Origin of the sequence: Corynebacterium efficiens YS-314, assembly GCF_000011305.1 — a bacterium.
GTDB classification, from domain to species: domain Bacteria; phylum Actinomycetota; class Actinomycetes; order Mycobacteriales; family Mycobacteriaceae; genus Corynebacterium; species Corynebacterium efficiens.
This window is the reverse complement of sequence record NC_004369.1, coordinates 401,143-458,813: the sequence shown is the minus strand read 5'-3', so window position 1 is coordinate 458,813 and position 57,671 is coordinate 401,143. Positions and strand designations below refer to the sequence as shown.

50 protein-coding genes and 4 pseudogenes (2 of these 54 only partly in view) are annotated in these 57,671 nt (G+C 58.7%); 23 read left to right on the top strand and 31 right to left on the bottom strand.

Translation table 11 applies throughout. The features are described from left to right. From CE_RS02305 to mshA, 3 genes are all read right to left on the bottom strand, one after another. Positions 1-54: the 5' end (the start) of a sensor histidine kinase gene (locus CE_RS02305; RefSeq protein WP_006770338.1), read on the bottom strand. The gene continues 1,188 nt to the left of window position 1, outside the view; the window shows 54 of its 1,242 coding nt (coding positions 1-54); its start codon is at positions 52-54; its stop codon lies off the left edge, out of view. 39 nt (positions 55-93) lie between these two features. Next, positions 94-840 carry a phosphoglyceromutase gene (locus CE_RS02300; protein ID WP_006770339.1) on the bottom strand — a complete coding sequence of 249 codons (747 nt, stop codon included), beginning with the start codon at positions 838-840 and terminating at the stop codon, positions 94-96. A gap of 71 nt (positions 841-911) precedes the next feature. Next, complete coding sequence (gene mshA, locus CE_RS02295; protein WP_006770340.1) at positions 912-2,186, bottom strand: D-inositol-3-phosphate glycosyltransferase; 1,275 nt, start codon at positions 2,184-2,186, stop codon at positions 912-914. Positions 2,187-2,301: 115 nt separating this feature from the next. Here mshA and CE_RS02290 point away from each other — a divergent pair, with 115 nt between their 5' ends. Further along, positions 2,302-4,008, top strand: coding sequence for a long-chain-fatty-acid--CoA ligase (locus CE_RS02290; protein ID WP_006770341.1), 1,707 nt, complete (start codon positions 2,302-2,304; stop codon positions 4,006-4,008). A 402-nt stretch (positions 4,009-4,410) separates the two neighbouring features. Further along, the gene (locus CE_RS02285) at positions 4,411-4,611 is read left to right on the top strand and encodes a hypothetical protein (protein ID WP_011074973.1); all 201 of its coding nucleotides are present in this window, start codon (positions 4,411-4,413) and stop codon (positions 4,609-4,611) included. Between the two features lie 40 nt (positions 4,612-4,651). Here CE_RS02285 and CE_RS14750 read toward each other — a convergent pair whose 3' ends face one another. The 3 genes from CE_RS14750 to CE_RS02270 all read right to left on the bottom strand — a co-directional run bounded on the left by CE_RS14750 (position 4,652) and on the right by CE_RS02270 (position 7,262). Continuing rightward, positions 4,652-5,371: an Abi family protein gene (locus tag CE_RS14750; protein WP_006770343.1), complete on the bottom strand. Its 720-nt coding sequence runs from the start codon at positions 5,369-5,371 to the stop codon at positions 4,652-4,654. A gap of 156 nt (positions 5,372-5,527) precedes the next feature. Beyond that, the gene (locus CE_RS02275) at positions 5,528-6,136 is read right to left on the bottom strand and encodes a DUF1801 domain-containing protein (protein WP_006770344.1); all 609 of its coding nucleotides are present in this window, start codon (positions 6,134-6,136) and stop codon (positions 5,528-5,530) included. Next, positions 6,129-7,262 carry a UDP-N-acetylmuramate dehydrogenase gene (locus tag CE_RS02270; RefSeq protein WP_006770345.1) on the bottom strand — a complete coding sequence of 378 codons (1,134 nt, stop codon included), beginning with the start codon at positions 7,260-7,262 and terminating at the stop codon, positions 6,129-6,131. The genes CE_RS02275 and CE_RS02270 overlap by 8 nt, the downstream gene beginning before the upstream one ends. A gap of 24 nt (positions 7,263-7,286) precedes the next feature. Here CE_RS02270 and CE_RS02265 point away from each other — a divergent pair, with 24 nt between their 5' ends. Beyond that, positions 7,287-7,790 (top strand): DUF2505 domain-containing protein, encoded by a 504-nt coding sequence (locus tag CE_RS02265; protein WP_006770346.1) that lies wholly within the window; start codon positions 7,287-7,289, stop codon positions 7,788-7,790. A 12-nt stretch (positions 7,791-7,802) separates the two neighbouring features. Next, positions 7,803-8,621, top strand: coding sequence for a hypothetical protein (locus CE_RS02260; RefSeq protein WP_006770347.1), 819 nt, complete (start codon positions 7,803-7,805; stop codon positions 8,619-8,621). Between the two features lie 724 nt (positions 8,622-9,345). Here CE_RS02260 and CE_RS02255 read toward each other — a convergent pair. Together CE_RS02255 and CE_RS02250 are read right to left on the bottom strand one after the other, a co-directional pair. Beyond that, positions 9,346-10,755 (bottom strand): IS1380-like element ISCef6 family transposase, encoded by a 1,410-nt coding sequence (locus CE_RS02255; RefSeq protein ID WP_011074819.1) that lies wholly within the window; start codon positions 10,753-10,755, stop codon positions 9,346-9,348. A 96-nt stretch (positions 10,756-10,851) separates the two neighbouring features. Then, the gene (locus CE_RS02250; protein ID WP_011074970.1) at positions 10,852-12,039 is read right to left on the bottom strand and encodes an IS4-like element ISCef4 family transposase; all 1,188 of its coding nucleotides are present in this window, start codon (positions 12,037-12,039) and stop codon (positions 10,852-10,854) included. 31 nt (positions 12,040-12,070) lie between these two features. On the opposite strand from CE_RS02250, the gene CE_RS14745 reads away from it, so the two are divergent. The 3 genes from CE_RS14745 (at position 12,071) to CE_RS15580 (ending at position 14,803) form a co-directional block, all read left to right on the top strand. After that, complete coding sequence (locus tag CE_RS14745; protein ID WP_081462107.1) at positions 12,071-12,925, top strand: DUF3800 domain-containing protein; 855 nt, start codon at positions 12,071-12,073, stop codon at positions 12,923-12,925. A 171-nt stretch (positions 12,926-13,096) separates the two neighbouring features. Then, positions 13,097-13,906, top strand: a complete 810-nt coding sequence (locus CE_RS02245; RefSeq protein ID WP_006770350.1) for an LmeA family phospholipid-binding protein — start codon at positions 13,097-13,099, stop codon at positions 13,904-13,906. A 168-nt stretch (positions 13,907-14,074) separates the two neighbouring features. Continuing rightward, a complete protein-coding gene (locus CE_RS15580; RefSeq protein ID WP_006770351.1) occupies positions 14,075-14,803 on the top strand; it encodes a hypothetical protein in 729 nt (242 codons plus the stop codon). Between the two features lie 306 nt (positions 14,804-15,109). Here CE_RS15580 and CE_RS02235 read toward each other — a convergent pair whose 3' ends face one another. Continuing rightward, positions 15,110-16,171 carry a hypothetical protein gene (locus CE_RS02235; protein ID WP_006770352.1) on the bottom strand — a complete coding sequence of 354 codons (1,062 nt, stop codon included), beginning with the start codon at positions 16,169-16,171 and terminating at the stop codon, positions 15,110-15,112. A gap of 405 nt (positions 16,172-16,576) precedes the next feature. Between CE_RS02235 and CE_RS02230 the strand changes: the two genes are divergently transcribed. The 3 genes from CE_RS02230 (at position 16,577) to CE_RS15345 (ending at position 19,997) form a co-directional block, all read left to right on the top strand. Continuing rightward, on the top strand, positions 16,577-18,850 hold the full coding sequence (locus CE_RS02230) for a heavy metal translocating P-type ATPase (protein WP_006770354.1): 2,274 nt from the start codon (positions 16,577-16,579) through the stop codon (positions 18,848-18,850). A gap of 13 nt (positions 18,851-18,863) precedes the next feature. Further along, positions 18,864-19,190: a metal-sensitive transcriptional regulator gene (locus CE_RS02225; RefSeq protein WP_006770355.1), complete on the top strand. Its 327-nt coding sequence runs from the start codon at positions 18,864-18,866 to the stop codon at positions 19,188-19,190. A gap of 147 nt (positions 19,191-19,337) precedes the next feature. Then, positions 19,338-19,997 carry a hypothetical protein gene (locus CE_RS15345; RefSeq protein ID WP_006770356.1) on the top strand — a complete coding sequence of 220 codons (660 nt, stop codon included), beginning with the start codon at positions 19,338-19,340 and terminating at the stop codon, positions 19,995-19,997. Between the two features lie 5 nt (positions 19,998-20,002). Here CE_RS15345 and CE_RS02215 read toward each other — a convergent pair whose 3' ends face one another. The 3 genes and pseudogenes from CE_RS02215 to CE_RS15570 form a co-directional block, all read right to left on the bottom strand. Then, positions 20,003-21,220 (bottom strand): Bcr/CflA family efflux MFS transporter, encoded by a 1,218-nt coding sequence (locus CE_RS02215; RefSeq protein ID WP_011074967.1) that lies wholly within the window; start codon positions 21,218-21,220, stop codon positions 20,003-20,005. Next, positions 21,166-22,194, bottom strand: coding sequence for a hypothetical protein (locus tag CE_RS15575; protein WP_331270736.1), 1,029 nt, complete (start codon positions 22,192-22,194; stop codon positions 21,166-21,168). Before CE_RS15575 ends, CE_RS02215 begins: the two co-directional genes overlap by 55 nt. A 27-nt stretch (positions 22,195-22,221) precedes the next feature. Next, positions 22,222-23,155 (bottom strand): annotated as a pseudogene (locus tag CE_RS15570) (phosphoketolase); the annotation flags it as partial. On the opposite strand from CE_RS15570, the gene CE_RS15510 reads away from it, so the two are divergent. Further along, positions 23,105-23,302 (top strand): hypothetical protein, encoded by a 198-nt coding sequence (locus CE_RS15510; RefSeq protein ID WP_197535357.1) that lies wholly within the window; start codon positions 23,105-23,107, stop codon positions 23,300-23,302. The pseudogene CE_RS15570 and the gene CE_RS15510 sit on opposite strands and share 51 nt — an antisense overlap. 75 nt (positions 23,303-23,377) lie before the next feature. Here CE_RS15510 and deoC read toward each other — a convergent pair whose 3' ends face one another. Beyond that, the gene (deoC, locus tag CE_RS02200; RefSeq protein WP_173362561.1) at positions 23,378-24,046 is read right to left on the bottom strand and encodes a deoxyribose-phosphate aldolase; all 669 of its coding nucleotides are present in this window, start codon (positions 24,044-24,046) and stop codon (positions 23,378-23,380) included. A 71-nt stretch (positions 24,047-24,117) separates the two neighbouring features. Here deoC and purU point away from each other — a divergent pair, with 71 nt between their 5' ends. Together purU and CE_RS02190 are read left to right on the top strand one after the other, a co-directional pair. After that, positions 24,118-25,035 carry a formyltetrahydrofolate deformylase gene (gene purU / locus CE_RS02195; RefSeq protein ID WP_006770360.1) on the top strand — a complete coding sequence of 306 codons (918 nt, stop codon included), beginning with the start codon at positions 24,118-24,120 and terminating at the stop codon, positions 25,033-25,035. Positions 25,036-25,509: 474 nt separating this feature from the next. Next, on the top strand, positions 25,510-26,484 hold the full coding sequence (locus CE_RS02190; protein ID WP_035110044.1) for an Abi family protein: 975 nt from the start codon (positions 25,510-25,512) through the stop codon (positions 26,482-26,484). A gap of 257 nt (positions 26,485-26,741) precedes the next feature. On the opposite strand, the gene CE_RS02185 is transcribed toward CE_RS02190, so the two are convergent. The 5 genes from CE_RS02185 to CE_RS02165 form a co-directional block, all read right to left on the bottom strand. After that, positions 26,742-28,325, bottom strand: coding sequence for an MDR family MFS transporter (locus tag CE_RS02185; RefSeq protein WP_006770362.1), 1,584 nt, complete (start codon positions 28,323-28,325; stop codon positions 26,742-26,744). Further along, positions 28,322-28,942 (bottom strand): TetR/AcrR family transcriptional regulator, encoded by a 621-nt coding sequence (locus CE_RS02180; RefSeq protein WP_006770363.1) that lies wholly within the window; start codon positions 28,940-28,942, stop codon positions 28,322-28,324. Before CE_RS02180 ends, CE_RS02185 begins: the two co-directional genes overlap by 4 nt. A 179-nt stretch (positions 28,943-29,121) precedes the next feature. After that, complete coding sequence (locus CE_RS02175) at positions 29,122-29,418, bottom strand: DUF2516 family protein (protein WP_006770364.1); 297 nt, start codon at positions 29,416-29,418, stop codon at positions 29,122-29,124. Positions 29,419-29,440: 22 nt separating this feature from the next. Continuing rightward, positions 29,441-29,899, bottom strand: a complete 459-nt coding sequence (locus CE_RS02170; protein WP_231295178.1) for a CGLAU_01105 family protein — start codon at positions 29,897-29,899, stop codon at positions 29,441-29,443. A 26-nt stretch (positions 29,900-29,925) separates the two neighbouring features. After that, positions 29,926-31,290, bottom strand: coding sequence for a DUF445 domain-containing protein (locus CE_RS02165; protein WP_006770366.1), 1,365 nt, complete (start codon positions 31,288-31,290; stop codon positions 29,926-29,928). 87 nt (positions 31,291-31,377) lie between these two features. Between CE_RS02165 and CE_RS02160 the strand changes: the two genes are divergently transcribed. Next, the gene (locus tag CE_RS02160) at positions 31,378-32,364 is read left to right on the top strand and encodes a winged helix DNA-binding domain-containing protein (protein WP_006770367.1); all 987 of its coding nucleotides are present in this window, start codon (positions 31,378-31,380) and stop codon (positions 32,362-32,364) included. Here the strand turns inward: CE_RS02160 and CE_RS02155 are convergent. From CE_RS02155 to CE_RS02130, 6 genes are all read right to left on the bottom strand, one after another. Continuing rightward, entirely contained in the window at positions 32,361-32,546 is a 186-nt protein-coding gene (locus CE_RS02155) for a hypothetical protein (protein ID WP_006770368.1), read from the bottom strand. The genes CE_RS02160 and CE_RS02155 overlap by 4 nt on opposite strands. A 273-nt stretch (positions 32,547-32,819) precedes the next feature. Continuing rightward, positions 32,820-34,268 (bottom strand): IS1182-like element ISCef1 family transposase, encoded by a 1,449-nt coding sequence (locus tag CE_RS02150; RefSeq protein ID WP_006770545.1) that lies wholly within the window; start codon positions 34,266-34,268, stop codon positions 32,820-32,822. Between the two features lie 117 nt (positions 34,269-34,385). Next, positions 34,386-34,724, bottom strand: coding sequence for a hypothetical protein (locus CE_RS02145; RefSeq protein WP_035110066.1), 339 nt, complete (start codon positions 34,722-34,724; stop codon positions 34,386-34,388). A gap of 75 nt (positions 34,725-34,799) precedes the next feature. Continuing rightward, entirely contained in the window at positions 34,800-35,549 is a 750-nt protein-coding gene (locus CE_RS02140; RefSeq protein ID WP_006770370.1) for a succinate dehydrogenase/fumarate reductase iron-sulfur subunit, read from the bottom strand. Continuing rightward, positions 35,549-37,561, bottom strand: a complete 2,013-nt coding sequence (locus CE_RS02135; RefSeq protein WP_006770371.1) for a fumarate reductase/succinate dehydrogenase flavoprotein subunit — start codon at positions 37,559-37,561, stop codon at positions 35,549-35,551. The genes CE_RS02140 and CE_RS02135 overlap by 1 nt, the downstream gene beginning before the upstream one ends. Before the next feature lie 20 nt (positions 37,562-37,581). After that, a complete protein-coding gene (locus CE_RS02130) occupies positions 37,582-38,355 on the bottom strand; it encodes a succinate dehydrogenase cytochrome b subunit (RefSeq protein WP_011074957.1) in 774 nt (257 codons plus the stop codon). Positions 38,356-38,894: 539 nt separating this feature from the next. Here CE_RS02130 and ramB point away from each other — a divergent pair. Beyond that, on the top strand, positions 38,895-40,319 hold the full coding sequence (ramB, locus tag CE_RS02125) for an acetate metabolism transcriptional regulator RamB (RefSeq protein WP_006770373.1): 1,425 nt from the start codon (positions 38,895-38,897) through the stop codon (positions 40,317-40,319). 57 nt (positions 40,320-40,376) lie between these two features. Here the strand turns inward: ramB and ybaK are convergent, their stop codons facing one another. Together ybaK and lpdA are read right to left on the bottom strand one after the other, a co-directional pair. Beyond that, a complete protein-coding gene (ybaK, locus tag CE_RS02120) occupies positions 40,377-40,874 on the bottom strand; it encodes a Cys-tRNA(Pro) deacylase (protein ID WP_006770374.1) in 498 nt (165 codons plus the stop codon). Between the two features lie 80 nt (positions 40,875-40,954). Next, a complete protein-coding gene (lpdA, locus tag CE_RS02115; protein WP_035110047.1) occupies positions 40,955-42,364 on the bottom strand; it encodes a dihydrolipoyl dehydrogenase in 1,410 nt (469 codons plus the stop codon). A 741-nt stretch (positions 42,365-43,105) separates the two neighbouring features. On the opposite strand from lpdA, the gene tviB reads away from it, so the two are divergent. From tviB to CE_RS02095, 6 genes are all read left to right on the top strand, one after another. Beyond that, positions 43,106-44,389, top strand: coding sequence for a Vi polysaccharide biosynthesis UDP-N-acetylglucosamine C-6 dehydrogenase TviB (gene tviB / locus CE_RS02110; RefSeq protein WP_006770377.1), 1,284 nt, complete (start codon positions 43,106-43,108; stop codon positions 44,387-44,389). A gap of 36 nt (positions 44,390-44,425) precedes the next feature. Further along, positions 44,426-45,349 carry an NAD-dependent epimerase/dehydratase family protein gene (locus CE_RS02105; RefSeq protein WP_011074956.1) on the top strand — a complete coding sequence of 308 codons (924 nt, stop codon included), beginning with the start codon at positions 44,426-44,428 and terminating at the stop codon, positions 45,347-45,349. Positions 45,350-45,899: 550 nt separating this feature from the next. Continuing rightward, the gene (locus CE_RS14735; protein WP_155808217.1) at positions 45,900-46,757 is read left to right on the top strand and encodes a glycosyltransferase family 2 protein; all 858 of its coding nucleotides are present in this window, start codon (positions 45,900-45,902) and stop codon (positions 46,755-46,757) included. A gap of 17 nt (positions 46,758-46,774) precedes the next feature. Then, entirely contained in the window at positions 46,775-47,842 is a 1,068-nt protein-coding gene (locus CE_RS14730) for a polysaccharide pyruvyl transferase family protein (protein ID WP_081447268.1), read from the top strand. 14 nt (positions 47,843-47,856) lie between these two features. Then, a complete protein-coding gene (locus CE_RS02100; RefSeq protein ID WP_006770380.1) occupies positions 47,857-49,071 on the top strand; it encodes an oligosaccharide flippase family protein in 1,215 nt (404 codons plus the stop codon). A 403-nt stretch (positions 49,072-49,474) separates the two neighbouring features. Further along, positions 49,475-50,704 (top strand): IS110 family transposase, encoded by a 1,230-nt coding sequence (locus CE_RS02095; RefSeq protein ID WP_006770550.1) that lies wholly within the window; start codon positions 49,475-49,477, stop codon positions 50,702-50,704. Between the two features lie 30 nt (positions 50,705-50,734). On the opposite strand, the gene CE_RS02090 is transcribed toward CE_RS02095, so the two are convergent. Next, positions 50,735-51,936, bottom strand: a protein-coding gene (locus CE_RS02090; protein WP_173362560.1) for an IS3 family transposase whose coding sequence is annotated in 2 segments (ribosomal slippage) — positions 50,735-51,642 and positions 51,642-51,936 — 1,203 coding nt in all. Because the reading frame shifts where the segments join, the coding sequence is not laid out codon by codon here. 57 nt (positions 51,937-51,993) lie between these two features. On the opposite strand from CE_RS02090, the pseudogene CE_RS02080 reads away from it, so the two are divergent. Then, positions 51,994-52,617: pseudogene (locus CE_RS02080) on the top strand (IS3 family transposase); the annotation flags it as partial. A gap of 30 nt (positions 52,618-52,647) precedes the next feature. On the opposite strand, the gene CE_RS02075 reads toward CE_RS02080, so the two are convergent. Together CE_RS02075 and CE_RS15180 are read right to left on the bottom strand one after the other, a co-directional pair. Then, positions 52,648-53,877 (bottom strand): IS110 family transposase, encoded by a 1,230-nt coding sequence (locus CE_RS02075; protein ID WP_006770550.1) that lies wholly within the window; start codon positions 53,875-53,877, stop codon positions 52,648-52,650. A 295-nt stretch (positions 53,878-54,172) separates the two neighbouring features. Continuing rightward, positions 54,173-54,762, bottom strand: a pseudogene (locus tag CE_RS15180) (transposase); the annotation flags it as partial. 770 nt (positions 54,763-55,532) lie between these two features. On the opposite strand from CE_RS15180, the gene CE_RS14720 reads away from it, so the two are divergent. Continuing rightward, a complete protein-coding gene (locus CE_RS14720; RefSeq protein WP_006770151.1) occupies positions 55,533-56,762 on the top strand; it encodes a hypothetical protein in 1,230 nt (409 codons plus the stop codon). 97 nt (positions 56,763-56,859) lie between these two features. Here the strand turns inward: CE_RS14720 and CE_RS02060 are convergent. After that, positions 56,860-57,210: pseudogene (locus CE_RS02060) on the bottom strand (transposase); the annotation flags it as partial. Positions 57,211-57,338: 128 nt separating this feature from the next. Next, positions 57,339-57,671 carry the 3' portion of an ATP-binding protein gene (locus tag CE_RS02055; RefSeq protein ID WP_011074950.1) on the bottom strand. Its footprint extends 450 nt past the window's final position, so the window shows 333 of its 783 coding nt (coding positions 451-783); the start codon falls outside the window, past its right edge; the stop codon is at positions 57,339-57,341.

The following is a 57,671-nucleotide window of genomic DNA, read 5'->3' as shown; positions in this document are numbered from 1 at the left end:
TAGGGCGAGGCCTGCAACGACCACGCCCAGAAGGAATGCGAAGAAAGTGCTCACCTAAAACCGACAGTACTGTCCTTAAAATGCAGCCAGGTCCTACTTACCGCCCTGGTTGGCCACGGCGGCTGCACCTGCGGCGGCAGCCTCGGGATCGAGGTAGGTACCACCGGGGTTGACCACGGTACCCTCAGGGGTGATCTCGTAGACCAGCGGGATGCCGGTGGGGATGTTCAGCTCGGCGATGTCATCATCGGAGATGTTGTCCAGGTGCTTGACCAGGGCGCGCAGGGAGTTGCCGTGCGCGGCGATCAGGACGTTCTCGCCCTTCTTCACGCGCGGGAGGATCTCCTCCTCGAAGTAGGGGATGAAACGCTCCACGACATCCTTCAGGCACTCGGTGCGTGGGACGGACTCCAGGTCCTTGTAGCGCACGTCGCCGGCCTGGGAGTACTCGGCGTCATCGGCGAGCTCCGGTGGCGGGGTGCCGTAGGAACGACGCCACGCCATGTACTGCTCATCGCCGTACTTGTCCTTGGTCTCGGCCTTGTTCAGGCCCTGCAGCGCACCGTAGTGACGCTCGTTGAGGCGCCAGTCGCGCACCACGGGGATCCAGTGGCGGTCGGCGGCATCCAGCGCCAGGTTGGCGGTGCGGATCGCACGGCGCAGCAGGGAGGTGTAGACCACGTCGGGCAGAACGTTGTTCTCCACGAGCAGTTCGCCGCCGCGCTTGGCCTCGGCCTCACCGATGGTGGTCAGGTCGACATCCACCCATCCGGTGAACTGGTTGGAGGCGTTCCACGCACTCTGTCCGTGACGAAGAAGAATCAGTTTTCCGTTAGTCATAACCAACAGTTTGCCACTTTGCCCGGGGTCTTGCTTGCTGAATCACCCAACAAGGGGACATCACCCCCACCTTAATCCCAGCGCGCACCATCCGCCCGGCGCGGGATCCCCCCATCGCATTCGGCGGTGGTGGCCTCGCTGTAGAGGGAGGACAGCTGCGTGGCGGTGGCCGCCCAGGAGAAGTTGCGGGCGTGTTCCACGGCGTCCTGGCCCATGCGGATGCGGGTCTCGTCGTCGTCAAGCAGCGTGGCCAGGGTGTCGGCCCACAGGGCCGGGTCGTGCCCGTCGACAAGCAACCCGGTCTCCCCCTCCGCGACCGCGACCGGCAGACCACCGACGCGCGCGGCCACCACGGGGGTTCCGGTCGCCTGGGCCTCCATGGCCACCAGCCCGAAGGACTCGTTGTAGCTGGGCACCGCGATGATGTCGGCGGCGCGGTAAACGGCGACGAGCTCCTCGGGCGGGCGCGGGTCGAGGAAACGGATGCGCTTGTCGACGCCCAACTCGACCGCCAGGTTGCGGTAGGTCTCGGGGGTTGCGCTCGGGCCGGAGGGCCCTCCACAGATCAGCACCCGCAGGTTGCGCTGCGGATCACGTTCCAGCAGTTCCGCCACCGCATGGATGAGCACCTGCGGGCCCTTGAAGGGCTGGAGCCGACCGACGAAGGCCACCACCTTCGCATGCAGCGGAACACCCAGCTCACGGCGAGACCGCTCGGTGGCGCGGTCATTGCCGGGGGTGTACAGCGCGATATCCGCACCCGGTGAGACCACGCTGATCCGGTCGGGATCGGCATCATAGTGGTGCACCAGATCCGCCAGCTCCTCCTGGGTGTTCACCGCCAGCACATCGGCGTTGTCCACCAGCTGCTGTTCGCAGATGCGGCGGGCCTCGGATTCGGGGGTGTCCTCATCGGCGCGGTAGGAGTTCTTCACCGCGGCGAGCGTATGGGCGGTGTGTACCAGCGGGATGCGCCACAGGTCCCGCATGAGCCACCCCACCTGCCCGGACAGCCAGTAGTGGGAGTGGATGAGGTCGTATTCGATGCCACCCCGGCGGGTGAACTCCAGGACACCACCGGCAAACGCCGCGAGCTGGGTGGACAGCTCCTCCTTGGCCAGGCCCTCATAGGGGCCGGCGACAATGTTGATCACCCGCAGGTTCGGGGCCACCTGGACCACCTCCCCCTGGGAGGGGCGGGTGGCACGGGTGAAGATGTCCACCTCCACACCCTGCCTGGCCAGTTCCGTGCCCGTGGACAGGATATAGACGTTCATTCCGCCGGAGTCACCGACACCCGGCTGCTGCAGGGGCGAGGTGTGCATCGAGATCATGGCTACGCGCATGGATTCATTCTAGGACTGCCCTCCACAGGACCGCTGCCCGGACCCGGGCTGTGGGTGCTCTCTATATACTCGGAAAAAGATAGTGACGGTGAAGAACATTCTTGGAGGAACACCCATGTCGGCATTTGAGACCAGAGCTTGGTTGGAGCATTACCCGGAGTGGACCCCCCACTCACTTGATTACGGGGATAATACGCTGCTGGATGTCTATGACAATAACCTGGCCATCAATGCGGAGAGATCCGCCACCTACTTCTTCGGCCGCACCCAGACCTACGGTGAGCTGGACAAGGAGGTCCGTCGTGTCGCCGCCGGTCTGCGCGCCCTCGGTGTGCGACCCGGTGACCGCGTCGCCATCGTCCTGCCCAACTGTCCCCAGCACATCGCGGCGTTCTACGCCGTGCTCAAACTCGGTGCCGTGGTCATCGAACACAACCCGCTCTACACCGCCCATGAGCTGAAAGACCCCTTCAAGGACCACGGTGCTCGTGTGGCCATCGTCTGGGACAAGGCGGCCTCCACCCTCGAGCGCCTGCGTGCCGACACCGCCCTGGAGACCATCGTGTCGGTGAACATGATCAACGCCATGCCGACCCTCCAGCGCTTCGCCCTCAAGCTGCCCATCCCCGCGCTGCGCAAGAGCCGCGAGGCCCTCTCCGGTGCCGCCCCCAACACCGTCCCCTATGAGGTGCTGGCCAGCTCCGCGATGGGTGGTCTCGGCGAGGACATCGTCTCTGAGGAGTCCGTGACCAAGGACACCACCGCACTGATCCTCTACACCTCCGGAACCACCGGCCGCCCCAAGGGTGCGCAGCTGAGCCACGGCAACCTGTTCGCCAACATCCTCCAGGGCAAGGCCTGGGTGCCGGGGCTGGGCGACAAGCCGGAGCGCATGCTCGGTGCCCTGCCGATGTTCCACGCCTACGGCCTGACCATGGTGGGCACCCTGTCCGTGTTCATCGGCGGTGAGATGGTGCTGCTGCCCAGCCCCCGCATCGACCTGATCATGGACGTGATGAAGAAGCACACCCCCACCTGGCTGCCCGGTGTGCCCACCCTCTACGAGAAGATCGTCGAGGCCTCCGAGGAACAGGGCATCCCGATCAAGGGTGTACGCAACGCCTTCTGTGGTGCCTCCACCCTGCCGGTCCGCACCGTGGAGCGCTGGGAATCCCACACCGGTGGCCGCCTCGTGGAGGGTTACGGCCTGACCGAGACCTCGCCGGTGATCGTGGGCAACCCCATGAACGACGACCGCCGCCCCGGCTATGTGGGCATCCCCTTCCCCGACACCCTGGTGCGCATCGCCAACCCCGACAACCCCGATGAGACCATGCCCGACGGCACCGAGGGCGAGGTCCTGGTCAAGGGTCCCCAGGTGTTCAAGGGTTACCTCAACCAGGAAGAAGCCACCGAGAAGAGCTTCCACGACGGCTGGTACCGCACCGGTGACGTCGGCGTCATGGAGGAGGACGGCTTCATCCGCCTGGTCGCCCGCATCAAGGAGGTCATCATCACCGGTGGCTTCAACGTCTACCCCGCCGAGGTCGAGGAAGTCCTGGCCGAGCACCCCGACATCGAGGACATCGCCGTCGTCGGCCTGCCCCGTGAGGACGGCGCCGAGAACGTCGTCGCCGCCATCACCCTCGTCGAAGGCGCCGCCCTGGACCCCGAGGGCCTGAAGACCTACGCCCGCGAGAACCTCACCCGCTACAAGGTCCCACGCACCTTCTACCACTTCGAGGAGATGCCCCGTGACCAGATGGGCAAGATCCGCCGCCGCGAAGTGCAGGAGGAACTGCTGAAGAAGCACCAGCACTAGGCAGAGGTTGTGTTGTATTCCTCTGCACCGCGATGTCGCTGAGGAGCGATAATTAGAGAATCTCGATCTAGTGCCTCAACCCTCATACCCTTAAGTGCGCCCGCGCGCTGGTGTGGGGGTTGAGTTGATTTTTCGTCAGTTACTTTTGACGGTGCTGTTGCAAAGGGCAGGTTTTCCCAGAGGTCTACGACACGTGGCATCGACTTTGCGCTGACGTGGCACTGCCAGAGGAAATCTCACAGGCTTTTTGGGATCCGGAACTTTGTTATGAGCCAGTGGCGGGAATTGTCTTCCGAAGGAGGGTTGGAGAGCTCCACTGAGGAGATGCTTGATCGACTTGATATTTCTGTAGATGAAAATTCCACTGCGTTGGCGCTTGGCCTATTTTCCCTGGCGAACTAGGTGGCCTCAGTTGTATCTGAAGTGACTTATTACACCCATCCAGATCTTCCGATCCTGGGCGAGGTCTTCGTGGCGCTTTGCTCAGATGAAACACTATTCCTCGAGAACGACATTGTGCTCCTCGGGGATGTGCAGGCGGTGGTTGAGGAAATAGAGCTGTTTTTAAGTAAAAGGCCTGAAGAGTCGAGAGAAGACGACTAGAAGGCGGATTCCCCCGGAACGCAGGTGATAGGACCAATTCTCATGTCCAGCTTTTGCGGGGGTCGTCCCGTGCAACCTGCCGCACCTGGCTGCCAACCATTGCCCACGCGGGGTAGCTCTCATCGATCGCTCTGAGCACGGCGAGCATATCGTTCAGCCGCCTCCGCACGTTCGTCTCCAGCAGGTTCTCCTGGTGCGATACCCGGTTGCGCAAATGCGTCAGGCGTTCGAACCTCTTCCCGATATCCTCCCGCGACTGGTCACCACGGTCGACGTTGGGGAATGCGTTGTGCAGGCAATTCTGCCACAAAATCTGCGCATTCGGCCTGTGAACCGGCAGGGCCTCGCCCAGAAGATTCGACCAGTTACCGAGAGTAAGTTGGGCGACGACATCGTCATGAGTCAGGGGAGCGTTCTTGCGGGCATGCCCGCTCCAGCGGCGTTGGGACTCTTTACGCGCCCACTTCCGTGCCTGTCCCATGGGCCGGTTGAGCATGGCGTATAAGAGATCCGCTGATTGATGCTCAAGGGACCAGTCCCGGTGGCCACATTCCTGATAGTTCCAGTCCTGGAGGGCGCTGTTCATGGCATTGCGGGTCAGGACCTCGAAGTAGGACAACTGGGAATGGAATGCACCCGCCAGGCGGGTGTTCCACCGGTATAACTGAACGGCCCTTTCTACGTCTTCGCCTGCGACGGCGAAGTACTTCTCGAAGCGGGCTGCTCCGAGCATGGCGTCTAATTCTTCTTTGGCCCTCATTGAGGTTGATGCTATCGTCAATGTAGTGAGCGTCGATGTAGATCGACGCACTTTACCCCACAACCCCGAGCCTTGTGCTCGGGGTTGTTGCATTCTCAGGGGTAGGCGGATTTTAGGGGTCGGAGAATCAACCTCATATGGCAGACCCCCAACCCGTCAGCCCTGCCCCGCCCAGGCCACACGGATCATGTCCTCGAGTACATCAAGGCGCACATCCTCCGGTTTATTGATGTACACACATCCGACACCGCGGGTATGTTTACCCAACTGAGCCAGCAGGTTCTCGTCTCCCTCCAGACCGTAGAGGGAGATCTTGGCCTTCCGGGGGCTGAAACCCACCGCAAACCAGTCGCCCTCACGGCCGGTGTGGGAGACATAATGAACCTGGCCATACCCGATCATTGACGGTCCCCACATCCGTGGCTCCACCCCCGTGACGCGGTTGAAAATCTCCAGCAGCAGGTGCCCGTGCTCCACCCGGCGCGGGGTCTCCAGGGCATTGATGAAATCCACCGGGTCCACTGAGGTGATGCGGGTTTTGATGTCCGGTGCGCTGACCCCGGTGTGCCCGGGTGTGATGGTGGCCCCGCGGGCGGGAAGAGTGGGGATAGTCCCACCCAGCGACATCCCCTTCTCCACCAGTTGCTCCTGGATTCGCTCCAGTGTGCGCGGCCCCACCCCGGGCAAGGAGATCAGCTCGGCGCAATCGACACCGTTGAGTGATTCCAGATCCGGGTAACCCGCTTCCGCCAGCTTCTTAATCAATCTCCACCCCAACCCACACCGGCTCCGGAACAAGCCTGACCCCGAAAACGGCGTACACCCCGTCACGGATCTCCCTGGCCAGCGCCACGAGGTCCTCGCTGGTGGCGTCACCGCGGTTGGTGAGGGCGAGGGTGTGTTTCGTCGATAAGCCGGCGCGCGCACCGCTGCCCGGGTGGCCCTTGGCGAACCCGGCGCGCTCGATCAGCCAGGCGGCGGAGAGCTTCTCCTTGCCCTCCCCCGCCGGGTAGCGGGGCATGCGGGCAGCTTCCTCCTCACCGCGTTCCGCGGCCACGCGCGCCTGCACCTGATCCGCGAGGGCGGGGTCCACGATGGGGTTGGTGAAGAAGGAGCCGGCGGACCAGGTGTCGTGGTCGGTGGTTTCCACGACCATGCCCTTGGCGCGGCGCAGTTCCAGCACAGCCTCGCGCACCAGGGCAACGGGGCGGCGCACCGTACCGGCGGCGTTCTCCTGCTCGGAGACGGCCAGGCGGCGGGCCAGCTCGCCGAAGCGCAGGGGGGCGGAGAGGCCGTCGTCGCGAAGTTGTAATTCGATGGCGAGCACCACGGCGCGGTTGGTGAATTTCAGGTTGGAGTACCGGTAGGCCAGCTCCAGGGAAGAGGCGTCCACCCACGAGACCTCGCCCGTGCCACGGTCGAGCAGCTGCACGCGAGTGAGCACATCGGAGATCTCCACGCCGTAGGCGCCGACGTTCTGCACCGGGGTGGCACCAGCGGAGCCGGGGATGCCGGAGAGACACTCGATGCCGCCGAGGCCAGCGTCCACGGACAGGGAGACCACGTCGTCCCATTCCGCGCCGGCCTCGGCAACCACCACACCATTAGCCAGGTTGAGGGTGACATCATCGGCCTCGATGATCACGGCCACCACATCCAGCTCCCCGTCGGCCACAACAAGGTTGGAGCCGCCACCCACGACGAGCAGCGGCACAGAGGCGTCGTCAAGCATCCGCACCACCTGCGCCACCGCATCGGTGGTCGCGCACCGCACCGCGAGGCGGGGTTTACCGCCGATATGCAGTGTGGTGAGATCGGCGAATGTCACGTCCGGATCGAGTTCCGCGCCGTCGACTACGGCGATTTCCTGGGTCAGCGATGAATCCAACACCCCATTAACGGTAGTCTTATCCTCATGGCAACGCGTACCGAAAACACCGTAACGATCAATCAGCCCCTCGAGAAGGTCCATCAGGCCTTCACCAACCAGGAATACTGGGCCTACATCGCCCAGAACCTCTCCCCCGAGCCGGGCGAGGTCAACTCCTTCACCGCAACCGACGGCGGCGCAGACGTCGTCCTCTTCGAGGTTCTCCCCCTCGATGTCCTCCCTGAGGCCGTCCGCGCGATGATCAGCCAGGCGCTGAAGGTCAAGCGCACCATCACCGTCGGCGCACTGTCCGACGGCACCGCACACCTCGACTACAACGCCGACGTCAAGGGCACCCCGGTCGACTTCAAGGGCGACATCGGTGTCGCTGGCGATGACGCCACCACCACCCTCGCCTACGACAACGAGGTCTCCGTGAACATCCCGTTCATGGGTCCCGCCATTGAGCCGAAGGTCGCTGACGCACTCGGTGAGCTCTTCGCAAACGAGGGCGCCCTCACCGAGAAGTGGATCTCCGAGAACCTCTAACAGCACTGTTTCATGGCCGATCACGCACACAACCTGCGCGCCGACTTTACCAAGGTCAAAGCGGATAAACCGATCGGCGTGATCACCCGGGGCACCACCGGTGTGAACCGTCTCAGGCGGTTCGACCGGTGGTGCTTTCATCATTCCCGCATCCGCGCACTGCTCGCTCAGGCCGAGAACCCGCTGGTCCTGGACGTCGGTTACGGTGCCAGCCACACGACCACTGTGGAGTGGGGGCGCTGGATCCACCGCATGCAGGCGCGCGCCACCGTCATCGGCCTCGAGATCAACCCCGAGCGTGTCCTGCCCCCGCAGGGTGGCGTCAGCTTCGAGCTCGGCGGTTTCGAACTCGCCGGCTACCAACCGCAGGTGGTCCGCGCCTTCAATGTGCTGCGCCAATATGATGTGGAGCAGGTCGAGGCGGCCTGGACCACGGTGACCTCACGCCTGGCTCCCGGCGGAGTGTTCATCGAGGGCACCTGCGATGAGATCGGCCGGCGGTGCAGCTGGATTCTGCTCGACGCGAGCGGTCCGCAGACCCTCACCCTGGCGTGGCACCCGTGGGGTGTGTCGCGCCCTTCGGATGTGGCCGAGCGCCTGCCCAAGGTGCTCATCCACCGCAATGTGCCCGGTGAGAAAATCCACACGCTGCTCACCGCCGCCGACACCGCCTGGGATTACGCCGCCGGCTGGGAACCCTACGGTCCCCGCGTGCGCTGGGAGAAGGCCCGCGCCATGCTCATCGACCAGGGCTGGCCCATCGAGGTCTCCCGCCGCCGCGTCGGCGATGCCCTGCTCACCGTGCCGTGGGACGTGGTCGCGCCGGACTGAGCTTGTCGACGGGTTGCTTATCGACGCCTGATTGCCGTGGCCTCCGGTGCGGCATTGCCAGCAACCACCTTCCGAGAATCTGGCTTGAGAAGAGGCAAGAGCTTGCATGGGTAAAAACTGGGGTTTAGACTCGTGGATGAAAGCTAGGGCTGAAATAGTGCCCCGAGCATCAACCGACAAAGAACCCTGCCGTAAGGCTAGGGTTCTTGTTCGTTGTAGCATATGTCAGAATCGCTACTATGCTTCTGGCTTACATTGATGAAATCGGCGAACCGGGTGCGTTTGTATCCCATGACGATAAGCGGTTTAATACCAATACCGTTAAGTTAGTGGTGGGATGACGGTGACCACTGGGCCGAGTGGCCGACCACAATGATGGGATCGTTTCACCGGCCATTTCGACATCTTTCGTTTAATCACCCGCGGATTCTTCCGCCTTCGTCGCGGTGGGTTGAGGTACCTGGCCAGCCAAGACACTGCCCGATCCCATAAACTTCGGGCGGTGTGCGGGTCGTCAGGGGGGAAAAGAGCCCTGGATCACCGAACGACGGGTAAGCTTCAAGGCCTTAACCTGGATCCGCCGATGGTCCTTCGGTGATCGGTTGATCTCAGCTGAGGGAACCACCAAGATTTTCGGGCAGGAGTGATCCCCAGATCACGTCGTCGTCTGGTTGTTCCACGAATTGGTAGGTCAGCTCGGGCCGAAGGACTTCGGCGCAGGTGGTCAGGCGGGGACAGCCACCGGAGGCGAGTGACCGTGGGTGAACAGCTTCCGCCACTGGGCTTCCCATTTCCAGCCCTCCGGCAGGTGCAGCACCAATCGCCGGGACCGACGCGCCACCCGGGCCGCCACGATGACGATCCGACGCCGGATCGTCGCAGTCGTGGCCCTGGCCAGGCTGGTACCAGCAATGACCCCGGCCGCGCGGGTGAGGTTGAAGGCCATGACCGCGCATACCAACCACGCCGCATTCGCGGTGAATTTCCCTGATGGCATATGCGCCAGGGCGCTATTCTTCAGATCGGCGTTGACCTGCTCAATGATCGCGTGCTGCCGGTGGGTTTTATCCGCGGCCACGGTATCGAGGATGTCTGGGTCGGCGGTGGTGAACACCGCGTGGAAACGGTGCAGATCAAACAGGCCGGGCTGATCCACGTCCTTCTTGTTCAACTCCGGTATCCGGCGGACCACCAGACGTCCGGGGACCTGATCTGCCTCCGGCTTCGATGCAAAAGCAACGAAGGGGATTTCTGCGACTTCTGCTGAGGAGATCCAGGCCTGGGTGTCCTCGTCGAAGAGTGCGTCGGTGTACTCAATTGTTTCCCAGGAGGTGTCCGGGATCGTGGTGATCGCCTGGCGGATGTTGCGCGTCATCCGCGCGGTGACCGACACATCCGCACCTGCGGTGCGTGCTGCGTGGATGCTGGAACGGCTGTAGAACGCGGAGTCAGCGCGCATCAGGATCTTCTGCCCTGCCATGGCCGGTAGGCGTCGGGTGGTGGTGATGGCATCGGCGATCAACCGGCCGGCACCACGCGGGGAGCCACAGGCCCCGCGGCGCAGGCGTTGGGCCACGATCACCGGGGCGGACTCCCTTGTGGTGACAGTCGCCAGCAGGGCGTTGAGTCCGCGGATACCGGAGTAGCCGAAGCCGGCGCCTTGTTTCTGGTGTCCGTGGACTTCGATGATGGTGTCGTCGACATCGACGAAGACGTACCCGCTGGTGGTAGCCGGGTCGGGTACCAGGGTAGGTGCCTGGTCCGCCAGGTTGATCAGGAACCGGGAGGCGACGGCGTCGAGTTGGCGGACATGCCCGAAGGTGAAGGCCCGGAGGAAGGAACCCAGGGTCGAGGGTGCGTAGATCCGGCTAAACAGTCGGTTCATGCCGCCGTGGCGCAGCAGATCCATGTCGTCAATCGAGTCGGCACCGGCGACCATCCCGGCGATCAGGGAGGTGATCTTCGCCCCGGCATTGGCGCCCTTGTCGCCTGGCACAGTCATCCGGTGCTGCGCCAGGGCTGACAGCCCTGCGGCATCAGCCAGGCGCATGGTCGGGACCAGGCCTGCAGACGACACGAGGGTGGGGTCATCAAAGGAAATGGATATGGCTGCGGGGGTGTGAGATAGTTGCACCTGAGAGATGCCCTCCTGGATGGGGAATACAGACCTTCGACAAGTCGTATTATCCCAGTTCAGAAGGGCGTTTCTCTTTTTCCCACGCCGCTACCCCTAAATCACATCGGTGTATCCAGGCTTAACAAATGACACCCGCACCGGAGGGTGCTCACTGGCAGTGGCCGCATCAGCCATCAGTGTCCTGATCGCGTAGTGGCAGCACAGATGCCCCCAGATCTCCTGACGCACCAACTCCGGGGACTTTGACCGCAACACCCTTTCTCGTCCACGCTGATGGGTTTTCAACTCATCGAAAGTGTTCTCGATCTCCCACCGGGCGTGATACGCCGCGATCAGATCCTCCACCGACACCTCATCAGGATCCAACAAGGTGGTCAACAACCGATGCTGCTGGTCGACAATGCCAGCCTCATCGTCACCGGTATCGATGTGGTAGTCCACCACCCGCACCATCCTTGGGGCAACCTGCCGCCACCCCGGCCCACTGCTCGGGGTAATCGTGGCCAACCATGTTCCATCCTCCAGGGTTCGCACATGGTGTGGTTTCACATTGTTCCGGATCCGCCACACCAGATCCGCACCACGGTCCTGGGCGGTAGCCCACCGGTGGAAACTATAAAACCCCCGATCAGCGACCAGTACTGAGCCTGGATCCAGCCGGTCGATCAGTTCATCAGCCAGGGTCGTTTCCCCGGTGCCCAGCCCGCCGATGACCGCGTCCAGGATCGCATGTGATCCACATTCCGCGATCGCCACGACACGGGCCTGCGGGTACCCGGCCTGACCACGTCCGGTGCCGGGACGCCCGAAATGCTCGACATTGGCTGGCGTATCCGGGACATCCAAGGTGGTGCCATCAACAGCCAACAGGCGTTTGCCCGCCAGCCAGGCCCCCTCCCACCCCGGCCGGGCCAATGGTTGGGCAACACGGGCAAACAACGCTGCCATCGGTTCATGTCCCAGCCTGACCCTGGCCTGGAAAATCGCGGAGCGTGACGGAGCAGGTACTGCCTGTTCCTCCCACCTGCAGGCCCAGGACAGTCCATCGGTGAGATCGGCGTAGATATCCTCATAGGATCCATCGGAGTTCAAAGCCATTGTGATGGTGTAATACACCATTACCCGGGAGGGCAGGATGCGGGATCGTTGCTGGGTACGACCGGCCTGCGCGACGACCTCGTCCACGACATCGGCCGGAAACACCCGGGTGAGCAGGCCCACCGAGATTAAATCCGATAACCGACGATCAGTATCAGGTTGTGTCCGTCCATGTCGAGGCATAGCACAACACTACACCCACTAACTTAACGGCATTGGGTTTAATACTTCTCCCGCGTTTGGGTATGCAGGTTTTATCATTCCCGCACACAGAGCTCGAGAATTCGGGGCCAGATTTACCGCAGAGAAGAAAACGCGTTTTTCTCATGAGATTGCTAACGCCCGTAATCCAGGACGATGGGAAGCAAAAGGCGCGGACCTCTTCCGTCCCGACACTCCCGATCAACGGCCGGAAAATCTTCGTATCTTCAACGGCTTAGTCCGAACGGTCTCGGCGCATTCTGGCCACCTCTTTTACTACGCCAATGAAAAACCGCAGGGTACGCCGAAACAAACTTCCCTCGACACGGAAGTACGCGAACGTGATGCCATGCAGGAGACACTAAATCGGATAGCACGACACGCCAACACCGCCAACGAAGAAGTAATGGTTCTCATAGATAGCATTAATGAGAAAACCAGAGTTAACCGGGTGGCTGATATGTATGCTCATATCTTTGCACGCTCCCTTGAACATCCCGAAATGAGATCGATCATTGAGCCCCCAATGCATCTGGACAGCGTCTTGTCGTCCAATATTCAATTTGCAGACTGGGTAGCTGCGTATGTGACCAGAGCAATTAATTACCAATTGATTGAAGATTCAAAATACAAATGGATCGCCCAGCAAAAAAATTGCGAAGCTGTTCGGGGTTCGTTTACTTACGAATCCAAGCTACATCTACATAACCGCTCTGTTGAAGATTTCCATCACAGTAGAATTCTTGACTCCAATCGACCAATCTATCCCCCTACTGACCAGCTATCCATTCAAAAGCGAATAGGAGCGCAACACATGCGCAAGATCAAAGCGGCGGCAGAACGCCGTCATGGTGGAGGAAATAGATAGCCCCCCTGCTCACCGTGCCGTGGGACGTGGTCGCGCCGGACTAAGCTTGTCGACGGGTTGCTTATCGACGCCTGATTGCCGTGGCCTCCGGTGCGGCATTGCCAGCAACCTTTCAGCCACTTTTGCGGGGTGCATCCGGCACGCGTGTAAGGGATAAGGAACACTGGGTGCGTGGCTAAAACAAAAAGTTCGGTTCTCCCCAAGGTCATCATCACCATCGTGGTGGTTGTTGTCATTCTGCTTCTCGTCGCCGAGTTCGGGCTGCGCTGGTTCATCGGCAATCAGTTGAAGTCTGAATTCAACCAGCAGGCGGCGGAACAGGGTCTGACCGTGGAAGAAGATCCAAGTGTGTCCTTCGGCACCTATCCCCTGCTGCTGGGCCTTGCCCAGGGCAGCATCAAGCATGTGGCCGTGGATGTCCCGGAGACCCTGGAGATCACCTACCCCGGTGGGGCGGGCAGCGTCCCGGAGATCTCCGGCACCCCGGAGGCAACCATCACCCTCGGCGAGCTGAGCACCGCCGACATGGACAATCCCGTCGCAGGCACCTTCGATCTGACCACCTTCGCCCCGGATGAGTTCATCCTGGCCACCGTCCAGGCCGAGATGGCCAAGGCCACCGGCGGTGAGAATGCCGGTCTGGCTGAGCGTCTGGTGCAGGAACTGGTGAAGATCACCAATGTGCGCTCCAATGTGGAGGCCCAGGCCGTGGAGGTCGAGTTCACCGACGGAGCGGCCCGCCTCAACATGCGCCCCATCGTGCTCAATGGCCAGCTGGCCTTCGAGGTTCTGGATTCCCAGCTGTTCGGCATCGCCCTGCCGGAGGATATCTCCCGCGCGCTCACTGAGGGCCTACAGTCCACCGTGGATGAGGTCGCCGGTGGCCTGGAGATCAACAGCATTGACGTGGTCGAAGGTGGTCTGAACATCAACCTTGTTGGCGAGAACATCAACGTGCGCACCCTGGAGAGCGTGGGTTAAGGTGCCGAAAGGCGTACCATCCACTGCTTTCACCTCTGGGCAGATAATCAACCGGAGTCCATGTTTGCAACCCGTGGCGCCACACTCTCAGTTACAGTCAAGTCATAGATAGCACACACCATGCTGGACATACCGACGAACCGATGAACTGCGAGGATGCGATCGCCCATGATCACGGACAACGAGACTCAGAAGCTACACGACGACATCGTCGCCCTGTTCGGCACGGACTCCAGCCGATGGTTTACCTATGATGGTTACTCCAGCGTGGCGTTGGCCATTCTCGACTCGATTTATTCCACCGGCAACCGGTACACAGGCGTAACCAATCTGGTCAACCGGTACCGAGAACTTAGAGCTTTCGAAGAAGCTGATGCCGATACTGATACCGCCACGGATCTCATCGAGGCGTTCCGTCGGTGGGGCGGGGTCGACGAGTTTGTTCTACGGACAGAGAAGCGCTGGAGAACATCATCGCAGATGAATGCCTCTTATAAAGCGTATGCGGCGTTGGAGGCAGCGAAGGTTCTTGCGCGACACTCCATCGAAACGGTCAGTGATGCCCAGGAGAAGCTAGCATCTCGGGATATTCGCGAGCAGTCGGTGATCGCTAAGGAATGGAAAGCCATCACCGGGCAACGCAGCGGCCTCACCTGGAACTACTTCCTCATGCTGGTAGGAATCCCCGGGGTGAAGGCAGATCGGATGATCATCCGGTTCGTCACTGAGTCGCTCGAACGGCCTAAAGAGGTCTCAGAGAAAGAAGCTCCGCGCTTCATTGAGGACGTGGCAGTCCGCATGGAAGTCAATTACAGCCACCTCGACCACACCATCTGGCGCTATCAATCGGGCCGCCCGTATCTGCGGCTGGATTCTGCTTCTTTGGAAAAGGAGTAAGTGCTTTACCACCCTTCGCAGCGCTGTACACATCAGCAAATGAAAATGATTCCTAGACAGTCTGGCCCTTCAGGCGACGCTAACCCAGTTGCCTGCTCAGCGAATAACCGTATTCCCTACTAGCAACACGAGATATCACCTGGCACGCGCTAAGCGGAAAAATCTCAACGGCAGGGGATACCGCCGAGGTTAGTTCGAAGCGGTGAGAGAGTCACGCTCATTCTGAGCCTGTGATTTGAAATCTAATGGGCTACTTGCTTCTCACCGTCGTCCGGTTTTCCTCGCTCGAGTTATCGCGGCACAAATCTAGGATTGATCGAAAAAGGCTTTGTTGTCATCTCGCAGTTGATCAATCGTCTCGTAGAAGTGCTTAATGCGGCTCGCATGGCGGAAATCGCTGTTCAAGTCTTGGCAAATCTTCTCGAATTCCAGCGAGTACGGTCCCTTGAGAAGTGCATCTCGAACCGCATCAGTGTTCAGTCGATCAACCAATATGTCAATAGACTCTTCGTCAGTGATTGGATTATCAGCCGCAACCTGGGCGACCCCATAGGTTCCAGCCCCCAGCACTTTCCCTCCCAGCCGTTCCAAGCGTCTGAACCAGCGGGGACGCTGCTGAACTTCTGCGAGAACGACCGCGATTACGAGATTCTGGAGATTTCGGTCTCCTGCAGTCTTTCTCATTAAGTAAGACCATCCTTTGCGACCTATATCGTGTTTAAGACTGACAGCCACTTCAATGCCTTCAAGCCGGTGAGGCGAGAGGAGTTGGCGCGCGCCTACAGCAAGAAGCGCCGCAAAAATACCGGCCCAAAGTGATATTAAAAGCTCTCGGCTTGTAGGAATAAACGAAGCGAAAAGACTCCGTAATGCAACTGCCATCGCTCCAGCAGTCAGGATGATCGCCACGCTTAATGCATGGTAAATCAGCAGCATGGTCCAGTTGGGATGCCGAGGCCGTCTCATAACATTCCAGACGGCTTGACCTGTAGTCCATACGAGGTACAAGACCACCATTATCCAGAAGCCTAACCAGGCAATGCCTCCTGCTCGGTCCATACATACAGAAATGAAAACTGAGACGAGAAAAATCGGACCGCCACGAAAAAGAAGGTAGGTTCGAATAGGGTTCACTCGAATATGCTCTTGAGCCCGAGTCTCTACATCCGTATAGGCTTCGGGCCACTCTGTCTTGATGACGGAGTATACGGAGCGGAGAATCAACACCCCTAGTAATGCCAGCCCTATGGTCACGATGGCTGAACGCCCAAAATCGTTCAAGGTCTCCGAGTAAAATTCTCTAATGATTGCGGCAAGCCGACTGGAGTCCTCAAGCTTCGGCGCCGACCGAGCTATCAGTAGTTTCATCAGTACCTCATTTGCTGAGCGTTAAAATCCTACGGTCGTCTCGCGAGTATTAAAAGCTCCTTGCCAGCTAGGTTAAGGCCATATAGTTGTGGAATTTACAATTGCGAGACACCACCCGGCGAAGACACTGTCGCGTGGACTCAGTAGTTTTTACCACTACATTTTCGTTTTATCTCAGCAACCTCCTTTTATGTCTTCTTTCAAGTTTCGAATTACGAATGCTTGCACCCCGAGAAGTCATTCGACAGCACCTTCTAAAACCATCAAATTGCCCGATCCCACCCGTGCAGCCGTGCGCATGGTCGCCCCGGAATGACCTCCGCCAGAACCCCCTTGCCACATACCCCCCAGGGGTATATCCTGGAGGGCAGTGAAACATACTTTGAAAGGGAGGATTGATCGGCAATGGACACCATGCCACGGGCGGTGAATCTGATTGAGCTTGATCTCGGCGTGACGGGTATGACCTGTACGTCCTGTTCCGCGCGGGTGGAACGCAAGCTCAACAAGGTCGACGGTGTGGAGGCGTCCGTCAACTACGCCACCGAATCAGCGTCGGTGAAATACGATCCGGAGAAGGTCACCGAGGATCAGCTCATCGACACCATCAAGGGTGCCGGTTACGGTGCCTTCGCGCTGTCGACCACCACCCCGGAGACCACCACCCCGACCACCGACGCCGACGCCGCCACCGGTCAGGAGCGTATCGACGCCGCCCGCGACGCCGAGGCCGATGACCTCAAACACCGCCTGATCATCTCCGCGATCCTGACGGTGCCCATCACCCTGCTCAGCATGATCCCGGCGCTGCAGTTCACCAACTGGCAGTGGGCGGTGCTGACCATGACCACCCCGGTGTTCTTCTGGGGTGGCGCACCGTTCCACAAGGCCACCTGGGCGAATCTGCGCCACGGGTCCTTCACCATGGACACGCTGATCTCGCTCGGCACCACAGCCGCCTACCTGTGGTCACTGTGGGCGTTGTTCATCGGTAATGCCGGCATGCCCGGGATGACCATGGAGATACACCTGTTCCCCACCGATTCCTCCATGGATGAGATCTACCTGGAGACCGCCGCGGTGGTCATCACCTTCCTGCTGCTGGGGCGCTGGTTCGAGACGAAGGCCAAGGGCCGCTCCTCCGAGGCATTGCGCAAGCTCCTCGACATGGGTGCCAAGGACGCCGCAGTCATCCGCGATGGCCATGAGGTGCGCATCCCCATCAGCCAGCTTGAGATCGGCGATGTCTTCATCGTGCGCCCGGGCGAGAAGATCGCCACCGACGGCCGCGTCACCGACGGTTCCTCCGCGGTGGATGAATCCATGCTCACCGGTGAATCCATCCCCGTCGAGGTAACCAAGGGGTCCAAGGTCACCGGCGCCACCCTCAACACCTCCGGTCGCCTGCTCGTGGAGGCCACCCGCATCGGGTCGGACACCACGCTGGCACAGATGGCCAAGCTGGTCACCGAGGCCCAGTCCAAGAAGGCCCCGGTCCAGCGTCTGGTGGACCGGATCTCCCAGGTGTTCGTACCGGTGGTCATCGTCATCTCGATCCTCACGCTGGCCGGTCATCTGCTCTTCACCGACCACGGCCTGGCCGCCGCCTTCACCGCGGCCGTCGCGGTACTCATCATCGCGTGTCCGTGTGCGCTCGGCCTGGCCACCCCCACCGCCCTGCTGGTGGGCACCGGCCGCGGCGCGCAGCTGGGTCTGCTGATCAAGGGCCCGGAGATCCTCGAATCCACCAAGAAGGTCGACACCATCGTCATGGACAAGACCGGCACCGTCACCTCCGGTGTGATGTCGGTCCACGATGTCACGACCGCCCCGGGCTTCGACCGCGATGAGGTGCTCACCCTCGCCGCCGCCGTGGAATCCGCCTCCGAACACCCCATCGCCCAGGCGATCGCCGCCGCACCCAGGGCTGCATTGCCCGAGGTCACCGGTTTCCAGAACACCGCCGGGCGCGGCGTGACAGGCGTGGTCGACGGTCGCACCGTCACCGTGGGTCGCCCCTCAAGCACGCTTGACGACGCCCTCTCCGCTTCATTCACCCAGGCCCAGAACCAGGGAGCCACCCCCGTGGTGGTGATGATCGACGGTGTCAACGCCGGTGTCATCACCGTGCGCGACACCGTCAAGGACACCTCCGCCGAGGCTGTTGCCGGACTGAAGAAACTCGGCCTGACCCCCATGCTGCTCACCGGTGACAACCTGGGTGCCGCCCGGGCGGTGGCCGCGGAGGTGGGTATCGCGCCGGAGCATGTCATCGCTGAGGTGATGCCGGATGAGAAGGTATCGGTCGTCAACAAGCTCCAGTCGGAGGGCCGCAACGTCGCGATGGTCGGTGACGGCGTCAATGATGCCGCGGCACTCGCGCAGGCCGACCTCGGCCTGGCCATGGGGGCGGGCACCGACGTGGCCATCGAGGCCTCCGACATCACCCTGATGAACAACGACCTGCGCTCCGCGGTCGATGCGATCCGCCTGTCCAGGCGCACCCTGGGCACCATCAAGGGCAACCTGTTCTGGGCGTTCGCCTACAACGTGGCCCTGATCCCCGTCGCCGCCGCCGGATTCCTCAACCCGATGCTCGCCGGTGTGGCCATGGCGTTCAGCTCCGTGTTCGTCGTGACCAACTCCCTGCGCCTGCGCCGATTCTCCACCAACCACTAGAAAGACCCACCCCATGACCACCAGTGACCAGGTGTGCTGTGGCAGCAGCGATGAGCACCAGCACGGCTACATCGACGAGAAGAAACGCTACCTCGCCCGGCTCAAACGCATCGAGGGCCAGACCCGCGGCATCCACCGGATGATCGACGAGGAGCAGTACTGCATCGACATCCTCACGCAGATCTCCGCTGTGAACTCCGCCCTGAAGAATGTGGCCTTCGGTCTGCTGGAGGACCACATGAAACACTGCGTCCGCGACGCCGCCGAACTGGGTGGCGAGGAACTGGATGCGAAACTGAAGGAGGTCTCCGAGGCCATTGCGAGGTTTTCGAAGGCGTGACGGCCTGACGGCTTGACGGCTTGACCCCGGCGCGCAGTCTGCGGCGCCGGGGTTTTGTTATGCAAATTTGTCCTTCGGCGGGGTCCGGTGGGCTGGTTTCCGTGTCACGATTGTAGGAAGAGTTGGACGCGGGAGAAGGAGCAGGACATGACCGATATGAACAATCAGTATCCGGGTGACACGCCGCCCCCGGGGGACGGGTACGGGCAGGATGAGGCCCGGGAAGAGGTGCGCGATAACAACCGGACCCTCACGGTCATCGCTACCGTGCTCGGTGTGCTGCTACTCATCGCGGCGATCGTCATCGGGTGGATGTTGGCCACCCGGGATGACGATGATTCCACCTCGGCCGCCGACACGACCACCACTTCCACCACCCCGCTGACCACACCGGTGGAGACGGTCACCGCAACCTCCACCGAACCGGATCCTGTCACCGTGACCAACACCGTCCCGGTGGAGGAAACCACCCAGACCATCACCCAACAGACCACCGCGGCACCACCGGCTCCCCCAACCACAACGGCTCCGGCACCGGGCCCGTCCTGTGATCCGGAGGCTCTCCGGGCGGATGGCCATGACTTTGTCGACGGCCTGCTGTTCTGCGAATCCGGCTGGGCGCGCGGTGGCCAGGACCAGTCCGACTACGTACGTATCTTCCAGTGGGTGAACGAGTCCTGGGAGATGTATGCCCCCACCGGTGAGTCCGCGGTCACGGGTTACCCCTGTTATGACACCCAGGCCATGGCCGCGCAGGGTGCACCGTCGGCCCTGATCAACCAGACGCTGGACTGTTCAGACGGTTAATCAGATTATGCCCGCGGCCGGGCGATCCAGGAGGCGATGAGGCCGAGCAGTGCGGCGCCGACGAACACCATGGCCATGGGTCGGGCGTCCACACCGAGGATGCCCACCAGTGGTGGTGCCATGGCACCGAGGACCGACTGGGTGAAACCGATCACCGCGGAGGAGGCACCGCCGCGCAGGGGGCTGGAATCCATCGCCAGGGCGGTCGCACTGCCGGAGATCAATGCCACCGGGGCCACGGCCACCGCCAGGGCGGCGATGTACCAGGCCACATGCAGTTCCAGCAGCACGGTGGCCAGCACCAGCACGGCACCGAGGAACAGCACGACCAGGCCGGTGCCCACGGCACGCACCGCGGTGAAGGTGCCAAACGGGGTCTCACGGCCGATGATTCGGGAACCGGCGATGCCCACACCGGCCATGATCAGCGAGAGCACCGCGCCGGTGATGGCATAGCCTGCCGGGGTGAAGCCGTGGAGCTGCTGGAACACAAACGGTGCGGAGGAGACATAGGAATACATCGCCATGAAGGAGAAGCTGACCACGGCGGTGTACATGACAAAGCGCAGCATGTTCGGGGTGGTCGGGGTCTTCTTCTGGGGCCCGGCCTGCGCGCGGACGCCGTGGGTCTCGGGGATGCGGATGAAACTCCACACACCGACCACCGCGCCCAGGCCCGCAAGCACCAGGAAGATGGTGCGCCAGGTACCGAACGCGAGGATCAGCGACCCCAGCAGCGGTGCCAGGGCCGGGACGATGAGGCCGGCGGCGGTGATCACGTTGAGGGCGCGTGCGGCACGATCGCCCTGGACCATGTCATGGACGATCGCGCGTCCCAGCACCATGCCGGAACTGGCCGCAATACCCTGGAACAGGCGCAGGACCAGCATGATCTCCAGGGTGGGGACAAAGGAGATGGAGATGCTGAACAGCACGAAGGCGATGATGCCGACCAGCAGCGGACGACGCCTGCCGAACCTATCGGACAGCGGGCCGATGACGATCTGGCCGAGCGCCAGGCCGAGAATATAGACGGTGAGGGTGAGCTGCGCGGCACCGGTGGTGATGCCGAGATCCTCAGCCGCCATGGGTAGGCCGGCGAGATACGCGGCGGTACCCAGCGGGGGCATGGCGGAGACCAGGACCAGCAGTGCGACAAGACCGCCGGTCAGGGCGACGGCGGCTGTATCCGATCTGCGGGCGGTATCGGTAGGGGTGGACAAGGCGGGCCTCTTCTCTCAACAGGTATGCACACTGAAGCGGAGGTCCTCATCGAGACCCCACGACAGACACCATACCCCAGGGGGTATATTTCCGCCACAGGGGACCGTCGACAAGCTTGTCGACGCACGAAACCCCCGCCCGGGGGTTCGCCGGGCAGGGGCCACAGGGGTCTTAGCGCTCCGGCAGCGGCGGGCGCTGGACGTGGGCATCGGAGGCGGGCTTGCACTCCAGATCCGGGGCCGACGTGGTCCTTGGCCTCATCCAGGGACATGTACTGCAGCTGCGGCTGCTTGTCCTGGATGACCAGGTTGACCTTGTTCCTGTCGGCGAAGATCTTCTCGGAGACCACGGCCAGGGAGTTGGCGTCGACAGGCAGGTAGATGCGGCCGACCGCCTTGTTCATGTTGAGCACCACGTTGAGCAGCTCCGGGGCCTGGTGGGAGAAACCGTTATGGTCATTGCGCCAACAGGTCGACGACAACAGGATGTTCAGCGAGGGGGTCTTGGCGCGCCAGTCGAGATGGTTGGCCTCCTGGAACCACTTGCCCGCCTGCATCGTCATGGATGCCGACACCATGCCGAAGGCCTCATAGGAGGCGTACAGGCCATGGCGGCCGGTGAGGTTATACCCGTCGAGCCAACCGTGGCAGTTGTGCTCGGACAGCACCTCCATGACGCGGCCCTTGCGGGAGAGTTTCTCATCGATGAGGTCGGTGCGCTCCATGAAGGTGCGGTCGGAGACCTCGAAGACGGCACCCAGGCGGTTGGAGTTGGTCTCATCCGGGCAGAAGAGGCGGAAGTTGTCCGGGTTGTCCTCGTAGGCATCGCGCATGATCTCACCCAGGGTGCGGGTGGATTCGGCCTTGATGCGGCCGCGGGTCTCGTCGGTGACCTCGCGCTCGTAGTTGCTCAGGTCACGGAGCTTAAGATCCCTGGTCAGCAGGCCGCCGTTGGCGTGCGGGTTGGCTGACATGCGCAGCTCACCCGCCGGGTTGTTGGCCCTGACCAGGTCGGTGAGGGTGCCGTCGGGGTTGAACAGTTCCTCCGGGCGGTAGGAGCGCAGCCATTCCTCCAGCAGGCGCAGCTGCTTCTCGTCCTCCTTCATGCCGTCCAGTGGAACCTGGTGGGAGCGCCAGGTGCCCTCGTAGATCTTGTGGTCGACGGTGTGGGGGCCGGTCCAGCCCTTCGGGGTGCGCAGGATGATCATCGGCCACACCGGACGTTCACCGTCCCAGTTCTCGGAGCAGGCTTCAGTCTGGATGGCCTTGATGCGGTCATAGGCGTAGGTCAGGGCATTGGCGAAACGCTCGTGCATCCACGGCAGATCCTCACCCTCGACCCAGATGACCTCATAGCCGTGGCCTTCAAGCAGGGCCTGGACCTCATCGGGATCCTTGCGGGACAGGACGGTGGGCGACGCGATCTTGCCACCGTTGAGGTGCAGGATCGGCAGGACAGCGCCGTCATGCTCCGGATTGAGGAAGGAGACGGACTTCCAGGAACCCTCAAGGGCGCCCGTCTCTGCCTCGCCGTCACCGACGACGGCGGCGACGATCAGATCCGGGTTGTCGAAGGCGGCACCGAAGGCGTGGGACAGGGCGTAACCCCTCGCCGCCCTCGTGGATGGAGCCCGGGGTGGTGACCGATGCATGGGAGGGGATGCCACCCGGTGAGGAGAACTGGCGGAAGAGCTTGGCCATGCCGTCGGCGTCAGCGGTGATGCGGGGGAAGCACTCGGTGTAGGAGCCCTCCAGGTAGGAGGCGGACACCACTGCGGGGCCACCGTGTCCAGGGCCGGTGATGTAGATGAAATCCTGGTCGGTGTGCTTGATCAGGCGGTTGAGGTGAGCGTAGATGAAGGACAGGCCCGGGGAGGTTCCCCAGTGGCCGAGGAGGCGGGGCTTGATGTCGTCGGCGGTGAGCGGGCGCTCCAGCAGGGGGTTGGACTTGAGGTAGATCTGGCCAACGGTGAGGTAGTTGTTGGCGCGCCATCAGGCGTCGATCTGGCGGGCTTCTTCACGGGTAAGGGCGGGAACTGTGGTCATACCACTAATTTTAAAGGTGTGACCAATGCCTGCTAATGTGGAGTGTCATTTATCACTCTCATAGGCACCCATTGTGCGGCAGGTCATAAACATGTCTCTGTTCTGCTGCCGTTATGCCGGCGCACCCTCCAGGATCGCACGCGCATTGGAGGTGCCGATGCGCGTGGCACCGGCCTCCACCATGGCCACCGCCTGTTCCCAGGTGCGGATACCACCGGAGGCCTTCACACCGATCTGCCCCTGGGCGGCGCCGGCCAGGACCCGCACGGCTTCCACGGTGGCACCACCGGCGGGGTGGAAACCGGTGGAGGTCTTGATGAAATCAGCACCCGCGGCACGGGCGGCGTGGGTGGCCACCTCGAGGGCAACATCATCCACCACCGCGGATTCCACGATGAATTTCAGGGTCACCGGTGAGGCGAGCGCCTCGCGGATGGCGACCATCTCCGCCAACAGGGCATTGTCATCAGCGGCTTTCACCGCGGCGATATCCAGCACCACATCCACCTCGGACGCACCGTACTGCACCGCTAGGCGCGCCTCGGCGGCCTTGACCAGCGGGGCGGATTTACCGTGCGGGAAACCGGCGACGGTGGCGATCCGCAGGCCGGCATCCTGGGCGCGTTTGGTGGCGTTCATCATGGACGGCGGGATGCAGATGGTGGGGACGCCGAGGGTGAGGGCATCGTCGATAAGCGCCTGGAGGTCCGCGGTGGTGACCTCGGGGCCGAGCAGCGTGTAATCAAGAATCGAGGCCATCTCGGCCCGGGTGATAGTCATACCCATCAGCCTAGTGACCGATGCCCACCCCGGATTAGTAAAGCCCTGGCCATGTACGTAGAATCCGTGCAATGACCCCGAGTTTCACTGAGATCCGTAACCGTCCCGGCACGGCGCCCGAAGAGCGCCAATATGTGCTCACCTTCGGCTGCCCCGACTCCACCGGAATCGTGGCGAAACTGTCGTCGTTCCTCGCGGAACGCGGAGGATGGATTACCGAAGCCGGATACTTCACCGACCCGGACAGCAACTGGTTCTTCACCCGCCAGGCCGTGCGCGCCGAATCCATCGACATGGAGATCGAGGAACTACGCGAGGAATTTGCCGCCTTCGCCGAGGAGGAATTCGGCCCCCGCGCCCGCTGGCAGTTCACCGACACCGCCCAGGTGAAGAAGGCCGTCATCCTCGTGTCCAAGGAGGGTCACTGCCTCCACGATCTGCTGGGACGCGTCGCGGAAAACGACTACCCCATGGAGGTCGTCGCGGTCATCGGCAATCATGACAACCTGGAGTACATCGCCAAGAACCACGGCGTGCCCTTCCACCACATCCCCTTCCCCAAGGACGCCGTGGGCAAGCGCCGCGCCTTCGATGCCGTGACGGAGATTGTCAATGAGCTCAACCCCGATGCCATCGTCATGGCGCGTTTCATGCAGATCCTGCCACCCGACCTGTGCGAGATGTGGGCCGGGCGTGTGCTCAACATCCACCACAGCTTCCTGCCGTCCTTCATGGGCGCGCGCCCCTACCACCAGGCACACAGCCGCGGCGTGAAACTGATCGGCGCGACCTGCCACTACGCCACCCCGGACCTCGACGACGGCCCCATCATCGAGCAGGACGTCATCCGCGTCACCCACAAGGACTCCCCCACCGAGCTGCAGCGCGTCGGCCGTGACGCAGAGAAGCAGGTGCTGGCCCGCGGCCTGCGCTTCCACCTCGAGGACCGCATCCTGGTCTACGGCAACCGCACCGTCATCTTCGACTAACGTCTCGCTTGTCGACGAAACCCCCTCAGCCCCGCCCGTGCACCAGTGTTGATGGTGCGCCGGCGGGGCTGCCTGCTGTTCCCGGTGGAAGAATTTTTCGACACAAGTGGGATCTCCGGAGGCTGGTGTGTCGAATTTTTCACGATTTCCCGGCGCTTCCCTTCGACTTTTTCGACACACCACCGCCGCTCCAGCCGGGCTGTGTCGAGATTTAATCACTCTCCTCGACGTCCCCGTTGCTATGGAGCCATTCGAAGTCCATGCGGCAGGATCACGGACGTTTGGTTTCTAGCTGTATTGCCCCGTGACGTTGTGAACACAATGGTTCGGTATCATCTTGCCCGGAATTCCGGCCTGGTTGGCGTTTCGTGAGGGTTCCACTTGTTGGCCAACCATGTTAAGCTGATTCCATCATGATCAGTCCGCTCGCCACCTTGGTGGCTCGGGCTGATTTTCATTTCTGTGGAGATGCCCATGGCCCAGTATCAAAAACCCTGGCTGAGCGTAGAAGACCAGGTTCAGAAACTTAAGAGTCGGAATCTAGAGATCGGCGATTCCTCCAAAGCTGCTCAGGCGCTGATGCGGGTAGGTTATTACCGTTTGACGGGATACCTGCACCCTTTCCGTGAGAAGGTGGTTCATACTGGTGACGATGGAGTCCCCCAGGTCACCCTGTTGAGTTCTTATGAGCCGGGAACAACCCTTGACCAGGTAATGGCTCTCATTGATTATGATCGCCACCTTCGGTTACTCATGCTCGATGCCGTCGAGCGGATTGAGATCTCGGTGCGCATGCGCATCGGGTACACCCTGGGCAGAAAGTCACCATTCGCTCATCTCGATAGTTCTACTTTTGAAGAGAACTTTGTCCGTCGTTACAGGCACGGTGCGTGGGTGGCCAAAGCTCAGGAAAGTCATCAACGTTCACATGAGATGTTCGTCAAGCATTTTGAGGATGCCTATGAAGGACAGCTACCTATCTGGGCATTGACCGAACTTCTAGAGCTCGGCCAGCTTGCGGTACTCTATGGAGGTTTTCAACGGGAACTCGCCACCGAGCTGGCGCAAGGGTACGGGGTGCACACGAAGACACATTTCCGCAGCTGGTTAGCCAGCATTAATGACGTGCGGAATTTCTCTGCTCACCATGCGCGCTTGTTCAACCGCAAGCTCGTACACGCTCCGAAACGTCCCAAAGCGGGTTCTATCCCCCTGCTGGAGCATCTAAATGAGCCAGGCTCTTCGAAAGGTGGCTTTGGGCTTTATAATGTGATCGCCATTATGGCTTACCTGCTCTCCAATATTGAACCAGAGACAACCTGGCCAAGACAGGTTGTTGAGCTTGTTGAGAAATTCCCGGCTACTGCGTATCTCGATATAGAATCCATGGGTTTTCCTCCCCAGTGGAAAAGACTAGAACTGTGGATCGGGGCCTCTCCACCGTCCTAAACGTACGGTTTCTTATATTCTTCACTTCAAGGAGAATGCTCATTCAAGAAATGAGCTGTGCCGCTTCTTGCCTATGCGGTCCATGTTTATAGCTCGGAGACTGCACGGTGATCTTCGAGGAGTTGCTTTTCTGCACAGACCAGCCCCGACTGGCACCATATTCAATGGTGTGCAGTCGGGGCTAGTATTTTCCTGGTAGAAGTTTTCGACACACACCGCACCCAACGGGCGGTCTGTGTCGAAATCGTCAAGCACTCCTAGTCGATCGTCTCCTTGAGGTGCTCCTCCTTGATGAAGAACAGCAGCACAGCAGACAGGACGGCAACGGGGACCAGCATGAGGAACACCGGGGTCAGTGCGTCGTTGTAGGCCAGCTGGATGGCATCGCGGATGACGGCGGGCAGGGTATCCAGCATCTGCGGGGTGAGGTTCTGCATGGCGGAACCATCGGCCATGCGGGCGGCGAAGTCGGCGCCCTCCTCCCTCATCGAGGCGACGGCGGGGGGCACGTTCTCATTGAAGCGGCTGATCAGGTTGCTGGTGAACAGGCCACCGATGAAGGCGGAGCCCACGGCGCCACCGATCTGGCGGAAGAAGTTGTTCGCGCCGGTGGCGGTGCCCACGATGGTGATCGGGAAGGAGTTCTGGACGATGAGCACGAGGATCTGCATCGCCATGCCCAGGCCGAAGCCGAAGATGAAGAAGTAGAAGCCGATGGTCACGAGGGTGTCGGCCGGTGAGAGCGTGGACAGCAGGAACAGGGCGACGACCATGATGAGCATGCCGGTGAACGGGTACCACTTGTATTTACCGGTCTTGGACACCAGGGAGCCGACGATGGTGGAGGTGCCGATCAGGCCGATCATCATGGGGATGAGCATGAGGCCGGCTTCGGTGGGGTTGAGGCCGTGGACCATCTGGAGGTAGGTCGGCATGTAGGCGAGGGTGCCCATCATGAACAGGCCCACGCCCACACCGGCGACGGCGGTGAGCACAAAGTTGCGGTTGCGGAACAGGTACATCGGAACCAGCGGGTCGACGGCGCGTCGTTCGACGAACACGAAGATGACGGTCGCCACCACGGCGGTGATGATCATGCCGATGATCAGCGGGGAGCCCCAGTCGTATTCATTGCCGCCCCAGGTGACGGTGAGCACGGTGGCGGTGGTCGCGATCGCGAGGAAGACGCCACCCAGCCAGTCAATGGTGATCTTGCCGCGGGCCCGCACCGGCAGTTTGAGGAATGCCGCGATGGAGAGCAGCGCGACGATACCGAGCGGCACGTTGAACCACAGCCCCCAGCGCCAGCCGGGTCCGTCGGTGAACCAACCACCGAGCAGGGGGCCGAGCACGGAGCTGAGTCCGAAGACGGAGCCCATGATGCCCATGTACTTGGCGCGTTCACGGGCGGTGGTGACGTCGGCGAGGATGGCCTGGGAGAGGATCATCAGGCCACCGCCGGCGACACCCTGCATGGCGCGGGCGACGATGAGCACGGCCATGCTCTGGGCCATGGCACCCACGGCGGAGCCCACCACGAACAGCGCGATGGAGAACATGAACAGGTATTTGCGGCCGAACTGATCGCCGAGTTTGCCGAAGATCGGCAGTGAGATGGTCTGGCCGAGCAGGAAGGCGGTGACCACCCAGGACATGTGGTTCACGCCGCCGAGTTCACCGACGATGGTCGGCAGGGCCGCGCCGAAGATGGTCTGGCCCAGGGCGCTGAGCAGCATCGTCAGCATGAGGGCGCCGATGATCAGCGGGAGATTCTTCTTTTCCACGGGGGGTTCAACGCTGCTTTGCGACGCGATCTCCCGCTCATTATCTATCTGTGTCATTTATTCGATCCATCTTTGAGAAGAAAAATATCATTCAGGGCTTTCCGGCAGCAGTCTGCGAAATCCGCGGATGCTGCATTATCAAGTTCGTGCCAGGCGCGACTTCCCTGGTGGACGGCGGTGAGGAGCAGTCCGACGATGGTGATGGCCTCGACCTCCGGAGCATCGGCGAGCCGGCGGGCATCCGGCCAGCGGCGCAGATATTCGGCCACCAGCTCCTCGAGGGCTGCCCGGGCTTCGTGGATCCGGGCGAAGTGTTGCATGGCCAGGGTGGGATGGTCGGCGCGGATGCACCTGCGTCGGCGCCTGATCTCATCGGTCAGTCCGGGGCCGGTGCCGTCATGGTCGCCGAAGAGGCAGACCATCTGATCCAGGGCCGCGCGGAGCAGGTCCGGGTGTTCGGTGTCCAGGAAAGCCTGGCGTTCGTCCTCGGTGGGCACCCGCGGGCCGGGCCCGACGACGGCGACCTCCTTGGATTCCACATAGTTGAAGAAGGTTCGTTTGGAGATCCCCGCCCCGGCACAGATGTCGTCGACGGTGACGTCATCGAACCCACGCTCCAGCACGAGGCTGGTGGCGTGGTCTTCGATCGCCTCCAGGGTCTGTCGGCGCTTCATCTCGCGCAGCGAGGGTTGTTCTGCACTGATCACATCAGTAAACCTAGTGCAAACTTGCACCGAGTGCAATATTGCACCGGGTGAAGTCTGCCTAGCCAGAAGCCCCCAGTGACCCAGCGCATAAAAAATCCCCCGCCCGGGGAAACCCGGGCAGGGGACGCACTCCAGTAAACGCTGAGCTACCAGCCACCATTACCACTGAGGATGTTCTGGATCTGGGGGCGCACATCCCACCAGTACAGACCCACAATCACCATGCCCACCCAGGTGAGGAACGGCAGGCCCAGCAGCAGCGCGAAGCCGGAGACACCCAGCAGCGCGGTCCAGATCAGTTTGCTCTGGCGTCCGGCCACCTCGAAGGCGTCCTCGCGGGTGGTGGCCACCATGAAGGCACCGATGAAGGCGAAGAGCGCGATGACCAGGTAGATGCCCTGGACGATCCATCCGGTGGCGGTTAAGAGCAGTGACAGGTCCATGGTGGCGTGGTGCTTTCCTCGTCTAGGCGCTGGGGGTGTGCGGGTCGTCGGGGTTGGTGACAACTTCACCGTCGATGATATCGTCTCCCGCGTCATTTGTGGATTCGGCAGTCTCCGCAACACCGGCCGAACCGGCCCGTTTCGCCCGCACCTTGTCCACGGTGTCATCGAGTTTGTCGCGGGAGCTTTCCACCACGGACGCGAACCTGCTCTTCACGGCCACCGCCTCGTCGGTGTCCCTGGCCTCCCCCACCGCGGCCTTCACGGAACCGGCGACGTCCTTGATGAACTCCCCGGCGTCCTTGGCAAAATCCTTGCCGGCCTCCAGGTAGTCCCCGCTCTTCGCGGTTTCCATGGCCTCGCTGGCTTCCTTCTTCAGCTTGTCCAGCTTCCCGTCGGAGGTGACATCCTCGCGGACCTTCTTCACCACCTGGCCGGTGAGGTCGCCCAGGTTACCCAGCACGCTGTCCTTGTCGCTCATCGTCTCATCCTTTGTAATCAGAAGAATCAAGCACCAAACATCAGATGGGACACAGTGTAAATGGCCAGACCGGCGAGTGCACCCACAACGGTGCCGTTGACGCGGATCCACTGCAGGTCCTTGCCCACCATCAGTTCGATCTTGTCGGAGGCCTCGTCGGCGTCCCAGCGTTCGATGGTTTCGGAGATGATACCGGTGACCTCGGGGGCGTAGTTGTCGGCGAGGAAGGTCGCGGCTCCCATGAGGCGCCGGTCGAGGTCGGTGCGGAGGGTTTCGTCGTTAAGCACCCGCTCACCCCAGCGCACGGAGAGCTCGGCGATCTTGCGGCGCAGCATGGAGTCGGGGTCGGAGGCGGCGTCGATGAGCGAGGCGGACGCGGACGCCCAGATGGTCGGCGCGGCCTGGGTGACGGCCGCGGAACCCATGACGTCGTGTTTGATCTCCTCGACCTTGGTGATCATGCCGGCGTCGTACTGCAGGTCGGTGGCCAGTTTGGTGAGGAAACGGCGGATGGACTGGCGCGCCTCGTGGTTGGGATCGGTGGAGACGGCCTCGGTAAACTGGATGAGTTCACGGTAGACGCGGTCACCGACCAGCTCGTTGACAAACTTCGGCGCCCAAATGGGGCGGCGTTCATTGAGCAGGCGGTCGATCAGGTCCTCGGAGCCGAGCGCCTTCTTATGCACCCACTCCGTCAGCTGCTGCACCACGGGTTCGGCCTTGCCCTCGGCGATGAGCTGGTCGAGCAGTCGGCCCAGCGGTGGCCCCCACGCGGGTTCGGCGAGTTTGTCAATGAGCGCGGAGTTGATCACCGCCTCCGCGTCCTCCGGGTCGATCGCCTTGACCACATTCGCCGTCAGTTTGCCGACCTCCCGCGACACCACCTCGCTGTTCTCCGGTTGCGCGAGCCACTGCCCCGCCCGCTCCGGGATCTTCGCCTGGCGGACCTTCTCGGTGATCAGCTGGGCGTTGAGGAAGTTCTCCCCCACGAAGCTGCTCAGCGCCACACCCAGTTCATCCTTCTTCTTCCGGATCAGCGCGGTGTGCGGGATCGGCAGACCCATGGGGTGCCGGAACAACGCGGTGACCGCGAACCAGTCCGCCAGCCCGCCGATCATCCCGGCCTCCGAGGCGGCGCGCACAAACCCCACCCAGGCGGCTGTGTCCCCGGGCCGGGTTTCGATATACCGGCAGATCAGGTAAACAACAGCCGCGAAGATCAGCAGCCCGAGCGCGAAGGCCTTGTGCCTGCGCAGTGCTTTTCGACGCTGCGCCTCCACCTCCGCCGACGGCCCCGGTACCGCGAGTGGATCCTTCTCCGGTCCGCGGACAGTTGTGACGGCGACCGTTCCGGCCGCACCGGTGGTTTCGGGCAGTTCGTGTTTTCCCATGTCACCATTATGGACGCTTACACCCACTCCCGGTATCCGGGGTTTCCCCCAACCCCTCCGTGACGCCTGCCACTATCCTGGGAGGGCATGACTGCACAGCTCACCCTGGACCACCTTCGTGGCGTACGCCTGATCGCGCAGCTGCTCGCCCCCTCGGCCGCACGCCCCCACACCCCGACCACCGCGGTGGGCGTGGCCAAACACATGCTGGCCACCCAGGCCCAGAACCGTCCTGCCTCCCTGCTCGCCATTGATCTGCGTTCCGGTGCCCAGGGCGGCACAGCCGAGGCCATCGGATCATCGTTGCTCATCCGCACGTGGAGCCAGCGCGGCACGCACCACCTGCTCGCAGCAGAAGACGTGCGCTGGATGACGTTGCTGTGTTCCCCACGCATCCTGGCTGCCTCCGCCAAGCGTCGGGGCAGTCTCGGGCTTGATAGCGCAGCTGTTGACAGCGCCCGCGACATCCTCGCGGAGCGGGCCACCCGGGCCGAGCAGCCTGTGACCCGCACCGAGGCATATTCGCTTTTTGCATCCGTGGGTGTGGATCCCGGGGACAATCGCGGTCAGCACTTGCTGCGCCACTTCGGTGGGGAGGGCACCATCGTGCAGGGCCCACCGCAGGGTTCGGAGGATACCTTTGTGCTGCTCGACAGCGTCTGCGTGTTATCGCTGGGACTGGAGGGCGATGCCGCCCTGGAGGAGATGACCGTGCGCTATGTCCGGGCCCGGGGCGCGGCCACCGCGAAGGATCTGCAGTGGTGGTCCGGACTCACGGTGGCCCAGGTACGCCGGGGCCTTGAACTGGCCAGCGATTCCAGGGAGATTCACCCCGTCACCGGCCCCCACGGGGAGGCGATGTGGATGCCGTCCTGGGCCCTGGATGTCACCGATGCGGAGATCCGCCAGGCACTGGAACCTGAACTGCTGCTGCCGGCCTTCGATGAATACCTGCTGTCCTATGCCGACCGCAGCCATGTCATGGACACCGAACACTCCACCACCATCGGCCCTGGCAAGAACGGGGTCTTCCGGGCCTTCCGCGTGGTGGCGGGTGAGGCGCTGCCAGCTTAGGCGGGAACTGTGCTGGTGGGCGTGGGCTCCGACACCGATCCCGAGCCCGGCCCGATCACCGGATCCCGCACCTCCACCTCCCCGGAGAAGATGCCCATGGTGAACCTGATCAGGCTGATGGCCACCAGGAGCGTGATCAGGCCGATCACCACCATCTGGATCATGCGGAAGTTGCCGGACATGGCACCCAATCTAAACCAGCGCAGATAGAAATGCCCACACCCGCTGCCCCTCGTAGTGAGGGAGAGCGGGTGTGGGTGGAGGTGCCTTGGGGCCCAGGGGGTTTTAGCCTAGGAGCGTGGGTCGTTAGTCGGTAGCGGGGGACACCAAAATTCGGTTCCCCAGAGCCACCACCGGCCCCGACCCGCCCAGAATCACTCGATCGGACCCCGATATCCGCCCCCGGCAAGAAAGCCGTGGTTCGGGCCACCGGGCCTGCCGGTTTCCCGGCGGGCTCAGGCCGTCTGTCGGAAGGAAAACAGCTTCAACAGGTTATGACACCCCGCCACCAGATCCCACTCCGCCCGAGCCGCCGCCAACCCCCGCAGCACCACGTGCTTGCCCTGCCGCGTGGCGATCTGACCGAACACCGGCTCGATCACTGACTTACGTTTCCCGTACACCGCCTTGCCCCGCTTCGTGCGCAGCCTACGTCCCATCCGCTCCCGTAAGGTGGCATCGTTAGGGATCCTGCCGCGTGGGGCATCCGGGATCTTCTCTCCGTGTTTGACCCGCCCGGTCGCGATGAAAAACTCCGTGTCGTGCGTGTCCTCCAGGCCAGCGACTTCGGTGAGGTTCTTCTTCGAGCAGTACCCGGCATCCATCAACCACCGGGCCGGCCAGACCCCCAATTGCTCAGCCGTGGCCAGCACCATCGGCACCGTCGCACCGACATCGGTGGCGGTGTTACTCAACTCGGTGGCCACGATCACCTGATGCTCAGCATCCACCACCGTCTGCGCGTTATAGCAGTAATCAAACCCACCGGAACTCAGCTTCATGATCCGGGCATCCGGATCCGTGAAATTACGCTGCGCCGAGGGTTTCACCACTGCCGTATCCGCCGCGGCCTGCCCCTTGTCCGCGACCGTGTCGTCATCATCACCCCGGTCCCGTGCCTTGGTTTCCGCCACCTGCCGTGCTTTGTCCGCGGCGTCCTGTTCCAACTGCTGGCGCGCCCGACGCAGCGTTGCCAACCGGGCGGACCGGCTGACCAACTCCTCAGGCAACTCATCACCGCGGGCATCGACCCCGTAACGCTGATCCTCGACCTCATCCGTGGTCGCCGCATCGTTAAGCATCTGCTCGACCTGCTCAGCCAGCTTCTCCTCGGCCGGGACCAGGCGCTGGTAACTCATGGCCTTACGACGGGAGGCATTCGCCTGCACCTTCGTCCCGTCCAACGCAACCGTGCCCAGTTTCACCATGCCCGCTTCCCGGCACAGGGCCAACGCCTGGACAAACACCCCGGCCAACGCCTGAAGGTGGCGGGCCCGAAACCGGCTAAACGCCCGGAAATCCGGGCCTGCGCCAGCGGCGAGCCAGCGAAACGCCACGCTGTCGATACACGCTGTTTCCAGTTTCCGGGAGGACCGTACCCCGGTGCAGTAGCCGTAGAGCATGACCCGCAGCATCATCCGGGGATCATAGGGTGGGCGCCCCTTGGACCGGGTGTAGGAATCATAGAACCCGGTCAGATCCAGTTCCGTGTCGACGAGGTCGGCGATGAACCGGGCGAGGTGGTTATCAGGCAGCCACTCATCCAGCGACGGCGGCAGCAGCATCACCGCGTGGGGGTTGAACGGGGCGAAGCGTTTATCCACCGGCGCTTCCACCGGGTCCGGGGCCGGGACCCGCTGGAGAGTCTCTTCGGGGAACAAGCCATCATCGGATCCACCACTCATGGAGGTTATTATCCCACGTCACCCAGCAGGACCGGGGGGAGACACCCGGGTTCAGGTCACCGACTAAAGACCCACGCTCCTAGGGGCCGTGACGGCAGGTCTGGATCTAGAAGAACTCTAGTGCTCGCGACCGGTTTCCTTGACGTACCTGCGGTACGGTGCCCGACCCTTCCAGATCAGCACGAAACCAATGATACCGGTGATGATGAAGAAGATCGCACCGAGGATGATGTAGAGCATCCAGTTGTCAGGCTGGGTTCCGACGGAGTTTGCACCCCAGCCGAAGAGGACGACTCCAATGCCAGCGAGGGAGACCAGCAGAAAGCCCATGCCGGTCCACGTGGTACCACGCTCCAGGGAGGAGTGCGGAGCGGAGTAACTCACCGGGGTGTACCCATCGATGTAGTTCATACGCTCAGGAGCTGACTTGATGTAACTCGCGTGAGATTCGGACATGGCGTTCACTCGTCTTTCTTGTTGTTATGAAGCCGTTCAAGCGGACTGCGGTGTGCTCTTAACCTGGACTCTAGCCTAGTTGTCTTTGCCTCGGAAAGCGGCACGTGCGCGTTCCTTGTTGATGGCAGAAACAGCGGTCAGAGGGATACCTGCCGGGCAGACATCCGCACACTCACCGTAGAGGGAGCAGTGACCGAAGTTGGTCTCCATCTCATCGATCATCTTACGGGCACGCAGGCCGCGCTCTTCCTTGCCCAGGGGCAGGAGGGAGAGGTGGACCAGCTTGGAACCGGTGTACAGGTGGGCTGCACCGTTCGGGCAGGCGGCGACGCAGGCACCACAGCCGATGCAGGCAGCGTGGTCGAGAGCGAGCTCAGCGACCTCGTGGTTGAGGTGCAGGGTGTCAGCGTCCGGTGCGGTACCGGCGTTGACGGAGATGTAACCACCCTGCTGAACGACGCGGTCCAGAGCGGAACGGTCGACAACCATGTCCTTGATCACCGGGTATGCGGCGGAACGCATCGGCTCGATCTTGAGCACATCGCCATCGTTGTAGCTGACCAGGCGCTGGGCACAGGCGGGCTTGTTCTGGTCGGCGCCGTGGGGGCGACCGTTGACCAGCAGACCACAGGTGCCACAGATGCCTTCGCGGCAGTCGGAGGCGAATGCGAAAGGCTCGCGGCCTTCCTCGATGTAGCGGTTGTTCACGTGGTCGAGCAGCTCCAGGATGGACATCTGCTCAACTGCGTCGGGGACCTCGACGGTTTCGAACTTTCCTTCTGCCGTCGGACCTGCCTGACGCCAGATCTCAAGTGTCAGTTTCATTACTTGTAGTTCCTTGTCTGCAGCGGGATGGACTCGAAGAACAGAGGCTCTGCGTGGCGGATGAAGGTTCCATTCTCGCCTGGCTCCCATGCGGAGACAAAGCACCAGTTCTCATCGTCACGTTCTGCTTCGCCGTCCTCGGAGAGGTGGTCGTCGCGGAAGTGTGCACCACAGGACTCATCGCGGTCGAGGGCATCGATGCACATGAGCTCACCGAGGTCGATGTAGTCGGCAACGCGTGCTGCGTTCTCGAGGACCTGGTTCATCTCGTCCGGGGTGCCGGTGATCTGAACGTTGTTCCAGAAATCCTCGCGGAGTGCGCGGATCTTGGCGATGCCGTCCTGGAGGTCCTTGATGTTTCGGGACACACCACAGGAGAAGTACAGGATCTCGCCGAGCTGGCGGTGGTAGTACTCCGGGCCGTGTGGGTTGTCGCCCTTGATGTTCATCAGGCGGTCGATACGTGCCTGGGCGCGCTCGAGTGCCGCCAGTGCCTCGGGTGCGTCCTCTGCCAGTCGCTCCTGACCCAGCAGTGGGCCGAGGTAGTTCGGGATGGTGAACGGCAGGGTGAACCAGCCGTCAACCGATGCCGAGAGCAGGGAGTTTGCACCGAGACGGTTGGCACCGTGGTAGGTCCAGGATGCCTCACCGGCTGCGAACAGACCCGGGATGGACGTCATCTCATTGAAGTCGGTCCACAGGCCACCCATGGTGAAGTGGCAGGTCGGGGCGATACGCATCGGGGTGGTGTAGGGGTCCTCGCCGATGGCCTCTTCGTACATGACGAACAGGTTGGAGTAACGCTCGCGGATGGTGTCCACGCCGAGTCGCTCGATGGCGTCGGAGAAGTCCAGGTACGCGGCATTGTGCATCGGGCCGACACCGAGACCGGCGTTGATCTGCTGGGAGATCGCACGGGATGCCACGTCGCGGGGGACGAGGTTACCGAATGCCGGGTAGCGGCGCTCCAGGAAGTAGTCGCGCTCCTCCTCCGGGATGGAGTTGGGGTCGCGGTCGTCCTTCGGGTTCTTCGGGGACCAGATGCGGCCGTCGTTACGCAGCGACTCCGACATCAGGGTGGTCTTGGACTGCCAGGTGGAGTTCACCGGCAGGCCCGTCGGGTGGAACTGGATGAAGGACGGGGATGCCAGGTAGGCGCCGGCCTCGTAGGCACGCATGATCGCCGAGGCGTTGGAGTTCTTCGCCAGGGTGGACATGTGGTACACGTTGCCGTAACCACCGGTGGCCAGGATCACGGCGTGTCCGGTGTGGACGGAGAGCTCGCCGGTGATCAGGTTGCGCATGATCAGGCCTTCGCAGCGCTTCTCACCGTGACGCTCGGTGACGATGACGTCGACCATCTCGTTGTGGGTGAACATCTCCACGGATCCGAGGTGGATCTGGCGGGTCAGTGCGGATGCGGTGGCCAGCTGCAGCTGCTGACCGGTCTGTCCACGGGTGTAGTAGGTACGGGAGACCTGCACACCACCGAAGGAACGGGTGGCCAGGGTGCCGCCGTATTCGCGGGCGAATGGTGCACCGATGGCGTTCATGTGGTCGATGACGCGGGCGGACTCGATGGCCAGACGCCAGCAGTCGGACTCGCGGCAGCGGTAGTCGCCACCCTTGACGGTGTCCTTGACGTGGCGGTAGGCGGAGTCATTGTCCACCTTCTTGCCACGGGCGGAGTTCACGCCACCCTGGGCGGCGATGGAGTGGGCGCGTCGTGCGACGTCGTGGTAGGTGAACGCCTTCACGTCGTAGCCGAGCTCACCGAGTGCCGCGGCGGCGGCGCCACCGGACAGGCCGGTGCCGACAACCAGGACGCGGAACTTGCGACGGTTCAGTGGGGAAACAAGGTTCATGTGGTCCTTGTTGTAGTCCCACATGTCCTTCATCGGCACGCCGACCGGCTCGTTGGCATCCAGGACGGTGCCTGGCTTGACCTCCGGAAGGATGGACGCCGGGTGGTTGAACTCCGGGCGTGGAGTCGTCTCAGTTTGAATGCTCATATATATTCCTAACCTTCTACCTAGCTAATCCAGCCGAGTGCGATCACGAGCGGAATAGAGACATTGCCGATCAGAACCAGTGCCGGGACGATGTAGGCAACTGCCAGCAGGATCGCCCTCCAACGACGGCCCGTGATACCGAGGTCGCTGACCGCAACCCAGATACCGTGGGACAGGTGCACGAAGAGCACCAGGTTGGCAATGATGTACCAGATAGCCACAGGCCAGCGGCTGAAGGTGGCAATCAGGTTGGCGTAGACCGCACCATGTTCGAAGGTCTCCGGGGCCGCGGGCTGAACGCCGACGGTCAGGTCGAGGACGTGGAAGATGATGAAGGCAAGCAGCACGATGCCGGTGACCAGCATGGTGCGGGTGGCAAAGGTGTTGTATCCACCCATCATTCCGGTGCGGCTGAACTTGCCGCGGGAGTGGCGGGAGCGGGAAGTCAGTGCGAAGGCACAGTAGATGTGCAGCACGAGAGCAACCAGCAGGATGATACGAAGGATCCAGAGGATGGACTCGTATGGGAAGAGCGGTTCACCGATCTCACGCAGGAACGAGCCGTAAACATCGATCTGGCGTTCACCCGGATGTGTGGAGTCGGCTCCATAATCCGGCATGAAGAATTTCAGGTTTCCGATCATGTGGACGAGAACGAAGCCACCGAAGATCAGGCCGGTGATGGCCATGGTCAGCTTCATTGCCCATGTCGGGTATGCGGGGCGCTGACGCAGCGCCTCCGTCGTAATGTATCCGTGACGGATTGCCTCACGGTCGGGATTTCTAACAGTCATGGCACCTCCAGTGTCGAGATCACTCTACTTCTAGCGTTCTTCGTTTAACTAGTTATGATCAGGCAGCTGTGAGAATGCTGGGGCCGGTTCAAACCCCGCGATGTGGAGTTTTTAGGCTAGCCTCACCTCGCGCCCCTCTGGAGCCGCCCGAAACGACCCCGATCTACCTGCGGAAACGTGGGTCTTAACCGACATTTAGCCAGGCAAGTGATACTGCTCACAAGGATCTGTTCGCGGAAGATATTAACCCCGTTTGGTATCAACCGAAAAGTTTAGTCGGCACCCTTATCTATCAATCCGGGAACTTTTCTCAAGCCTTCCTATTCCAGACCCGCCACTCCCCCACCGATACCCGGGGACTCCCACCACGCAGGGAAAAGTCACCGACCGCTCCCCCGGCGCGCACGGGTGCGCACCGCGGTGAGGGCGGCGTCGACAAGCGGGTTAGCCCCTCGGGGGTAGGACAGCGAATACACAAGTTTGCAAAACCTCAGTGCCAAGAATGGTTAAGGTGACCCTGATCACGCTATAGTCATGCCATGGGTAAGACATATGTAGGGTCCAGGCTGCGCCAACTGCGCCGGGAACGCGACCTCAGCCAGGCCTCCCTGGCCGCCACGCTGGGGCTTTCTGCAAGTTATGTGAATCAGATCGAACACGATGTACGGCCACTGACCGTCCCTGTGCTCCTGCGCATCACCGAGGCCTTCGGTGTGGATGCCACCTTCTTCTCCCGCGATGATGATTCCCGTCTGCTCGCGGAGGTGCAGGATGTCATGCTCGACCGGGAGATCAACCCCTCGAGCATCGAGCTGCAGGAACTGTCAGAGATGGTCTACAACCATCCGCAGCTGGCGCGCGCCATGGTGGAGATGCACCGCCGCTACCGCAATGTGCGGGACAAGCTCTCCATCGCGGTGGACAACCGGCACAACTCCCCTGAGGAACGCCGCCCCATCGCCGAGGCCGTGAGCATGCCGCATGAGGAGGTCCGTGACTTCATCTATGCGCGCCAGAACTACTTCGACACCCTCGACCGCCGCGCGGAGGCGATCGCCGCCCAGCTCGGCTGGCAGCCCTATGATGCGCGCGCCATGGAGGATGCCATCACCCGGCGCCTCCAGCTGGATCACAATGTGACCATCGAGAACTCCACCGAGGAATCCGGGGTGCTCCACCACTTCAACACCGAGACCCGCGTGCTCAACGTCCACGCCCGCCTCACCCCGGGCCAGAAGGCCTTCCGCCTGGCCACCGAACTGGGCTACCTGGAGGCCAATGACCTCATCGAGGGCATCGTCGACGACGGCCACTGGACCACCCCCGAGGCCCGCACCCTGGCCATTCGCGGTGTGGCCTCCTACTTCGCCGCCGCGGTCATGCTGCCCTACAAACTCTTCCACTCCGAGGCCGAACGCTCCGGCTACGACATCGAATACCTGGGCCAGGTTTTCGGCGTGGGCTATGAAACCACCGCCCACCGCCTGTCCACCCTGCAACGACCCAACCTGCGCGGCATCCCGTTCACCTTCGTGCGAGTTGATCGCGCCGGCAACATGTCCAAACGCCAATCCGCCACCGGATTCCACTTCACCCACTACGGCGGCACCTGCCCCCTGTGGAACGTGTTCGAGACCTTCACCAACCCCGAGAAGGTGCTGCGACAGTTCGCGCAGATGCCCGACGGCAGGAACTACCTGTGGATCTCACGCACCGTGCGCCACCACCAGGCCCGCTTCGGTGACACCGGCAAACTCTTCGCCATCGGCCTGGGTTGCGAGGCCCGCCACGCCGACCGCACCGTGTACTCCCGCGGCTTCAACCTCCAGGACCTCTCCACCGCCACCCCCATCGGCTCCGGCTGCCGCGTGTGCACCCGCGAGAACTGCGCCCAACGCGCCTTCCCCTCCGTGCACAAACGCATCGACATCGATGCGCATGAGTCGACGGTGGCGCCGTACTAGGGTGCTTGTCGACGAAAAGATCTCCCCATTTTCCCGTGGCGGAGATCTTTTGTCATTTCAGTGATCAGCGATGTCCGCGTACTGCCCACCGGCGGCGCGCAGCACATCATCCGGAGCCATGATCAGCGACCACCCGCGCCGGCCCGCACTGATATAGATAGTCTCCTGCAGGATGGCGGATTCATCGAGGAACACCCGGTGGGGATGTTTCTGCCCGATCGGCGAGATTCCACCGGGCACATAACCAGTGACCACCTGGGCGCGGGAACGGTCCATCATCTCGGCCCGCTTGCCCCCGCCGGCCTTCGCCAGAGCCTTGAGGTTGAGCGTGGTGCTGACCGGAACAATGGCCACCACATGTTCCCCATCGATCTCCGCCATGAGGGTTTTGAACACCCGGGCTGGATCAACGCCCATGGTCTCGGCGGCATCGAGACCGAAGCCCTTATCTGATTTCGTGTCGAACCCATGGATGTCCAACTCATACGGGATCTGGTCCGCAGTGAGCTTAATCAATGCGGGGGTAGCGGCGCTGTTGTCGACTTTCCTTGCCATGGATTATGATTTTACGTGCATGAGAAAATCCCCTCACCGATATGCCATCGGTGAGGGGATTTGCATTTGTCTGACGGGATTTAGAAGTTGATCATGTGGCCGTTGACGCCGTGGGCAGCTTCCTTGACAGCCTCCGACAGGGTCGGGTGGATGTGGACGCTGCGGCTGATCTCCTCGGTGGTGAGATCCCAGTTCTGGGCCAGCACCAGCTCGTTGAGCAGCTCGGAGGCGTTGGCACCGACAATGTGGCCACCCAGCAGTTCACCGAACTCAGCGTCGGCGACGATCTTGGCGAAACCATCGGTCTCAGCCAGGCCGACGGCCTTGCCGTTCGCGGAGAACGGGAAGGAGGACACCTTGATCTCTCGATCCGGCCACTTCTCCTTGGCCTGCTCCTCGGTGTAACCGAAGGAGGCAACCTGTGGGTTGCAGAAGGTGGCACGCGGCATCATCATGTAGTCGCCCAGGGTCTGGGTTTCTGCGCCGGCGAGTGTCTCGGCGGCGACAATGCCCTGTGCCTCGGCGACGTGTGCCAGCTGCAGCTTGGCGGTGACGTCACCGATGGCGTAGATGCCGTCGACGTTGGTGCGCATATGCTCATCAATGTCGATGGCACCGCGTTCGGTGAGCTTGACGCCGGTGTTCTCCAGGCCGAAGCCCTCGACGCGTGGGCGGAAGCCGACGGAGATAAGAACACGGTCGACGGTGATGGTCTCGGTCTTGTCCGAGCCCTTCTTCTGGTAATCGACCTCAACGGAATCGCCATTGTCGCGCACCGCGGTGGTTGCGTGGCCCGGGAGGAGCTTGATGCCCATCTTCTTGTAGGCCTTGGCGATAACCTTGGACACCTCTGGATCCTCGTTCGGCAGAACGCGGTCCATGAACTCGATGAGGGTTACGTCCACACCGTAGTTGCCCAGAACGTAGGCGAATTCCATACCGATGGCGCCGCCACCGACGATGACCATCTTCTTAGGCGCCACCGGGTTGAGGATCTGCTCCTCGTAGGAGACCACGTTCTCGGAGAACTCAACACCACGGAGGGAGTTGACCACGGAACCGGTGGCGATGATGCAGTCATCGAAGGTGACGGTCTTGCCGGCATCCTTACCATCGGTCACCTCGATGGTCTTGGCATCCTTGAAGGTGCCGAAACCGTCGATCTCGGTGATCTTGTTCTTCTTCATCAAGTAGTGAACACCGCCGACGATCTTGTCGGAGACACCACGGGAACGCTTGTGGGCATCCTCGTAGTTGAAGGTGACCTCGCCGTTGATGCCGAAGGTCTTCTTCTCATGGTTGAAGATGTGGGCGATCTCAGCGTTCTTGATCAACGCCTTAGATGGGATACAACCCACATTCAGGCAGACACCTCCCCAGTACTGCTTCTCGATAACCGCAACTTTCTTACCGAGCTGCGCGGCGCGGATGGCGGAGACATAGCCACCGGGGCCAGCTCCGAGTACTACTACGTCATAATGTTCAGTCACGATTTCAACAATACGTGTTCGGCATAGCATTGTCGTGCATCCGGGGGCACTTGATCTTCCAAACTCAATTTAAAAAAGATGAAAACCGAAAATCGCCCGCGCGGGCGCCTAAAAAGACACAATCACGCGGGCGACTGTTACACAGCCTTATTACCAATTAGGCCTAGAACAGGCCGATCGTGTGAGAAAGGTTGCTGGAAGCGGAAGAACCAGCGTGCAGACCATAACCCAAGATGGTGTTGATGAAGAAGATGATCTGTTCAAGAATTGACATTGCGGACCGTCCTTAAAAATTTTTACAAACCAACTATCTGCCGATCTATCTCATGGTAGGAAACCCTTGCCGTCAGCAAGGAATGAGCACTCTACAAAGCTTCTAACGCTCTGGTCCACTTAAATGTTAGTAATCTATTCGGTCTTTGAGGCTTATACAATACATAATCATGAGTTGGCGCGCTTCTAAATATTCTAGAAATCCAGCATACGGGCCACTTAATCTATTTGAGAGAAGCCCAGAAAAATGGAATTTCTCAAGTGAGTTAGAACACGACTGAACATTTTCTCCCACTATTCTTACAGCTTACCCTTATAATGGAAATGCTTTCGCGCATTCATGAGCTTGGTCGCAGTTTCAAATGAAGCGCCCCAAGGGGTCAGCTGACTTTTAGCATCGGCAGAGGCTAGGTCGGAGTTTGATTCTCTATTTAAATAACTAATAACTGCGAAATTCATAAGGACGTTATGAGCACACCTAAAATATCCGATGTAAAAATTGCTGTGATTGGCCTAGGGTACGTGGGGTTACCTCTCGCAGTGGAGTTTGGGAAGCAGTTTCCCGTTATTGGATATGACATCAATGAAACCCGAATCGCGGAATTAAAAGAGGGTGTTGACAAAACTCTTGAGTCCTCTAAAGAAGAGCTTATTTCAGCTACGCAGCTGCAATTCACGGCAAACCCAGAGGATCTTCGTGCTGCAAACGTTTACCTCGTAACGACCCCTACGCCCATTGATGAGCACAAGAAACCCGATCTCAGGATCATTCTTGCTGCGACCCGCACAATTGCATCAACTATGAATCCTGGCGATATTGTCATCTACGAATCTACGGTTTATCCGGGCGTAACCGAGGAAGAGTGTGTGCCGGTAATTGAAAAGGTTAGCGGACTGAAGTTCAATGAATCTTTCTACGCAGGCTACAGTCCAGAACGAATCAACCCAGGCGACAAAATACACCGTTTGCCAAATATTGTGAAGATAACCTCTGGATCCACACCAGAGGTCGCAGAGTTTGTAGATGAGTTGTATCGAACCATCATCACTGCTGGAACGCACAAGGCCTCAAGCATCAAGGTAGCAGAAGCTGCGAAGGTAATTGAAAATACTCAGCGTGACGTCAACATCGCATTGATCAACGAATTGGCACTGCTTTTCAACAAGATGGATATTGATACTCAGGCTGTTCTGGAGGCAGCGGGAACTAAGTGGAATTTCCTGCCATTCCGCCCCGGCCTCGTGGGTGGCCATTGTATTGGTGTTGACCCTTACTACTTGACACATAAGGCGCAGGCAGTTGGGCATAATCCCGAGATCATTCTTGCCGGAAGGCGACTAAATGATTCGATGGGTCAGTACATTGCCAGCCAGTTAGTCAAAGCAATGCTCCGTAAGTCCACGCGTATTGAGAACGCGCGAGTTTTGATTCTCGGACTTACATTCAAAGAGAATACTCCGGATATTCGTAATACACGCGTGGTGGACATCATCGCGGAACTGGAAGACTACGGCATTTCAGTTGATGCTTATGATCCCTGGGCTGCCCCATTCGAAGTAGAGCACGAGTACGGGATAACTCTTAAAAGTGAATTGGAACCTTCAACCTATGATTCCGTAATCGTTGCGGTTGCCCACAGGGAATTCATCGAAATGGGAGCACAAGCAATTCGTGATCTCGGAAAACCTGAATCTATTGTTTATGACCTCAAATACGTGCTCGATAAGGCCGAGTCCGACCTACGTCTTTAATCTGCGGGTCCCCCAGTATGGTGAAAGGAAATTAAATTGAAAATTCTCGTCACAGGTGGCGCTGGTTTCATTGGCTCAAACCTTGTAAAACAGCTCCAAAAAGACGGTGTATCCGATGTTGCTGTTATTGATGATTTTTCGACGGGTTTTCGAAAAAACCTTGATGGTCTAGACATCACATTGTTCGAAGGTTCTATTTTAGATCGGGAACTACTAGCGGAAGCGACCCGAGGTGCTCACGCAGTAGTTCACCTCGCAGCGCGCCCATCCGTACCACGATCGATTCAAGATCCCGTCGCTTCACACCATGCGAATGCAACAGGAACCCTATATGTTCTTGAGGCTGCCCGCGTAGAAAATGCCCACGTCACGCTGGCATCGTCTTCTTCGGTTTATGGCGCTAATAAGGTTCTGCCCAAATCAGAAAAGCTCCGTGCGATGCCAATCAGCCCATATGCAGTTAGCAAACTGGCGACTGAGACCTATGCTTTGGCATATAGTGCTGTCTATGATCTCCCGGTGCTTCCCTTTAGGTTTTTCAATGTGTACGGTCCAGGACAGGCTGCTGGGCACGCCTACGCGGCAGTAATTCCTGCGTTTGTAGATGCGGCTCTAAAGGGTCTTCCACTACCGATCCAAGGTGATGGTTTGCAAACTAGAGACTTTACATTCGTGGACACAGTAACTCAGACCATTTCTCGGGCTGCGAGAGAACACATCCGATCAGAAGATTCCGTAAACCTCGCTTTTGGAACGAGGCACTCACTTCTGGATGTCATCGAGGTAATGGAGGAAATACTGGGTTCTCCCCTAGATCGGGACCATAAAGAGTCTCGAACCGGTGATGTGAGAGATTCACAAGCTGCAAACGACCAATTAATCTCTCTCTTCCCTGAGATTAACCCCGTGGGCCTCTCCGAGGGTATCGCTAAAACCATCGAGTGGTTCAGGAAGAAGTAAATAGCTGTTAAACCGGATAAGCTACCTTAAAGGACTCGGCTACATAAACCCAGTTAAAAAAGACTAAAAATCCTTTTAAACTGAAATTAAGCCCTGGAATTTTAGGTGGCTAAAGGTGACTTTCCCTATAAGGGAGATAAACTCATAATTCCTTTGAAATTATTGCCACATGCATTCACATAACCGGGATGGTATGCATGCGAGAAGAGAAAGTCTCGGAGATTAGATCACGCCGATTGATGTCTTTACAACCCAAGATAAACGCCTTAGGAGACAGCTCAAAACACGGCCGGTAGTGAATTAAAGAATGAATTTAAGACTCTAAACTCCTAGTGGGCCTCAATTTCTGAGTTACCCTATCTATGTTTCTTTATATAGAAACATGCGAAGAAAATGATTGACGGCCTTGGGTTTAAGGAACTCTTACCTATACATATTCCCTACTACGTATGAGAAGAGAACAAAGAGATATAAGGGTATTCAAACTCATGTGTCTCTTAAAAAATTTTCATTCCTTGCAGACAGCATCTTTCGAAAGGCAGTAACAAACATGAACTCAAAAAATGTGAGTTTTTCGGTATTAATTCCGTTCTTCAATGATTCAGCTACAATTCGCAGAGCTTTAGATTCCATAAGTAACCAAACGTTATTACCAGCAGAAGTAATAATAGTAGATGACGCAAGTACCGAAGTCGAAAACGCAAAATTGAGAGAAATACTCATAGAGTATTCCCATCTCCAGCCCTCCCTAATCGTTCTGCCTGAGAATCAGGGTCCCTCTACGGCTCGAAATGCAGGATGGAAAAACGCAACAGCGGATTTTGTAGCCTTTTTAGATGCGGATGACTCCTGGCATCCTTCCAAACTGGAATTGCAAGCTAATACTTTACAAAAAAACCCGGAAATAGTACTGCTTGGAACGGCTAGGAGTTATAGAGAAGATTCCCATCCGGAAAATGAAAAAGAATCTCGAATTAGTCTAATTACACCTGCAAAACAGTTATTTCGGAATCGTTTCGTGACCTCATCTGTGGTTGTAAGCAGGACTATTAATAACCGTTTTAATGAGAATTTACGATATTCTGAAGATAATGACTTGTGGTGCAGAGTCATCCTTGCTACCCATTTAGCTGCAAATCTTCAAAGTTTTCTAACCTTTTACCACAAGCCCATCCGCAGTGCGGAAGGAGCCAGTGGCCAATACCTCAAAATGTTCCAAGGTCAATACCGCGTATTTCAGGGGCTATACGAGGACTCTCTTATATCAATTCCTCTTCTCTCTCTTGCTATCAGTTCAGCAGCTGTGAGATTTGGTCGGCGAATGCTGCTGGTTTCGGTGGACAAGTTACGAAATTTTGGAAATCAAACATCCAACAATGGAACACTTACTCGCTCCAAAAGAAAATAGAAATAAGAGGAGATTTTATGAAGGATTCTAAATCAAGGGATTCTCGACGGGTTCAAGCAGTCGGATCTTACGGATATCAGAATTTTGGTGACGATCTTTTCGTTAATACTCTGATGCAACGATCCGCAGAAATCTGGCCTGGAGCTAAAATGCGCACTTTTGCTCCCTTAAAATCTAATGTGTATGCACAACCGAACGCGCTGGGAAAGTTGCTAAGGGCTGGCACAGCTCTGGCAGGTTTAATGTGGGCCGATACGATTTCCCTTTGCGGCGGTTCCATTATGCAAGATGTAAAAGGAATAGCTCGATGGCGTCAACATGCATTGCCTTTTAAACGGGTTGAGGCACTAGGGGTGTCCATTGGTCCTTTTCAAAATCCGGAAGCTGAAAGTCGGGTAAAGGATTTAGCAGATCAAGTCGATCGCCTTGTAGTCCGTGATCCCTCTTCTGCCGAAAGAGCTCTAACGCTAGGTTTCACTACAGACCGCACTCTATTAGGAGGCGATCTCGTAGCCCTAAACAGATCAATTAAGAAGAGTGATTCTAAGTCTGGAGCTATATCCATTTGCCCTTCGGCAGCTTCTCGAACTGAGTTTTCGGTCCTATATCACGAGGTACGAAAAGGGCTCCAGCAGGTGTCGGAATTTTACGATGCTAAGCCTGACGTGAATATTCTAGCCCTAGCATCCACTCCTACTGCAAACGATGAGCCTATAGGTCAGTTGTTAAGTGAAAAGCTGACCGAGCTAGGGTACTCGGTAAAGTTTGTACCTTATTCAGCAGTCGGAATTAGAGGCATGATTGAAATTTTAACTGAAAGTTCAATGGTATGGTCTCAACGCTTGCATGGAGCGATAGTTTCATATCTTGCCGATGTTCCTTTTTTGTTAGATGGCCATCACGCGAAATGCATTGATTTTGCGGAAGATATTAGGTTAAATTCTAAGCTATTGGTTAACGTAGCTGACGGCTGGGGCGCTGGGATTAGAGCCCTTCTCGATGATGAGACCCGAAGTGGTATGTCTCCTACTGGATATAAACGCCGAGCCGAAGAGGCTTATACTGGTGCAACTGCCCTGGAATAGGTTTAAAAGTCATCGTGAAACGCACCACTAAGTTTTCATACATTCTAGTAATCAGCGGGACAATATCTTCCGCTTTCTCGAAGTGGTTTCTAGTATGGTTATTTGCCCAGTCGGACGGGGGGGCTGAAGCGGTTGGTTTATATAGTATGGTTTTGGCTGTGGCGACCCCCCTTTTCGTCACAGCCCAGCTGGGGCTAAGAACTATTTTTGTTTCTCATGAGACTCGATGGCCCTGGTCTACTTACCTATTTCTCCGTGGCATGGGCACGTTCATAGGGATGACCATACTTCTCACCTATGTATTCTTCACAGCCAATGTACCTTTTTATTTAGGATTGGCTATTACTTTACTAAAAATAGCTGATTCCATAAGCGATATTTATGCTGCCCGCTTGCAGTATTTCCATCAGATCCAGACCCTGGGTCTGCTGTCTATTTTATCATCGTTGATTACCATCCTTCTCGCCTCAATCAGTGTGTATGTATTTCATTCTGTAACTTGGGCGATAGTGGCTGCAGCGATGACCTCAGCAATCTTTGCCATGGCACACGCTTTACTGGGGCGCCGATTTGAATACGCAAGTGTGCACGAAAAGGGTGGATACAGAGGAATTATCCAAGCCAGCATCCCTGTGACTGCTTCACAGTTTCTATCCACTTTCCTGTTTCAAATTCCTGTGCTTTTTCTGGGTATGATTAGCAACCCTCAGACGGTAGGTGTATTCGCGGCGAGCGCTTACCTACTCACTATCGCGAATATTTTTGGGTCATCTTTACAAACAATATTAAATACTCCATTTCGGCGTGAACGGGAAAAGAACGGGGTGAAGGCGGTCGCGAGACGTGCATTCGCGGTTACGCGATCAATCGCTTTCATCGGAATTATACCAGTCATTCTGGTGGCATTCTGGGGCTCCAAATTGTTTCAAGTTATATATGGCCCTGCTTTCGCAATCCCCGTCCTACCGATTGTTCTAATAAGCCTTGCAGCATTGTTGAATATTATGGCGTATGTTCAGAGTGTCACTTTGAATGTCCTTAACCGATATAGCATAGTGACTTGGTCTATGGCGGGAAGCTGTTTAGTGGCAGTATTAAACGGCTTAATCGCTTTTTTTGTAGGCGTTCCCGACTTAACTATTGGAGCAATCTGCGCATTTTCGGGCTCTGTAACTCGAGCACTTTTTATGGCTGTCATCGTATCCCGAGTCACTGAAAAAATTCAGTAATGATCTTTCTGGGGGCCTGACCCCCGTTTGGTAGGCACCTAACATCCCAACAATCTGGGACTGAAAGGTAATCTCCACACCATGCCAAGCAAGACCTACGCAGAGGAGGGGCCCGACCCCCGGAAAGTGGACGCTGATAATGGGAGTACGGGATCGGAGCCATCCGAAATGACCCCAAAGTGGACTGGCCACACTGTGTGCCTTGCTCGTGATCTGTCTTTCGGAGTAGTTCCGGTCCCGTACCGCGATCCGGAGTTTTGGTCATGACCTTATAGGAGCGTGACCGTTTCCGTGACCACCCTGGCAGGTGTCATGGTAGTAGTCCCATCAGCGTCTTGTCTGTCTGAAGCTCCGGATATGTGGATCCCCCGTGTCCCACCGCTTCAGAAAGCCCGTGAACATCATGCCCACACCAACCATTGACCTTGCTGGCCCCGTAGCCGGCATCGATACGCACACCGATACCCACACCGTGGCCATCGTGACCGAGACTGGTAAACATCTGGCGACCGATACCTTTCCCACCACCAGCAACGGATACCAGCAGGTCACCGAGTTCCTCTCAGCTTACAGCGTCGTAGCTGCGGGGATAGAAGGTACTAACTCCTACGGAGCTGGTCTGACCCGGCATCTTATTGGCCATGGACATGTAGTTTTCGAGGTTTTGCGTCCTACCCGTGCCCTTCGACGCCGGGATGGCAAATCAGACCCTGTTGATGCACTCGCCGCCGCCCGGCAGGTGCTCACCGGTCAAGCACTCAGCATCCCGAAAGACACCACCGGGCCAGTGGAGTCACTGCGCATGCTCCAGATTACCCGCCATCAACTGGTCGCCACGGCGGCAAAACTATTGACTCTCATCAAGTCTCTGCTGGTCACGGCCCCCGTGACTGTTCGGCAGCGTTATGCGACGATGACGACCACCACCCTGGTTATGACATTGTCGCGGTGCCGCCCACCCGCAGATGTCACTGATCCCGTCAATGGCACCTTAACCAGTTTGAAGAGCTTGGCTACCACCTACAACATGCTGCGGGCGCAATGCGATGAACTCGATAACAAGATCACCGATCTGGTCGAGGTCATCAATCCCGCGATGACACAAATTTTCGGCTGCAGGGCTGTTACTGCCGCAGAATTGCTGGTGAGCCTCGGTGAGAATCCACAACGGATCCGATCACAGGCTGCGTTGGCTCATCTGTGGGGCGTTGCACCTATCCCGGCGAGCTCAGGGCGGACGAACCGACACCGGTTAAATAGAGGGGGTGATCGCCAAGCCAACGCAGCACTGCACCGCATAGTCCTGGTCAGGATGCGTCACGATGAACGCACCAGGGACTATGTTCAACGTCGAATCAAAGAAGGGTTGTCGAAGAAAGAAATCATGCGGTGCTTAAAACGCGCCATCGTCCGAGAGATCTATCAAGTGCTGTGTCTGGGGCGACCTGTGAGACAATCCAGTGGGTTGCGTAGCGATGAATTCAGAGCTCTGCGCTCGAAAAAAGGGCTTTCACAAACCCAAGTCGCCAAGAAACTTGGATGCGCTCCAGCAAGAATTAGCGATATTGAAACCGGCAAGCGTCGACTATCGGAGTTGAAGTTAACCTACGAAGAATTCCTTAAAACTGCTTGACACACCATAGGAGCATCACGGAGGATTTAATCAGGAAGCAGATTTCAGGATAGCAGGACCACGCTCCTCAAACACCGCAGGGGCGAGATATCTGCACCAGGAATGCCGGCGCACCGTGTTATAGCGGGTACACCAGCGGAAGACGTCCCGGCGACAGAGCAACTGGTTCATGAATGTCTTGGAATCCTGGAGGACTTCCCGCTTCAGTGCTGCGTTGAAGGACTCCGCGAGGGCGTTGTCAGCACTGGTCCCGATTGATCCCATCGACTGCTTAATCCCGAGGTCTTTACAGGCGTCCTGGAATGCGTTCGACGTATAAACACTGCCGTGGTCCGAGTGAAAAATCGCACCCTTGAGGTTTCCGCGCTGGCCCTTGGCCATCAGCAGCGCATCCTGGACCAAGCTCGTGCGCATGTGATCTGCGATAGAAAAACCCACCAACCTGCGGGAATAACAATCAATAACCGTGGCCAGGTACATATTCGACCCATCCGCGATCGGTAGGTAGGTAATGTCCCCGACGTAGAGCTGGTTCGGCTTGTCGGCGGTGAATTTCCGACCGACAAGGTCAGGAAACACTGGTTTCTTCTGATCGGACACGGTGGTGGTGACCTTGCGTTTCTTGGTGTATCCACACAGTTTCAACGAGCGCATGATCCGGGCGACCCGCTTGTGATTCACGGGGTCATGATCTATCTGATCTTTGAGTTCGGCCGTGATCCGTTTGGCCCCGTAGCAACCATTTTCGGCGGTGAAGACAGTCGTGACCCGTGCACCGAGGATGGCGTCGGATATGAGTCGTTTTCTCCGGGCTGAGCTGCTGTTTTTCCATTTGTAATAGGAGGACCTGTTGAGTTTCAGGACTTCACATATCCGCTTAACCGAATGGTTCTTCTGGGCGTCGTCAACGAACTGGAAGCGGATCACCAGTTCGTCTCTTCCGCGAAATATTTGGCTGCTTTCCGCAGGATGTCACGCTCTTCGCGCAGTCGGCTGACTTCCCGTTCTAGTTGGCGGATCCGCTCAGCCTCGGTCACCGACATCGACGAGGGCGACTCCGCGGTGCCGGTTTTGGTGCGCGCACCTGTCCCGTACTTCTTTAACCAGTTATGAAGGGTAGCCCGGTTGATCCCGAGGTCAGCGGCAATGGTCTGAATCGAAGCCCCTGGGGAGTTCTCATACAAGGCGACAGCGTCGCGCTTGAACTCCTCTGTGTAGGTCTTGCTTGGCATGGTGGCAGATTACCTTTCCAAGCATCATGCTGGCATCAGGGTGTCTACCATCCGGGGGTCAGGTCCTTGAAACTGTGTGGATACACCAAGAAACGCAAGGTCACCACCACCGTGTCCGATCAGAAGAAACCAGTGTTTCCTGACCTTGTCGGTCGGAAATTCACCGCCGACAAGCCGAACCAGCTCTACGTCGGGGACATTACCTACCTACCGATCGCGGATGGGTCGAATATGTACCTGGCCACGGTTATTGATTGTTATTCCCGCAGGTTGGTGGGTTTTTCTATCGCAGATCACATGCGCACGAGCTTGGTCCAGGATGCGCTGCTGATGGCCAAGGGCCAGCGCGGAAACCTCAAGGGTGCGATTTTTCACTCGGACCACGGCAGTGTTTATACGTCGAACGCATTCCAGGACGCCTGTAAAGACCTCGGGATTAAGCAGTCGATGGGATCAATCGGGACCAGTGCTGACAACGCCCTCGCGGAGTCCTTCAACGCAGCACTGAAGCGGGAAGTCCTCCAGGATTCCAAGACATTCATGAACCAGTTGCTCTGTCGCCGGGACGTCTTCCGCTGGTGTACCCGCTATAACACGGTGCGCCGGCATTCCTGGTGCAGATATCTCGCCCCTGCGGTGTTTGAGGAGCGTGGTCCTGCTATCCTGAAATCTGCTTCCTGATTAAATCCTCCGTGATGCTCCTATGGTGTGTCAAGCAGTTTTAAGGAATTCTTCGTAGGTTAACTTCAACTCCGATAGTCGACGCTTGCCGGTTTCAATATCGCTAATTCTTGCTGGAGCGCATCCAAGTTTCTTGGCGACTTGGGTTTGTGAAAGCCCTTTTTTCGAGCGCAGAGCTCTGAATTCATCGCTACGCAACCCACTGGATTGTCTCACAGGTCGCCCCAGACACAGCACTTGATAGATCTCTCGGACGATGGCGCGTTTTAAGCACCGCATGATTTCTTTCTTCGACAACCCTTCTTTGATTCGACGTTGAACATAGTCCCTGGTGCGTTCATCGTGACGCATCCTGACCAGGACTATGCGGTGCAGTGCTGCGTTGGCTTGGCGATCACCCCCTCTATTTAACCGGTGTCGGTTCGTCCGCCCTGAGCTCGCCGGGATAGGTGCAACGCCCCACAGATGAGCCAACGCAGCCTGTGATCGGATCCGTTGTGGATTCTCACCGAGGCTCACCAGCAATTCTGCGGCAGTAACAGCCCTGCAGCCGAAAATTTGTGTCATCGCGGGATTGATGACCTCGACCAGATCGGTGATCTTGTTATCGAGTTCATCGCATTGCGCCCGCAGCATGTTGTAGGTGGTAGCCAAGCTCTTCAAACTGGTTAAGGTGCCATTGACGGGATCAGTGACATCTGCGGGTGGGCGGCACCGCGACAATGTCATAACCAGGGTGGTGGTCGTCATCGTCGCATAACGCTGCCGAACAGTCACGGGGGCCGTGACCAGCAGAGACTTGATGAGAGTCAATAGTTTTGCCGCCGTGGCGACCAGTTGATGGCGGGTAATCTGGAGCATGCGCAGTGACTCCACTGGCCCGGTGGTGTCTTTCGGGATGCTGAGTGCTTGACCGGTGAGCACCTGCCGGGCGGCGGCGAGTGCATCAACAGGGTCTGATTTGCCATCCCGGCGTCGAAGGGCACGGGTAGGACGCAAAACCTCGAAAACTACATGTCCATGGCCAATAAGATGCCGGGTCAGACCAGCTCCGTAGGAGTTAGTACCTTCTATCCCCGCAGCTACGACGCTGTAAGCTGAGAGGAACTCGGTGACCTGCTGGTATCCGTTGCTGGTGGTGGGAAAGGTATCGGTCGCCAGATGTTTACCAGTCTCGGTCACGATGGCCACGGTGTGGGTATCGGTGTGCGTATCGATGCCGGCTACGGGGCCAGCAAGGTCAATGGTTGGTGTGGGCATGATGTTCACGGGCTTTCTGAAGCGGTGGGACACGGGGGATCCACATATCCGGAGCTTCAGACAGACAAGACGCTGATGGGACTACTACCATGACACCTGCCAGGGTGGTCACGGAAACGGTCACGCTCCTATAAGGTCATGACCGAAACTCCGGATCGCGGTACGGGACCGGAACTACTCCGAAAGACAGATCACGAGCAAGGCACACAGTGTGGCCAGTCCACTTTGGGGTCATTTCGGATGGCTCCGATCCCGTACTCCCATTATCAGCGTCCACTTTCCGGGGGTCGGGCCCCAACGAGCGCATGATCCGGGCGACCCGCTTGTGATTCACGGGGTCATGATCTATCTGATCTTTGAGTTCGGCCGTGATCCGTTTGGCCCCGTAGCAACCATTTTCGGCGGTGAAGACAGTCGTGACCCGTGCACCGAGGATGGCGTCGGATATGAGTCGTTTTCTCCGGGCTGAGCTGCTGTTTTTCCATTTGTAATAGGAGGACCTGTTGAGTTTCAGGACTTCACATATCCGCTTAACCGAATGGTTCTTCTGGGCGTCGTCAACGAACTGGAAGCGGATCACCAGTTCGTCTCTTCCGCGAAATATTTGGCTGCTTTCCGCAGGATGTCACGCTCTTCGCGCAGTCGGCTGACTTCCCGTTCTAGTTGGCGGATCCGCTCAGCCTCGGTCACCGACATCGACGAGGGCGACTCCGCGGTGCCGGTTTTGGTGCGCGCACCTGTCCCGTACTTCTTTAACCAGTTATGAAGGGTAGCCCGGTTGATCCCGAGGTCAGCGGCAATGGTCTGAATCGAAGCCCCTGGGGAGTTCTCATACAAGGCGACAGCGTCGCGCTTGAACTCCTCTGTGTAGGTCTTGCTTGGCATGGTGGCAGATTACCTTTCCCAGCATCATGCTGGCATCAGGGTGTCTACCATCCGGGGGTCAGGTCCCCCATCGGCCCAGGTGTGTACCTCGGCCACGCCTACGTTGTCGTTCATGGACAACATATACCAAGACCCCGGGCCATGCCCGGGGTCGAAACGCCGCACACCGACACGATAAGTACGACTGTAGTACTAGGGCCATGGTTGGGACCAGCCCAGCGGTGGAGATGAGGTTGGGGTCATCAAAGGATGCGGACATCGCTGTGGGGTTATGTAATAATTGCACCTGTGAGGTGCCTTTCTGGGCGGTGGAATTGAACTCTAGACAAGCTCTATTCTTCCTGCCCAGGAGGGCATTTCCTATTTTCCCACGCCGTTACACCTGAATCACATCGGTGAATCCAGGTTTAGAGAGGGGCTGGACCGTGCTCTTGATGGGCAGGACTATGCCATGATTTTGGCTCCAGCCGTGAACCAGTGAACACCTATGTGACTGCCTTAAGGCCGGACTATTTCTAAATGCTGTTTCGCACACTACGTTGTCCTGACTGAACTCGCGCTCTCTAATGCCCCTTTGGGCCACGCTGGTATTTGCCCATTCAGCTCTTGTCTTTTTAGTCATGGTCTCGAAATTGAAATGAGATCAACACGTGCCCGTGACGCCCCCAGACAATCGCAGCGGTATACTTAGGCAGGGTTTGTCATTGCGTGTCCTGCATTAGCTTACTAAGTTGGCTGCAGGTTTTGACATCGACTACTAAGGAGCGGTATTGCAAGCTAAGTTTGGCAATAGTATGCCCATGACGGGAAAGGCTCTTATAGCTCTCTATGTAGTTCTTAACCCGTTTTATTTTTGGGGCAGCGGTCTGCCTCAACTTGCGGATCTCATCTTGGTTCTATTGATCACATGGGTTTTTGCAAGTGCATTCTGGGGTTCAAGGGATTCCAGGCGCGTCGAAAGAAACTCTATTTTTGCACAGAAGTTCTTGATCTTAATTGCAGCTTTCGTATACTACGCAACACTAGTAAATCTTGTGTGGGCGTTGATTTATTCCGAGAAAGCTACATTCATTAGAAGTGCCCTTTTCTTACTTTTCAATTTCTTCACTTTGGTTGCTGTTTCATATTTAGTTCTTCATTTTACGAGCGATTTAATTCGGGTTCTGCAGAAGTCTCTAATCGTATCAATAGTAATACAATCGATTTTTGCAGTTTTGATGATTGGCAGCCAAGGGCAACGAACAAGGTTGTTTTTTAATAATCCTAATCAGCTAGGTTATTTTGCACTTCTAGTAGCAGCCTTATTGATTGTATTGTTTGCTTTTCGGAAAATTCCTCTACTCCTCCATATGCTTAGTTTGTTCGCATGCCTCTTTTTAACTGCAGCCTCACTGTCTCGTGGTGCGATTGTTGCTGCGTTATTCCTAGTAGTCTGCGCCGTAGTCTTCGAAACACACGGCCTAAGCATAAAACTCCGATTTAGTATTAAGAAGCTTATTTTGGTAACTTTTTTGTTGGCAATTTTTGCTCTCTTGTTGCGAGCACCTCTCGAGATTCTGTTTGCATCTTGGGGGGAGCGTTCTGAAGTTAAAAGTAGTGATTCGAGTGGTGCGTTTGCCGAGCGTGGATATGAGCGAATTTTCGAGAATGTTCAATACTGGGTTTTGGGGGCGGGTGAAGGCGGCTTACCTCGATTTGATACCACTTTGGAGCTCCACTCCCTTTTAGGGAATGTATTTTTCTCATATGGATTAATTGGTTTCGTTCTTTTTGCTGGTTCAATTTACACCATAATTCGAAAGCATGTTGCAAGTCTGATTCCTTTTGGGGCGGTATTCTTATATGGCCTCAGTCATAACGGAATGCGAGATGGATTTCTCTGGATACTGATTGCGCTTTCTGGAAGTATGATATTAGTATTTCAAAGATCCGCTGCAGTGAATCAACCTCGGACTGAATCCAAGCCGATCCCGAATGAACTGGAAACTCAAATTCTATGATGGGTTCGACCCCCTAGATGATTAAGTCCTAATAGGTTCAGTGATCATAAGCTGTCAGTGGGGCCCGACCCCCGGATAGTAGACACGGAGGATTTAGTCAGGAAGCAGATTTCAGGATAGCAAGACCGCTCTCCTCAAACACCGCAGGGGCGAGATATTTACACCAGGAATGCCGGCGCACCGTGTTGTAGCGGGTGCACCAGCGGAAGACGTCTCGGCGGCAGAGCAACTGGTTCATGAATGTCTGGGAATCCTGAAGGACTTCCCGCTTCATCGCGGCGTTGAAGGACTCCGCCAAGGCGTTATCCGCACTGGTCCCGATTGATCCCATCGACTGCTTGATCCCCAGCTCGGTGCAGGTGTCCTGGAATGCGTTCGACGTATAAACACTTCCGTGATCCGAGTGAAAGATTGAGCCTTTCAGGCTTCCGCGCTGGCCCTTGGCCATCATGCCAAATGGGGTGAAATGGTACTGCAATTCCGGAGCACTGGTACTGCGTTCTGATCCCGTGGTACCGGCAGGCTCCCTCAAAAACAGGAAACCCGCCAGCATCAGGGACAGGGCCGTGCTTTTAGCTACTGACCATCGTGGGCAGCGATCCGCTCCCGACTGGTGATCTCACGCATATCCACCGTGCCTAAGGTGATCTTGCGAGACGATCTCGATAAACGGTTGACAATGGAATCCCCGGAGTTCTTATCCGGTAACACATCCAACCAATGCCCCGGAGTCGACTGCGACCCGATGATCGTTGCGTGAATATTCTCCCGATTCGCTAGAATCGCAAACAGGTCACTTGCAGTGCGTTCATCAACACCCACGGTGAGAAAATCATCCAGAATCAACACATCAACACCAAACAAGCCTGCCAGCATGTCCTCGTGTTCCAACGTGTCGATCCGAGTGAC

Bases quoted from the DNA above. Each gene is read 5' to 3' on its own strand.
- deoC (WP_173362561.1), bottom strand. From the start codon at position 24,046: ATGACTATCACCCGGGCCGAGATGGCCTCGATTCTTGATTACACGCTG.
- CE_RS15580 (WP_006770351.1), top strand. From the start codon at position 14,075: ATGATCACGGACAACGAGACTCAGAAGCTACACGACGACATCGTCGCC.
- CE_RS02140 (WP_006770370.1), bottom strand. From the start codon at position 35,549: ATGAAACTGACACTTGAGATCTGGCGTCAGGCAGGTCCGACGGCAGAA.
- CE_RS15345 (WP_006770356.1), top strand. From the start codon at position 19,338: ATGACCGATATGAACAATCAGTATCCGGGTGACACGCCGCCCCCGGGG.
- CE_RS02145 (WP_035110066.1), bottom strand. From the start codon at position 34,724: ATGTCCGAATCTCACGCGAGTTACATCAAGTCAGCTCCTGAGCGTATG.
- ramB (WP_006770373.1), top strand. From the start codon at position 38,895: ATGGGTAAGACATATGTAGGGTCCAGGCTGCGCCAACTGCGCCGGGAA.
- CE_RS02185 (WP_006770362.1), bottom strand. From the start codon at position 28,325: ATGACACAGATAGATAATGAGCGGGAGATCGCGTCGCAAAGCAGCGTT.
- mshA (WP_006770340.1), bottom strand. From the start codon at position 2,186: ATGCGCGTAGCCATGATCTCGATGCACACCTCGCCCCTGCAGCAGCCG.
- CE_RS02235 (WP_006770352.1), bottom strand. From the start codon at position 16,171: ATGAAACTACTGATAGCTCGGTCGGCGCCGAAGCTTGAGGACTCCAGT.
- CE_RS02290 (WP_006770341.1), top strand. From the start codon at position 2,302: ATGTCGGCATTTGAGACCAGAGCTTGGTTGGAGCATTACCCGGAGTGG.
- CE_RS02170 (WP_231295178.1), bottom strand. From the start codon at position 29,899: ATGAGCGACAAGGACAGCGTGCTGGGTAACCTGGGCGACCTCACCGGC.
- CE_RS14750 (WP_006770343.1), bottom strand. From the start codon at position 5,371: ATGAGGGCCAAAGAAGAATTAGACGCCATGCTCGGAGCAGCCCGCTTC.
- CE_RS02180 (WP_006770363.1), bottom strand. From the start codon at position 28,942: ATGAAGCGCCGACAGACCCTGGAGGCGATCGAAGACCACGCCACCAGC.
- purU (WP_006770360.1), top strand. From the start codon at position 24,118: ATGACCCCGAGTTTCACTGAGATCCGTAACCGTCCCGGCACGGCGCCC.
- CE_RS02225 (WP_006770355.1), top strand. From the start codon at position 18,864: ATGACCACCAGTGACCAGGTGTGCTGTGGCAGCAGCGATGAGCACCAG.
- CE_RS02230 (WP_006770354.1), top strand. From the start codon at position 16,577: ATGGACACCATGCCACGGGCGGTGAATCTGATTGAGCTTGATCTCGGC.
- CE_RS02260 (WP_006770347.1), top strand. From the start codon at position 7,803: ATGGCCGATCACGCACACAACCTGCGCGCCGACTTTACCAAGGTCAAA.
- CE_RS02175 (WP_006770364.1), bottom strand. From the start codon at position 29,418: ATGGACCTGTCACTGCTCTTAACCGCCACCGGATGGATCGTCCAGGGC.
- CE_RS15575 (WP_331270736.1), bottom strand. From the start codon at position 22,194: ATGTCAGCCAACCCGCACGCCAACGGCGGCCTGCTGACCAGGGATCTT.
- tviB (WP_006770377.1), top strand. From the start codon at position 43,106: ATGAGCACACCTAAAATATCCGATGTAAAAATTGCTGTGATTGGCCTA.
- CE_RS02135 (WP_006770371.1), bottom strand. From the start codon at position 37,561: ATGAGCATTCAAACTGAGACGACTCCACGCCCGGAGTTCAACCACCCG.
- CE_RS02160 (WP_006770367.1), top strand. From the start codon at position 31,378: ATGACTGCACAGCTCACCCTGGACCACCTTCGTGGCGTACGCCTGATC.
- CE_RS02095 (WP_006770550.1), top strand. From the start codon at position 49,475: ATGCCCACACCAACCATTGACCTTGCTGGCCCCGTAGCCGGCATCGAT.
- CE_RS02075 (WP_006770550.1), bottom strand. From the start codon at position 53,877: ATGCCCACACCAACCATTGACCTTGCTGGCCCCGTAGCCGGCATCGAT.
- CE_RS02155 (WP_006770368.1), bottom strand. From the start codon at position 32,546: ATGTCCGGCAACTTCCGCATGATCCAGATGGTGGTGATCGGCCTGATC.
- CE_RS02130 (WP_011074957.1), bottom strand. From the start codon at position 38,355: ATGACTGTTAGAAATCCCGACCGTGAGGCAATCCGTCACGGATACATT.
- ybaK (WP_006770374.1), bottom strand. From the start codon at position 40,874: ATGGCAAGGAAAGTCGACAACAGCGCCGCTACCCCCGCATTGATTAAG.
- CE_RS14735 (WP_155808217.1), top strand. From the start codon at position 45,900: ATGAACTCAAAAAATGTGAGTTTTTCGGTATTAATTCCGTTCTTCAAT.
- CE_RS02165 (WP_006770366.1), bottom strand. From the start codon at position 31,290: ATGGGAAAACACGAACTGCCCGAAACCACCGGTGCGGCCGGAACGGTC.
- CE_RS02190 (WP_035110044.1), top strand. From the start codon at position 25,510: ATGGCCCAGTATCAAAAACCCTGGCTGAGCGTAGAAGACCAGGTTCAG.
- CE_RS02300 (WP_006770339.1), bottom strand. From the start codon at position 840: ATGACTAACGGAAAACTGATTCTTCTTCGTCACGGACAGAGTGCGTGG.
- CE_RS02250 (WP_011074970.1), bottom strand. From the start codon at position 12,039: ATGCCTCGACATGGACGGACACAACCTGATACTGATCGTCGGTTATCG.
- CE_RS02150 (WP_006770545.1), bottom strand. From the start codon at position 34,268: ATGAGTGGTGGATCCGATGATGGCTTGTTCCCCGAAGAGACTCTCCAG.
- CE_RS02265 (WP_006770346.1), top strand. From the start codon at position 7,287: ATGGCAACGCGTACCGAAAACACCGTAACGATCAATCAGCCCCTCGAG.
- CE_RS14730 (WP_081447268.1), top strand. From the start codon at position 46,775: ATGAAGGATTCTAAATCAAGGGATTCTCGACGGGTTCAAGCAGTCGGA.